This window comes from Sphingomonas sp. PP-F2F-A104-K0414 (genome assembly GCF_004340945.1).
GTDB lineage: Bacteria > Pseudomonadota > Alphaproteobacteria > Sphingomonadales > Sphingomonadaceae > Sphingomonas.
Genome location: NZ_SLYD01000003.1, coordinates 451,967 through 509,637 on the forward strand (window position 1 = coordinate 451,967; position 57,671 = coordinate 509,637).

53 protein-coding genes and 1 pseudogene (2 of these 54 running past the window's edge) are annotated in these 57,671 nt (G+C 60.6%); 31 read left to right on the forward strand and 23 right to left on the reverse strand.

Annotated features, from left to right (window positions below):
• The 3 genes from C8J46_RS09275 to C8J46_RS09285 all read left to right on the forward strand — a co-directional run.
• Positions 1-798: the 3' portion of a CoA ester lyase gene (locus C8J46_RS09275; protein ID WP_132737852.1), read on the forward strand. 45 nt of this gene lie to the left of the window's left edge; the window shows 798 of its 843 coding nt (coding positions 46-843); the start codon falls outside the window, past its left edge; it ends in the stop codon at positions 796-798.
• 688 nt (positions 799-1,486) lie between these two features.
• Entirely contained in the window at positions 1,487-4,003 is a 2,517-nt protein-coding gene (locus C8J46_RS09280; protein ID WP_132737855.1) for a MobA/MobL family protein, read from the forward strand.
• Positions 4,004-4,144: 141 nt separating this feature from the next.
• Complete coding sequence (locus tag C8J46_RS09285) at positions 4,145-4,786, forward strand: hypothetical protein (protein ID WP_132737858.1); 642 nt, start codon at positions 4,145-4,147, stop codon at positions 4,784-4,786.
• 57 nt (positions 4,787-4,843) lie between these two features.
• Here C8J46_RS09285 and C8J46_RS09290 read toward each other — a convergent pair whose 3' ends face one another.
• The 3 genes from C8J46_RS09290 to C8J46_RS09295 form a co-directional block, all read right to left on the reverse strand.
• Positions 4,844-5,173, reverse strand: coding sequence for a hypothetical protein (locus C8J46_RS09290; RefSeq protein ID WP_132737861.1), 330 nt, complete (start codon positions 5,171-5,173; stop codon positions 4,844-4,846).
• Positions 5,174-5,353: 180 nt separating this feature from the next.
• Positions 5,354-5,506 carry a hypothetical protein gene (locus tag C8J46_RS20785; RefSeq protein ID WP_165886500.1) on the reverse strand — a complete coding sequence of 51 codons (153 nt, stop codon included), beginning with the start codon at positions 5,504-5,506 and terminating at the stop codon, positions 5,354-5,356.
• 135 nt (positions 5,507-5,641) lie between these two features.
• Entirely contained in the window at positions 5,642-5,926 is a 285-nt protein-coding gene (locus C8J46_RS09295) for a hypothetical protein (RefSeq protein WP_132737864.1), read from the reverse strand.
• Between the two features lie 403 nt (positions 5,927-6,329).
• Between C8J46_RS09295 and C8J46_RS09300 the strand changes: the two genes are divergently transcribed.
• The 4 genes from C8J46_RS09300 to C8J46_RS09315 all read left to right on the forward strand — a co-directional run bounded on the left by C8J46_RS09300 (position 6,330) and on the right by C8J46_RS09315 (position 7,795).
• Positions 6,330-6,605 (forward strand): hypothetical protein, encoded by a 276-nt coding sequence (locus C8J46_RS09300; RefSeq protein WP_132737867.1) that lies wholly within the window; start codon positions 6,330-6,332, stop codon positions 6,603-6,605.
• A gap of 111 nt (positions 6,606-6,716) precedes the next feature.
• Positions 6,717-7,238 (forward strand): hypothetical protein, encoded by a 522-nt coding sequence (locus C8J46_RS09305; RefSeq protein ID WP_132737870.1) that lies wholly within the window; start codon positions 6,717-6,719, stop codon positions 7,236-7,238.
• A gap of 55 nt (positions 7,239-7,293) precedes the next feature.
• Positions 7,294-7,500 (forward strand): hypothetical protein, encoded by a 207-nt coding sequence (locus tag C8J46_RS09310; protein WP_165886501.1) that lies wholly within the window; start codon positions 7,294-7,296, stop codon positions 7,498-7,500.
• 16 nt (positions 7,501-7,516) lie between these two features.
• Entirely contained in the window at positions 7,517-7,795 is a 279-nt protein-coding gene (locus C8J46_RS09315; RefSeq protein WP_132737876.1) for a hypothetical protein, read from the forward strand.
• Between the two features lie 45 nt (positions 7,796-7,840).
• On the opposite strand, the gene C8J46_RS09320 is transcribed toward C8J46_RS09315, so the two are convergent.
• Positions 7,841-8,770, reverse strand: coding sequence for a DNA N-6-adenine-methyltransferase (locus C8J46_RS09320; protein ID WP_347812378.1), 930 nt, complete (start codon positions 8,768-8,770; stop codon positions 7,841-7,843).
• 653 nt (positions 8,771-9,423) lie between these two features.
• Here C8J46_RS09320 and C8J46_RS09325 point away from each other — a divergent pair.
• On the forward strand, positions 9,424-10,785 hold the full coding sequence (locus C8J46_RS09325) for a type II restriction endonuclease (protein WP_132737882.1): 1,362 nt from the start codon (positions 9,424-9,426) through the stop codon (positions 10,783-10,785).
• On the opposite strand, the gene C8J46_RS09330 is transcribed toward C8J46_RS09325, so the two are convergent.
• Entirely contained in the window at positions 10,786-11,739 is a 954-nt protein-coding gene (locus C8J46_RS09330; protein ID WP_165886502.1) for an HNH endonuclease, read from the reverse strand.
• Positions 11,740-11,971: 232 nt separating this feature from the next.
• Between C8J46_RS09330 and dcm the strand changes: the two genes are divergently transcribed.
• The 6 genes from dcm to C8J46_RS09360 all read left to right on the forward strand — a co-directional run bounded on the left by dcm (position 11,972) and on the right by C8J46_RS09360 (position 18,466).
• Positions 11,972-13,195 (forward strand): DNA (cytosine-5-)-methyltransferase, encoded by a 1,224-nt coding sequence (gene dcm / locus C8J46_RS09335; protein ID WP_132737888.1) that lies wholly within the window; start codon positions 11,972-11,974, stop codon positions 13,193-13,195.
• A gap of 3 nt (positions 13,196-13,198) precedes the next feature.
• Entirely contained in the window at positions 13,199-13,651 is a 453-nt protein-coding gene (locus C8J46_RS09340) for a very short patch repair endonuclease (RefSeq protein ID WP_132737891.1), read from the forward strand.
• Positions 13,652-13,753: 102 nt separating this feature from the next.
• A complete protein-coding gene (locus tag C8J46_RS09345; RefSeq protein WP_132737894.1) occupies positions 13,754-15,400 on the forward strand; it encodes an ATP-binding protein in 1,647 nt (548 codons plus the stop codon).
• On the forward strand, positions 15,400-16,212 hold the full coding sequence (locus C8J46_RS09350) for an HNH endonuclease (protein ID WP_132737897.1): 813 nt from the start codon (positions 15,400-15,402) through the stop codon (positions 16,210-16,212). Before C8J46_RS09345 ends, C8J46_RS09350 begins: the two co-directional genes overlap by 1 nt.
• On the forward strand, positions 16,209-18,041 hold the full coding sequence (locus C8J46_RS09355; RefSeq protein WP_243643296.1) for a DEAD/DEAH box helicase: 1,833 nt from the start codon (positions 16,209-16,211) through the stop codon (positions 18,039-18,041). The genes C8J46_RS09350 and C8J46_RS09355 overlap by 4 nt, the downstream gene beginning before the upstream one ends.
• Positions 18,038-18,466: an EcoRII N-terminal effector-binding domain-containing protein gene (locus C8J46_RS09360; RefSeq protein ID WP_132737900.1), complete on the forward strand. Its 429-nt coding sequence runs from the start codon at positions 18,038-18,040 to the stop codon at positions 18,464-18,466. The genes C8J46_RS09355 and C8J46_RS09360 overlap by 4 nt, the downstream gene beginning before the upstream one ends.
• A 326-nt stretch (positions 18,467-18,792) precedes the next feature.
• On the opposite strand, the pseudogene C8J46_RS09370 reads toward C8J46_RS09360, so the two are convergent.
• The 4 genes and pseudogenes from C8J46_RS09370 to C8J46_RS09385 all read right to left on the reverse strand — a co-directional run.
• Positions 18,793-19,170, reverse strand: a pseudogene (locus tag C8J46_RS09370) (IS3 family transposase); the annotation flags it as partial.
• A 60-nt stretch (positions 19,171-19,230) separates the two neighbouring features.
• Complete coding sequence (locus tag C8J46_RS09375; RefSeq protein ID WP_132737903.1) at positions 19,231-19,494, reverse strand: hypothetical protein; 264 nt, start codon at positions 19,492-19,494, stop codon at positions 19,231-19,233.
• Positions 19,495-19,561: 67 nt separating this feature from the next.
• Positions 19,562-20,527, reverse strand: a complete 966-nt coding sequence (locus tag C8J46_RS09380) for a hypothetical protein (protein ID WP_132737906.1) — start codon at positions 20,525-20,527, stop codon at positions 19,562-19,564.
• A gap of 142 nt (positions 20,528-20,669) precedes the next feature.
• On the reverse strand, positions 20,670-22,193 hold the full coding sequence (locus C8J46_RS09385) for a diguanylate cyclase (protein WP_165886503.1): 1,524 nt from the start codon (positions 22,191-22,193) through the stop codon (positions 20,670-20,672).
• Positions 22,194-22,553: 360 nt separating this feature from the next.
• Between C8J46_RS09385 and C8J46_RS09390 the strand changes: the two genes are divergently transcribed.
• The 5 genes from C8J46_RS09390 to C8J46_RS09410 all read left to right on the forward strand — a co-directional run bounded on the left by C8J46_RS09390 (position 22,554) and on the right by C8J46_RS09410 (position 27,737).
• Entirely contained in the window at positions 22,554-23,633 is a 1,080-nt protein-coding gene (locus C8J46_RS09390; protein WP_132737912.1) for a sodium:calcium antiporter, read from the forward strand.
• Between the two features lie 166 nt (positions 23,634-23,799).
• The gene (locus tag C8J46_RS09395) at positions 23,800-24,216 is read left to right on the forward strand and encodes a hypothetical protein (RefSeq protein WP_132737915.1); all 417 of its coding nucleotides are present in this window, start codon (positions 23,800-23,802) and stop codon (positions 24,214-24,216) included.
• Between the two features lie 229 nt (positions 24,217-24,445).
• Complete coding sequence (locus C8J46_RS09400) at positions 24,446-25,642, forward strand: trypsin-like peptidase domain-containing protein (protein ID WP_165886504.1); 1,197 nt, start codon at positions 24,446-24,448, stop codon at positions 25,640-25,642.
• A 65-nt stretch (positions 25,643-25,707) separates the two neighbouring features.
• Entirely contained in the window at positions 25,708-26,385 is a 678-nt protein-coding gene (locus tag C8J46_RS09405; protein ID WP_132737921.1) for a response regulator transcription factor, read from the forward strand.
• 2 nt (positions 26,386-26,387) lie between these two features.
• A complete protein-coding gene (locus C8J46_RS09410; protein ID WP_132737924.1) occupies positions 26,388-27,737 on the forward strand; it encodes a HAMP domain-containing sensor histidine kinase in 1,350 nt (449 codons plus the stop codon).
• A gap of 229 nt (positions 27,738-27,966) precedes the next feature.
• Here C8J46_RS09410 and C8J46_RS09415 read toward each other — a convergent pair whose 3' ends face one another.
• The 3 genes from C8J46_RS09415 to C8J46_RS09425 form a co-directional block, all read right to left on the reverse strand.
• Positions 27,967-28,236, reverse strand: coding sequence for a hypothetical protein (locus C8J46_RS09415; protein ID WP_056483526.1), 270 nt, complete (start codon positions 28,234-28,236; stop codon positions 27,967-27,969).
• 90 nt (positions 28,237-28,326) lie between these two features.
• A complete protein-coding gene (locus C8J46_RS09420) occupies positions 28,327-29,340 on the reverse strand; it encodes an AI-2E family transporter (RefSeq protein ID WP_132737927.1) in 1,014 nt (337 codons plus the stop codon).
• Positions 29,337-30,269 carry a YihY/virulence factor BrkB family protein gene (locus C8J46_RS09425; protein WP_165886505.1) on the reverse strand — a complete coding sequence of 311 codons (933 nt, stop codon included), beginning with the start codon at positions 30,267-30,269 and terminating at the stop codon, positions 29,337-29,339. The genes C8J46_RS09420 and C8J46_RS09425 overlap by 4 nt, the downstream gene beginning before the upstream one ends.
• A gap of 811 nt (positions 30,270-31,080) precedes the next feature.
• Between C8J46_RS09425 and C8J46_RS09430 the strand changes: the two genes are divergently transcribed.
• The 5 genes from C8J46_RS09430 to C8J46_RS09450 all read left to right on the forward strand — a co-directional run bounded on the left by C8J46_RS09430 (position 31,081) and on the right by C8J46_RS09450 (position 35,716).
• Complete coding sequence (locus C8J46_RS09430) at positions 31,081-31,413, forward strand: hypothetical protein (protein WP_132737933.1); 333 nt, start codon at positions 31,081-31,083, stop codon at positions 31,411-31,413.
• A 26-nt stretch (positions 31,414-31,439) separates the two neighbouring features.
• Positions 31,440-32,039 carry a hypothetical protein gene (locus tag C8J46_RS09435; protein ID WP_132737935.1) on the forward strand — a complete coding sequence of 200 codons (600 nt, stop codon included), beginning with the start codon at positions 31,440-31,442 and terminating at the stop codon, positions 32,037-32,039.
• Positions 32,040-32,206: 167 nt separating this feature from the next.
• Positions 32,207-33,862 carry a hypothetical protein gene (locus C8J46_RS09440; protein ID WP_132737938.1) on the forward strand — a complete coding sequence of 552 codons (1,656 nt, stop codon included), beginning with the start codon at positions 32,207-32,209 and terminating at the stop codon, positions 33,860-33,862.
• A gap of 390 nt (positions 33,863-34,252) precedes the next feature.
• Positions 34,253-34,816 (forward strand): hypothetical protein, encoded by a 564-nt coding sequence (locus C8J46_RS09445; protein ID WP_132737941.1) that lies wholly within the window; start codon positions 34,253-34,255, stop codon positions 34,814-34,816.
• A 183-nt stretch (positions 34,817-34,999) separates the two neighbouring features.
• A complete protein-coding gene (locus C8J46_RS09450) occupies positions 35,000-35,716 on the forward strand; it encodes a hypothetical protein (protein ID WP_165886506.1) in 717 nt (238 codons plus the stop codon).
• A gap of 362 nt (positions 35,717-36,078) precedes the next feature.
• Here C8J46_RS09450 and C8J46_RS09455 read toward each other — a convergent pair whose 3' ends face one another.
• Complete coding sequence (locus C8J46_RS09455) at positions 36,079-37,491, reverse strand: CocE/NonD family hydrolase (RefSeq protein ID WP_132737947.1); 1,413 nt, start codon at positions 37,489-37,491, stop codon at positions 36,079-36,081.
• Positions 37,492-38,243: 752 nt separating this feature from the next.
• Positions 38,244-39,176 carry an alpha/beta hydrolase-fold protein gene (locus C8J46_RS09460; protein WP_132737950.1) on the reverse strand — a complete coding sequence of 311 codons (933 nt, stop codon included), beginning with the start codon at positions 39,174-39,176 and terminating at the stop codon, positions 38,244-38,246.
• 601 nt (positions 39,177-39,777) lie between these two features.
• On the opposite strand from C8J46_RS09460, the gene C8J46_RS09465 reads away from it, so the two are divergent.
• From C8J46_RS09465 to C8J46_RS09480, 4 genes are all read left to right on the forward strand, one after another.
• The gene (locus C8J46_RS09465; protein WP_132738291.1) at positions 39,778-40,050 is read left to right on the forward strand and encodes a PadR family transcriptional regulator; all 273 of its coding nucleotides are present in this window, start codon (positions 39,778-39,780) and stop codon (positions 40,048-40,050) included.
• Positions 40,051-40,121: 71 nt separating this feature from the next.
• A complete protein-coding gene (locus C8J46_RS09470; protein ID WP_165886507.1) occupies positions 40,122-40,685 on the forward strand; it encodes a hypothetical protein in 564 nt (187 codons plus the stop codon).
• Between the two features lie 151 nt (positions 40,686-40,836).
• Positions 40,837-41,265, forward strand: a complete 429-nt coding sequence (locus C8J46_RS09475; RefSeq protein WP_132737956.1) for a hypothetical protein — start codon at positions 40,837-40,839, stop codon at positions 41,263-41,265.
• Positions 41,266-42,374: 1,109 nt separating this feature from the next.
• The gene (locus tag C8J46_RS09480; protein ID WP_132737959.1) at positions 42,375-42,833 is read left to right on the forward strand and encodes a GNAT family N-acetyltransferase; all 459 of its coding nucleotides are present in this window, start codon (positions 42,375-42,377) and stop codon (positions 42,831-42,833) included.
• Positions 42,834-43,201: 368 nt separating this feature from the next.
• Here C8J46_RS09480 and C8J46_RS09485 read toward each other — a convergent pair whose 3' ends face one another.
• Positions 43,202-43,609 (reverse strand): response regulator, encoded by a 408-nt coding sequence (locus tag C8J46_RS09485; protein ID WP_132737962.1) that lies wholly within the window; start codon positions 43,607-43,609, stop codon positions 43,202-43,204.
• 234 nt (positions 43,610-43,843) lie between these two features.
• On the opposite strand from C8J46_RS09485, the gene C8J46_RS09490 reads away from it, so the two are divergent.
• Complete coding sequence (locus C8J46_RS09490; RefSeq protein ID WP_279388896.1) at positions 43,844-45,673, forward strand: DUF885 domain-containing protein; 1,830 nt, start codon at positions 43,844-43,846, stop codon at positions 45,671-45,673.
• A gap of 1,280 nt (positions 45,674-46,953) precedes the next feature.
• Here C8J46_RS09490 and C8J46_RS09500 read toward each other — a convergent pair.
• The 8 genes from C8J46_RS09500 to nhaA all read right to left on the reverse strand — a co-directional run bounded on the left by C8J46_RS09500 (position 46,954) and on the right by nhaA (position 56,281).
• On the reverse strand, positions 46,954-50,007 hold the full coding sequence (locus C8J46_RS09500; RefSeq protein ID WP_132737971.1) for a P-loop NTPase fold protein: 3,054 nt from the start codon (positions 50,005-50,007) through the stop codon (positions 46,954-46,956).
• A 628-nt stretch (positions 50,008-50,635) separates the two neighbouring features.
• Positions 50,636-51,391: an arsenical resistance protein ArsH gene (gene arsH, locus C8J46_RS09505; RefSeq protein ID WP_132737974.1), complete on the reverse strand. Its 756-nt coding sequence runs from the start codon at positions 51,389-51,391 to the stop codon at positions 50,636-50,638.
• Entirely contained in the window at positions 51,391-51,714 is a 324-nt protein-coding gene (locus tag C8J46_RS09510) for a YnfA family protein (RefSeq protein WP_132737977.1), read from the reverse strand. The genes arsH and C8J46_RS09510 overlap by 1 nt, the downstream gene beginning before the upstream one ends.
• The gene (locus tag C8J46_RS09515; RefSeq protein WP_132737980.1) at positions 51,711-52,997 is read right to left on the reverse strand and encodes an arsenic transporter; all 1,287 of its coding nucleotides are present in this window, start codon (positions 52,995-52,997) and stop codon (positions 51,711-51,713) included. The genes C8J46_RS09510 and C8J46_RS09515 overlap by 4 nt, the downstream gene beginning before the upstream one ends.
• The gene (gene arsC / locus C8J46_RS09520; protein WP_132737983.1) at positions 52,997-53,425 is read right to left on the reverse strand and encodes an arsenate reductase (glutaredoxin); all 429 of its coding nucleotides are present in this window, start codon (positions 53,423-53,425) and stop codon (positions 52,997-52,999) included. The genes C8J46_RS09515 and arsC overlap by 1 nt, the downstream gene beginning before the upstream one ends.
• An 11-nt stretch (positions 53,426-53,436) precedes the next feature.
• Positions 53,437-53,769: a metalloregulator ArsR/SmtB family transcription factor gene (locus C8J46_RS09525; protein WP_132737986.1), complete on the reverse strand. Its 333-nt coding sequence runs from the start codon at positions 53,767-53,769 to the stop codon at positions 53,437-53,439.
• Positions 53,770-53,851: 82 nt separating this feature from the next.
• Positions 53,852-54,946: a rod shape-determining protein RodA gene (gene rodA, locus C8J46_RS09530; protein ID WP_207894142.1), complete on the reverse strand. Its 1,095-nt coding sequence runs from the start codon at positions 54,944-54,946 to the stop codon at positions 53,852-53,854.
• A 126-nt stretch (positions 54,947-55,072) separates the two neighbouring features.
• Positions 55,073-56,281, reverse strand: coding sequence for a Na+/H+ antiporter NhaA (gene nhaA, locus C8J46_RS09535; protein ID WP_132737992.1), 1,209 nt, complete (start codon positions 56,279-56,281; stop codon positions 55,073-55,075).
• A 182-nt stretch (positions 56,282-56,463) separates the two neighbouring features.
• On the opposite strand from nhaA, the gene C8J46_RS09540 reads away from it, so the two are divergent.
• Together C8J46_RS09540 and C8J46_RS09545 are read left to right on the forward strand one after the other, a co-directional pair.
• The gene (locus C8J46_RS09540) at positions 56,464-57,405 is read left to right on the forward strand and encodes a hydrogen peroxide-inducible genes activator (RefSeq protein ID WP_132737995.1); all 942 of its coding nucleotides are present in this window, start codon (positions 56,464-56,466) and stop codon (positions 57,403-57,405) included.
• Positions 57,406-57,608: 203 nt separating this feature from the next.
• Positions 57,609-57,671 carry the 5' portion of an IS110 family transposase gene (locus C8J46_RS09545; RefSeq protein ID WP_132737998.1) on the forward strand. Its footprint extends 960 nt past the window's final position, so the window shows 63 of its 1,023 coding nt (coding positions 1-63); the start codon lies at positions 57,609-57,611; the stop codon falls past the right edge of the window.

Here is a 57,671-nt window from a genome sequence, read left to right on the forward strand (position 1 = left end):
CGGTTCGACAAGGCCGCGGCGAGTGGTGCCGACGCGCTGATCCTCGACCTAGAGGATTCGGTGGCGGCATCGGCCAAGGACGCCGCGCGAGCGGCGGTCGCGGCGCGGTTGCGCACGGAGCGGGGTGGGGTCGCGGTCTTCGTTCGGATCAACCCGCTCGATACCGATCTGAGCAGCGAAGACCTCGTGGCGCTGCGCGGCCTCTCGCCGGACGCAATCGTGCTGCCCAAGGCGGAAGGGGCGGCCAGCGTTCGCTTGCTTGCAGAGCGGCTAACCGAGGGAGGGATCGACGCGCCGATCCTGCCGATCGCAACCGAGACCCCGGCCGCGATCTTCCAACTCGGCAGCTATGCTGGGTGTGGCGTGGCGCTCGCCGGGCTGACCTGGGGGGCGGAGGACCTGCCCGCCGCGATTGGCGCGGCAACCTCGCGTGAGGACGATGGCCGCTATACCGCGCCGTATGAGATGGTGCGGTCGCTGGCGCTGTTCGGCGCGCATGCGGCGGGGGTACCGGCGATCGAGACGGTCTACCCCGCGTTTCGCGATGTGGAGGGGCTGGCGGCATATGCAAAGCGCGCGGCGCGCGATGGTTTCACGGGCATGATGGCGATCCACCCGGCGCAGGTGGCGACGATCAACGCGGCGTTTACGCCCGATGCGGCGCAGATCGCACATGCGCACGCGATCGTCGCTGCCTTCGCTGCACAACCGGAGGCAGGCGCATTGCAGGTCGATGGTCGGATGGTGGACGCACCACATCTAAAGCAGGCACGCCGGATACTCGACCGCGCAACGTAGACGGCACGATTCCCGTGCGGTCGCGGCATGTCCTTGACAGTAATGCGCGAAGCCGCCCGCCAGAAAACCGGGGGCAAAATCATTCCGCGGTCGAGGGCAACCGCTCTAAATTCACTCACCAAAATCAGCTGTTTTCAGCCGATGGTGACCCCTACGGGAGGCGTTGATCCAGCGTGAAAAGCACGTATTTCTGCGGTTTTCGGGGGTTGCTTGCCCATCGGTTTGGACACACGGGCTGTATCCATGTGTGGCATCATTTCAACCTGCCATGGGCAAGCCGTCAAGCCATAATATACAAATCCTAGGCGGTGCCTTCGCCGGGGTTTATCGGCAGTATGTCGAGAGTCGGAAGGGCGCGGACGATCTTCATCGTCTCCAAGCTCACCGTGAAATCCAACATGACCTTCATAGCGGCGATGGCCCCAGATGTCAGGGATTGCTCGCGCCGATAAGCTGGCAAGACCAAGCCTCTAACGGGGGATTGAGGAAATCGGGTTCATTGTGACTGAGGAGGAGGAAATTTCAGGCGCAACAACGCAAATTGGCGGAAATGCCGCCAATTTGCCAATGCGCGCGCTCGTTTTTAGCGGTCGAGCGCGGTGTCCTCCAGCCGCAGGCGGCTTCCGGAAGGCGGTTGAGGGTAGGGGGGGACTTGCCGGTGTCGGGTTCATGCCGGACACTGTAAGGCATGACCGGTCCTGGCCTGCCTGACGAACAGCCCGTTTTCTCGCACCATGTGCGGGCGTTGTTGGCGCGTCGGGCGCAGGCGGACCGAGACCTGGTGGGCGCGTCGTATCGTCGTGGAAGAAACCGGCAGGTGGAGGTCGATGGCAGACGACCAGGGGGCCCGGGCAGGGTGGAGGCGCTCGCCAGTGTCGTCGGCGTCGATTTCCACCAGCCCAGTCCGCTCAGGCGGCAAGCCCGGCAGAGCGGGGGCGGGCGGGTGCCGCACTTCGATATGAAGCCGATCGGCAAAAGCCATGTGCCGACGAGCAAGGGCGGAAAGGTTCACCACCGCTCCAAGGCAAAGGGCAGGGCGGAAAAGCATTTCGACTATCTGCGGGATGGCGCGAAGGTCACGATCGTCAGCCACCTCGACTATATCCAGCGCGATCATGCGGTCGCGGATCTGGCCGAGGACCTCGTCATCGACATGATCGACGAGCAGGTGATCCGGGCCGGGATGAATGCCCGTGCCATCGTCTCGAACATCCCCGGCAGCCCCGAGCGCCAGCGGTCGTTGTTCGTCGCGGCGGAGCGGTGCGAACGCGAGCCTAGGGTCCACCACCTGACCGCCTCGACCGCCAACGTCGCGATCTATGACCGGGTGGCGGGGTTCGCGAGCAGCCCGGCTTGGCTGCGCGACATGAGCGCGAGATTGAAGGTCGCGCGCCGTGAAGGCGAAGCCGAGGCGGCCGCCAGGGGGCGCCCCTTCGAGGACCAGCAGGTGGTCGTCGCCGACGTCACGCCCGAAGAGGCGTTCGAGCGGCTGACCTGGTGCGATCGGCATCCCTCGTTTCCGGCACCGGAATGGCAGCAGGGGCGCACCGGACGCAGTCACTATCGGTTCGTGCAGGAGCTTCCCATCGATGCCACGCCCCAGCAGCATGGCCAAATTCTGCGCGCGGCCGTGCAGATGCTCGCGACGGACGGCTGGATGGCGGTGGGGGTGATCCACCAGCCCGATCCGCACGGCGACAAGCGCAATGTCCACATCCATGTCGATGCCTACGATCGCCCGGCGCAGTGGCTGGAGGAGCATGGGGCCTGGGACTTCGAGGTCGTCGTGCGCAGGAACGGCAAGGACACGCGCTCCTATCGGCAAAAGAAGGTCAGCTATCGGGCGGAGCCCGACTCGAGCGGACGGCGCGCCAAGGTCGATACGGCGAAGCTCATGCGCGGGCGGTTCATCGACATCGTCAATGGGGTCATGGGCGAGGAGTGCTATCTTCACGGCACCTATAAGGAAAACGGCATCGAGCTGACCCCGCTCGAGCACATGGGCAATCGCGCGATGGCACATGAGCGGCGCGGACAGGCGACGGAAGTAGGTAGCCGCAACGCGCAGCGGATCGTGAATGACGAACTCGTCGCCTGCGAAATGAAGGCGGAAACGGCGAAGACTGTGCTGGCAAGGGACATGGCGCTGATCGTCCCCGCGGTCGGCGCCAACGCCGACGCGCTTGCCGCGGCTCGACGGTATGAGCGCGTGTCCCGCCGGCTGATCCAGCGTCGGCTCGACATGGAAGTGGCCGACGTCGTGGTGGCGGCCGCGCGGTCCCGTGCAGAGGCTGTGATCGCGACGCTGGTGCCGGAGCCCGGCCGCCGGATGAAGCCGCGCTCCGATGACGATGCGCTGCTGGCGGCGGCGCGGGCGCATCTCGCCTGGGTGGCGCGCCATTCGCCCTCGGACAATGAACGTGCGCTTGAGCGCAAACGGATCGCCCGGATCGAGGCGCAGGTCCGCGCCGCTTGGGACGAGGTAGCGGCGGCGATCGGCGGGAACGCATCGCATGACCCGGGGATCACCTATGTCTCGACGCGACCGGCACCTGGCGGGTCGCTGCCGCATCCTGATTATGAGGAGCAGGTCCGCGGGCGTCTGCGGCGGTGGCTGGGGCGTCACGGGCGCGATGAGGAGCGGCTGGTCTTTGCTGAAGATACGGTGCGCCTCCTACCGGACGTGCCGATGGCGATCGACCGGCTGATGCGCCAGTTTGGCGGCGAGGAGGAATTCCAGAACTGGCTGCGCGACGAGCAGGTGCGGCGAGCAGAGCAGGCCGTGACCAACGCCCGGCGCGAGCGCGACAAGCAGGCCGCGCAGCAGCGTGCCGATGCAGAACGCCGCGATCGACAGCCCGCGGAGCCGAGGGCAGTCGACATTGCCACCGCAACTCCTTCGCCGCAGACCCGGGCGCAACCGCAACGCGTAGATTCCGCTTCTGCCGATCGGCGCGATGCCCGGCCGCTTGATCTACGGTCAAAGGATCAATCCGCCGCGATCAAGGTCGATGCCGGCCGTCCTGGTGAAACACGTCGCCGCCCCGGACCGGGGCCGGAGCGGGGGGAGAAACGTCGCCGGCACGAGCAGCACCCCCCCGTACGACTGGACAAGCCGAAAGGGCCGCCGCCCACCATCCGCAGCAAGGGCCCCAATGACGACCCGCCCATCCCGTGGCCAGATCCTCGCGGCCACGGACGTTGAGGAAGGGCTTCTAGCCAGGAGCGATCATTGGCTAGCGTGAAGGAGAAAGGATGAGGGCCTGTCGGCTGCACCATGATGGTGAAAAACTGACCCTGGCGACGCGTGAGCAGCCCCGCGTCGCCTGAAGACGGAAATACCCTGATGAAGACCAAGAAGACGGCCGTGACGACGACGTGGCAGAGCCCGGCGCAAGTGATGGACACGCTCTACGATGTCCGCGAACCCGGCTGTGACGGTGTCGGCTTCGCGCTGCTGCGTCCCCGCGCGAAGCAGAAGGCGAACAGCGTCGTGGCGCTGATCGGCGCGAAGCTGTCGCCGATCAAACCGGCGGCCAGCGCGCCGACGACGTCGTGCGGCATGCCGGTGACCGCGCGCGACCACCGGTTTGTGCTGGCGCGCGGCGTCGCCGACACCACGCTCACGCGGCTGCTGGAGGATTACGACGCGGCGGTGCGCCCCCACCAGCGCCTGCTGGCAGCGGTCATCACCGTGCGCGGTGACGAGGACATGCCCGCGCACGATCTGCTCGACATGGCCGCGACCTACGCCACCATCCATCTGGCGCGCGGACGCCGGCTGACCAGCGTGGTCGCGCTTCATACGCCGGGCGATGAACTGAGCAGGGCTATGCCCCACGCGCATATCTGCATCCTCGCCCGCCAGCATGCCCCGAGCGGCTGGCTCGCCGAGCATGAGGATCTGACCGACACCGCACACGGCCTGTGGGCGGAAGAATGGGCAGCGTTCCGCGCCGGCTGGGAGCGGATCGCGGCGGCGGCATGACCGTGTCGACGGGGCGGCTGGCGCCGCCCCGTCTGCCATGCCTGTGTGATAGTGGCGTCAGAATGACGACTTGGCCGGCGTGCCGCCGCCGGCAGCGCGCTGCAGCTGCGCCTGCCATGCGCGTTCCGCGTTGCTGCCTGCCATCAGAATCAGCCTGGCCTTATGGTAGACGTCTTCCTGGGCATGCAGGGCGGGTTTGGCGGCTCCATAGGCCGACCGGCACGGCTCGCCCGCACTGCACCAGGTCAGATCGAGGGGAAGCTGTGGTGAAGCGGCGCGGGTCGGCGCGCCATAGCGTTGCGTCAGCTGCGCCCGGATCTGCGCACCCGTGCGCCCCGCCATCGGCGCCTCGTATTTGACGACCTTGACCTCGGCGCCCGACGGCACCGGCCGGAACTCGACGATCAGTGCCTCGTTGCCCTTGCTCGCCTGAATAGTGGCGAGCCCGGTGCGCGGCAGGTCGAACGAGGAGGCGCCGCGCTGCTGCCGCTTCTGCTCCTCGACGGTCGTTGCCCAGTCGCGCCCCGGGAAGGTCTCGACCTTCCAGCCATCACGGGCGAGCGCGGCCTACACTTCGGGCGCCGGCATGCCGATCCGAACGCCTGCGATGGTCAGCGGCTTGGCGGCCGCCCTAGTCTGCGCGACGGCATCCTGTTCGGCGACGGACGCCGATCCGCAGGCAGCGAGCAACGCCAAAGCGGCGGCGGTGATTCTCGTCATCATGATATGTCCTTGTTCAATGGACGTGTGTCTTCGTTCGCCGGGAGGCATCCCGACGTGGCAAGTCGATGGTGGAGGTTTATTATTGGAGAGCTGACGCCGCAGCGGGCGGTGAGCGAGCCCGGAACGTGCGGATCATCCTGGCACCGGCGTGGCAAAGTCTGCCCTGCTGCGGATACCGGCGATGGGGACGGCGTACACGGTGTGAGCGCTGCTGAGACGTAGCGACCGGCGGGGATCGGAGTTGGTGGACCAGCCGAGTTCGACATCACACTCGGCTGCGGCCGGCGTCAGGTCGATGTTTGCGGTGCGCGTGCTGACCCCGTCGCCGCCGTCGGACGCGGCGAGCAGCAGTCCGCCCGATAAGACCGGTCCTGAGGGATGCGTCGAGCGCCAGCGCCGGCGATAATCTTCAATCATGCGCACCACCCGTGTTCGGCGATGCACAGGCTCGTCCAGCCGGCGGCACCGCCCATGGAACGAGGCGGTGCCGGCCCGTGAGCCGGAAGTTGGAAACTCGCTATTAGACGAGCGCGGACACCTTTAGGCCCGAAGGCCTTGGACATACGCGTCCGCCTCCCGGCCGAAACTGGTTCGGGCCGGGCGTTCGGCTACCAATAGCGAGGTTTCCACGCCTCGGTCCGCCTGCTGGCGAACAGGCTATCCATATTCCGGTCCGGTTAACGAACCAAGTGCTGTTATGCGGATGGAGCGGTGCGTGTGCCTAAATGCGCATCAGACCTACGCAGGGCGCATCCAGGAATCCCAAGAGAGACGGACGTCTAGCCGCCGCCAGCGTGAATGATCCGCTGGAGGAAAGAAGATGAAGCGACACCGATTTCCCTGGGTGTTCTGCCTGGCCGCAACGCTGCTGCTACTAAGCGCTGTCGCCGGACAGTGGTGGCAGCACCAGCCCGCTGGCGAGGTCGGTGTAGCCGTGCTGACGGTCATCGCCTCACACTGCCCGGCCGCCGTTGAGCGGCAATCCGGCAGGATCAGGGGTGCCGACAGCGCCCGCGCACTCGACCGCTGGGGCTTTGCACGAATGACTGAACTGGTCCGCCGCGATGGTCGCGATCGGTGCCGGCGGCAGGACTGAGGGAGAAGACGGTCGGGGCGAAGCGAAGCCCCTGACGAAAAATGAAATTCGAAGGGGGCCTGATCCGGACCGTGCCGGTCCGGGGATCACGCCAATACACGAAGGCCCCCCATGACGCCTATGATCCACGAAGCGCTGCCGACCGCGTCGGTCGCGCTCCTGAAGTATGTCCTCGCCGAGCTCGGACCCGACGAGCCCGAACCGCTGGGCGGCAACACGGGCCTGCCCGCCGGTGTCGAATGTCTGAAGCATAACCTCATTGTCGCTGTTACGCCGATCACGGCCGCCGGCCTGTTCGACCCGGCATTGCTGCGCTGCGCCGCCACGCGCTCGTGTGATGTCGTGCTGGTGCGCCATGGCTTTCACCCTGAGAGCATCGACCCGGTCCGCGTCGATATCGCGCTCCACTCGCTCAGCGGTCCGTTTCTCCTCACCGCCCTCAGCTTCTTCCGCCACCGCGACCGCAGCCTGCATCTCGTGCCCGACGGCTCCGGCCTGGGCGTGAAGATCGGCCGCGACGGTGCCGAGATCGCCAACGGCTCGCCGTGGGACAGCGCGTGGGATCGCGCCGCCGGACTGGAAAGCGCCGCTGCACAGATCGTGCTCGCCTGCCGCAGCAGGAACCGGGGTTGAGATGAGGAAGACGGGAAGCGGCTCCGATGCCGGGATGAAACAAGGAAGCGAAATGATGACCATGACCTACGACGCGTTCGAAACAGCCTATACCAAGGCGGTCGCCCGGTTGCTGCTCGGCAACCGCAAGCTGAAGGCGGGCGTCGTGCTCACCGGCGGTGGGCGGCTCGACCTGGAAAGGCAAGATCAGGCTCGGCCAGAAGGCACGAGCAAGGGAAACAGATGTGCTCCACCTGGAATACGGCCCAGGCGAGGATGGTAGGCACGCGCTCACCGGCATGATCGTCTTTCTGGTTCGCGAAGACATCTGCCACATCCAGAGCGATTGCCGGCTGTTCCTGTCGAAGGCAGCGACCCGCGGCCTCGTCCTGCCGCAATCCAGCGCCCGTGGCCACTTCCGTCTGGCCCCCGGCGAGATCCTCCACATCGATGGTAAGCCCGCTGGCGGCGTGACCGATGGCATTGCGCGCGCCGATGCCTGGCTCGCACACCAGCTGACGCTTGAAAGCGACGCCGTCGATGACGGTCGATACCAGGTCTGGTCGCAGGCGGCGTAACGGTGACAGCGACACCGACGATGGAACCGAGAGGGTCGACAATTATCACTCGGCGGGCGTCAGCGACCTGTGGCCTTGATCCCCAGATACCGCCCTGACGCTGCGGGCCAGCCAAAGCCCCGGGACCAGTTCTGCGTAACGGTTCTTCTGCTGGCACGTAGCGCCCAGTGTCAGGATCATCAGCGAGAACGGGGTATGCTGGCCCCTGCCTTGCGTATCGAGAAAGCGGACGCGCCCCCGCAGCAGATAGATGTCGGCATCCGCGCTCAGCGTCTCGTGAAACCAGGCAGAGTCGGTCCGGACCGGCACCAGGCAGACGACCGTCTCGACCTTGCCGGCACACCATTGATCATGGGCGCGTCGCAGCCACCGAAGGAGTTGCGAATATGGTGGATTAACGAAAGCGAACTTGCCCGACCATTCATCGACCAACCCGTCGCCGCCTTCGCTCAGCAGAATCCGGCGATGCGCGATGACCGGGCTGAGCAGATGGCCACACGGATCAAGATCGATCTCGCCGAACGCCGCGTAGATGCCCGCCATGAAGTCCGACGGGGTAAAGCGGCTATCGCGATCCTCCTTGTCGCCTTGTCCCCAATAGGATCGTTCGGGCGCGCGGCGACGGGCGGCCGGTGCGATTACGGCCAGCAGACGCAGCAGGCTGGCGACCGATCCGCCGCCTCGCTCGAGGCTGGCGATGGTGGTTGGTGACAGGCCGGTCTTTTCCGCCGCATCCCTCAGTGACATCGACCGCTTGCGCCGCTCCGCGCGCAATTGCTCGGGCAGCGTCTTGCCCGCTGCGATACCGGTCAGGCGAAAGTCCAGCGCTGCCATGGCGGCGATGAGGGTTGGCACCGAACCAACACCCTTCTCCAGCCGCTTGATGGTCTGGGTGTCGACGCCGATCCGGTCCGCCAGGGTCCGCTGTGACCAGCCAGACGCCCGGCGCGCATCGCGTAGTTCATGTATCAGAATATGATCCCGTTTGAGTTCACATCCTACGTGGCTAGCTGATGTCGCGTGGTATCGGCAAGGCCATCGCCTATCGGTGTGCGGAGCAGCTACTGGCCCACCCTGCTAGTGGATGCGGATTGTCCGCATTTCGGCAAAACTGGTGGATAGCGGCCCGTCCGCCTTCGAGTAGCCGACCGCAATATCGGCCGTTTGTTCAGCGAGCGGGGCAGGATGGCTTAAGCGCCCGCCGAGTGGGCAGCGGCCCGGCTTAATGTGGGGGGGGTGAACTTGCTCGACACACGCCACCCGACGAGCTGCCGGTCGCTGGTTTGTTTGCCTTGCCAAATGCAGACGCTACACGACGCGCCGGCAGCAGCAGATTGTCGGCGTCAGCAGCCGGTTTGCCGAGCGCGCTGAGGAGCTGCGTACCGATCTAGGCAAGCAGGGCGCCACTTAGGAGCTGAAGGAGCGGAGTCTAAGCAAAAGCTTCGATGGCCCCGCGAGTGCTGATACATCCGCTCCAACCTCGACGATGCCGCGCATCTTGCGCGGAGCGCACCATCAGGGGCGCAGAGCGGGAGCAGGGATCCCGGCGCATAATTCGCCTCGCCATAGCGAACTAGGTCGCCCGTCAAGGTAGGACACATCCGTTAGGTAGTGGTATATATGGACGCATGGAACCGACTGCTAATCTCTTTACTGCATTGACCAAGCGCGCCGATCAGATCCTGATCAAGAAGCTGTCCAACAATGACCGAGATTGGGCAAAGCCAAAGCTCGACGCCGATGGCCTCCCGGTGCCAGGCAAACGGATAAACAATCAAGGGGGGCCGTACATACCCCATGAGCAACGCGATTGCGGCTTCTTCCCACCTTTAAAACTCAAATCGCGGAAGGAGGCGGGTGATGATATTTGGGAATGCTTCGTAGAAACGCGTTGGCCGCAAATCACGCCGAATCTTTTCAGGAGCAGATTAGTTAATTATACAAGTAAGGGCCGCGAGACCCATTTTACGGGCATCCCGAAGAATGCGTTTTCTGACCTACTGCCCGCTTCCTTTCTCGTTATTGGGCAGGTGAATAACGATCATAACGTAGTATATGAATGTCTCACTATAGATTCGGACAGCGATGAGGCTGAGCTATTGGCCGAAGTGTTCGATATTACCCCTGATTTCTTGATCGGCATTTTCACTCCCGAGGCGATAAGACGCGAGGAGCGAGACCGCGTATTTGACTTTGCGGATCAGGTTATCCAAGCTTGGGCGGCTGGCATTATTGATGTGTTTGCACAGAAGAATGCTACGATGCCGGCTCCGATCGAGCTGGCTCGAATGGCGCGGCAAAAATGGCTTGCCGAGAATGGATGCGAGAAGCTCGATCCCTTCAATCTGGACAACCCGGGTGATGTCCTGCGACAAATCAGCCGTGGTGTTGAATGGGAGCTTTTCAAGGAATTTCAGCGTCGCGAACGGTCCGTTGAACTTGTCCGCTTAGTTCTTGGAGACGAAGCCGGCACTTACACCGCGGCAGATACGATTCGTAAATTGGTAGATAATTTTTCCGAGATAGATGCATTAATGCTTTCAGCAAGCCAGCAAAGAAAGTCACGCGCTGGATATTCTTATGAGTACCATATAGAAGCCATGCTTGCCGACGGTGCAATCCCTTTTGAAAAGCAGGTGATTATAGAAGCGAGGAAGCGGTCGGATTTTTTAATTCCGTCACTTGAGTGGGTAAATCAGGAACAATCCTTCACTTCTAACGGCTTTATCCTGAGCGCGAAAACTACTCTCCGAGAGCGCTGGAAGCAGGTTGAGCGCGAAAAGGGTACCCGCCGCTTGTTTCTCACGACAGTCGATGAGAACGTTGCAGGGAACGTGATAGGCGATATGGCCTCGATCGGTGTGCAGCTTGTTGTTCCAGAATCTCTCATCGAAGCTCGCGAAACCGAATACTCTGGTCATGTTAATGTCATGAGCTTTAAAGCATTCTGTGAAAGCCATGTAGCTCCGTATCTGCGTTTGTGGAGCTAATTAGCTATTCTTTTTAAAATAGTTCCAACGACTTTCAATAGCCGTCCTCGACGGCTTAGCGCAGAGATCAATTTGCAAACCACTCAAATGGGCGTACTCGGAATTTTTAAGATCGTCCGCAACATGCAATATAAATCTTGGATCAATACCAATCAAGTCAAGGTCGTATAGCGTGTGAAGATCGGCTCTCAGTAGCAGGCCATTTTGCACGTGATTATCCTCTTCGCCACGATACGGCCAGATGTGCGCTGCCTCGACAATTGCCATCACCGTACAGCCTGATAACGCGCACCTTGGTCCATATCGCTTTATAAGGCTGGTACGAAATTTCGCTTGGCCCCGCCGCCTCGCGATTGTAGCGAGAACTTTCTGTCTGCGATCTCCCAACTGCGGCATGTAGCCTTTGTCATCATCTTGGGCCACGCTCTCTGGGGCCATGCTTTGAAAAAAGTTTTGTAGTAGATAACGGGCCTGAGGAGCCGCCTCGATCACGTCTTCTGCAATCCGGGATGCATCGACCTCCTCTATAGACAATTGAAGGTTTGGCCGCCAAGCAGCGGCTCGCAATCTCTTTCCGGTTACTGCACCAGATGCCAGAATAAACTCTTTCTCGTAGAAAGCTTCATACAACACCACCTCACGAAGGCTTTGGGCAGGTTTATCGAAGACATGCCCCGACTCGCAGCGATAGGCCGGCGTTTGCCCGGCACGCTTGCGAATTTTTGCTTTCCCGCATTCCGGGCATTTCAGGAGAACCTTTTCGCCGGGTTTTGAGCTGATATGGTCAATGACTGAGACCCCGAGTAAGCCGTCCCGGTCCCGGATAAATACAAGGTCGCCTCGCTTAACTTTCCCACTGTTAGCGACGCCACTGTCGAACCTGTAAACAGACTTCGGTGAATCTAGGTATCCTGTGTTCCCGCCATGTTGACGCGGCCCCGCGATAGCAAGCATTGTCCATGATCGTGGCGCATCTCTTTGCATGAAAACCTTCTAGGCACGGGTTGGCGGCACACAGGTGCGCCTATCGAGTATGATCTCCTATCTCTCCGCATCTCTTAAGATCCCGGTACAGAGGTGGCCGGCTGGCCTTCCTGAAACGCAAGCGGCGAACAGGTCCGGAGTGCGGCTGGTTGGCATCTCGGTACTTCTATGCCATCATGTCACAAATTGACCCAGAGGCTACATGTATCAGAATGAGTTTTCCGCGCTTCGCGCGCAGGCCGGCATCAGTCTTGACGATCTGGCCGAGCGGCTGGGTTATTCCCCTCGTCAGGTTCGCCGCTGGGATAAGGGTGAAGGCGCGCCCCGTGAAGCGGCTTTAGCGTATCTGCGCAGCACCGTCGGCACTCCGGCTCAGCCGGATCAGGCGCATTTCAACTTCGTGGATATGTTCGCCGGGATTGGCGGGCTTCGCATGGGGTTCGACGCTATCGGCGGGCATTGCGTGTTCACCTCAGAGTGGAACAAGTTCGCTCAGCAGACCTATGCGGCGAACTTTCGTGACAACCATCCCCTAGATGGCGACATCACGAAGATCGATGCTGAGGACGTTCCCGATCACGATGTGCTGGTCGCGGGCTTCCCCTGTCAGCCCTTCTCGATTGCCGGGGTATCGAAAAAGAACTCCCTCGGTCGCCTGCATGGCTTTGCCTGCGAGGCGCAGGGTACGCTGTTCTTTGATGTCGCTCGCATTCTTAAGGAAAAGCGGCCTGCTGCCTTCCTGCTGGAGAACGTTAAAAATCTTCAAAGCCACGACAAGGGCAATACCTTCGCGGTCATTATGAAGACCCTCCGCGAGGAGCTGGGCTATCACGTCTGGGCGAAGGTGATCGACGCCAAACACTTCGTGCCGCAGCACCGGGAGCGAATCGTCATCGTCGGCTTCCGGGATGACGTGCCCTTTACCTGGGACGATCTCGATCTGCCGGAGAAGGGCAGCTTGAAGCTCGGCTCCATCCTCCATCCCGGCAAGGGCAAGGAGAAGCCCGAAGGACATTACACGCTCGGCGACGATGCCACCGTGAATCCCAAGTATACCCTTACGCCTAAGCTCTGGGCCTATCTTCAGAACTACGCCGCAAAGCATAAGGCTGCCGGGAACGGCTTCGGCTTCGGGCTGGTGACCAAGGACGATGTCGCCCGGACTCTCTCCGCACGCTACTACAAAGACGGCTCAGAAATCCTCGTGTTTCAGGGTAACCGGAAGAACCCGCGCCGCCTGACGCCGCGCGAGTGCGCCCGGCTGATGGGCTATCCCGATACTTTCCGCATCCCGGTATCCGACACGCAGTCCTATAAGCAGTTCGGCAACTCAGTGGCCGTGCCGGTTTTCCGTGAGGTTGCGCGCATCATGCTGCCGCACATTGCGGCGCTGGTTGAAGGAGCGAAGCTCCGCAAAGCTGCCTGAGCCGTGGCGGATGTTCACGACGCCGCCACGCGCAGCCGGAATATGGCGGCGATCAGGGGCAGCCATACCAAACCCGAGCTGACGATCAGGAAGGCGCTGCACGCGGCAGGCCTTCGCTACCGGCTGCATGCGAAAGACCTGCCAGGAAAACCCGACCTTGTCTTTCCGCGACACCGTGCAGCGGTCTTCGTCAACGGCTGCTTCTGGCATCAGCATGACTGCCACCTTTTTAGATGGCCTACGACCCGCGACGAGTTCTGGCGGACAAAGATCGGGCGGAACGTCGAGAACGATGCCCGCGCGACGGCCGCTCTCAGACAACTGGGCTGGCGTGTGGCGATCGTCTGGGAATGTGCTCTCAAGGGTAGGACCCGGCTCGACGAGAGAGGCGCTATGCAGGAGCTGGCGGCATGGATACGATCAGACGATTATTCGATGACGATCCGAGGGAGATAGCCAGAATGGACATCGATCATCCTTTGGCTGTGCCACGCGCGAAGCTTTGGCGCTCAGTCGTATTGACTGATAGTAATTAAAACTGAACGGGGGCACCGCTAAATGAACGACCTGACCAACCTGCCTGATCCATCAAGGCTGATCTTCGGACTTCGTGACACCGGTTATGACTTCAATACCGCTGCCGCAGATATCATCGACAATTCCATCGCGGCAGATGCGGAGCACATCAATATCCGTGTCGAGCTGCATGCCGACGGGCGCAAGTTCGTTATGTTTGGTGATGACGGCAAAGGCATGGACGAAGAAGCGCTCTTTGCAGCAATGCGTTACGGCGCCCCGGCGAGAGAGAACGCAAAGAGCCTTGGCAAGTTTGGCCTTGGCCTCAAAACGGCGTCCAGTTCGATCTGTCTGCGCTTCACGCTGATCTCGCGGAAGAGCGCGGACGTTCCGCTGTCCAAGCTGGCTTGGGATCTAGAACACGTTCAGGAAGAAAATCGGTGGGAGATGTTGCAGGAGCCCGTCACACGAGCCGAAGAGGATGCCTTCGACGAGCTGTGCGGAGATACAGGCACTCTTCTGATCTGGTCGAAATGCGATCGGCTGCTATCCAAAAATTACGCAGAGCCGGCCGGAGCGGCCGAAACCAAGGCCGTTAACAATCGCGTCAAGAAGCTTCGCGAGCATGTGGCGCTGGTCTTTCACCGCTTTCTCGATGAAAAGGACGCACGGTGCCGAAACGTCCGCATCGCCATAGATGAAGAAGTCGTATCGCCTTGGAACCCGTTCTATCCCCAGCGTTCAGTGCAGGCTCTTCCGGATAACGCCCGGGAGCTGAAGATCGAGCTGCCGGAAGGCTCGACCGAGACGGCGCATATGAATGCTTGGCTGCTTCCGCATGCCAAGGAAATGACTAAGAATGAGAACGATACCTATGCGAAGATTTCTAGTCGCGCGCAGGGCTTCTACATCTACCGTGAAGGACGCTTGATCCACAATGGCGGATGGCTGGGCGTTTTCCGGTCGGACGATCCTCACTACTCATTGCTCCGGGTCGAGTTCGACTTCGGACATGAGCTGGACGACGCCTTCAAGATCGACGTCAAGAAGTCGCGTATTCTATTCGATCCGGCGCTCGAAGATGCACTCAAAGAGCGCCTTGCGACGATCTATCGTGAGGCGGATCAGCGCTACCGGCGCAAAAAGAAGCAGCTTTCTTCTGAGCTTGAGGTCGATCACAGCGGATCGAATAACAGCATCAAGGATGCTAAGTTCACCAAAAAGCCTTCTGTTCAGACGGCCACACCGGGTGCACAGGACGCCGTCGTGAACAACAATCGCGGCGCTGGTATAAAGATCCACGTTCCCGTTCAGGCCAATGTCGATCCCGGTTCTGTCTATGTAGAGGCTGTCACGGACATCACCAGTGGCAGGCTATGGGAACCGGCCTTGCGTAGCGCCAGCAACACGGGCTTCACGACCGGTGTCCGCATCAATAGGCACCACGACTTCTATCAAAAGATTTATCTGAAAGCTGCCAGTCTCGGCTACGCAGTTGAAGGTATGGATATTCTTTTGTGGGCTTTTTCAGCTGCCGAGCAAAACAATACGGATGAAGAGCTTCAACCGATATTTGAGGATATCAGGCAGGAGATCTCCGGTAATCTGGAGAAGCTGCTACGGGACACGCCTCTGCCGACCGATACCGAGCTTGATGAGCTGTCGGAAAGCGCGGAAGATGTTGAATAATGATTCGAAACAAGTCGGATCTTCTGCGGGAGGAGGCATGGCGCGGTGTTGGAGCCGAGGTCGTGGCAACGCCTCATGAAGGCGGGTTACGATCGGGGCTCCGGCTTCACTTCGAAGGGTTCAGACCCGAGGAAGGGCCGCAGTTTTATATCAAGCCGTCCGGCCTCTCCCGCCATCTAGTCTCTATAGAGTTTGGCAAGTTTGCGAAGCCCTGCATAGTCCAGATGCAGGGAGCTTCTCTGGAGCGCCTCGAAGTCGCACGCGCCCTGATCCGGCAGATTGCAACCGCAAACGAGGTCTCGGTTGCTCCTCAGCAGAACCTCGACGACTGGTCGATCACCAGCTCCGACTTCAGCATCACGGTGTCCGCGCGCGAAATAGTTGATCCGCAGAGCGATCGGGCACTCAGCCAGACAGCACAATCGATTATCGTACCCCTCATGGCCGCAATGGCGGAACTGATTGGGTACGACCATGTAGAGGAAGAAGCCGCAGAGTTTGACGAGGAAGGACGGCTTCTGGAAAGCGTCGTGAAGAGACGCGAGCGGAGTCCCCGTAACCGGCTGCTCTGCCTATCGATCCACGGCAAACGGTGTGCTGTATGCCAGTTCTCCCCTCCAGACCTCTACGGTGCCGCTGGCGACATCATCGAGGTTCATCACATCGAACCTGTTGGTCAGCTCGAAGCCCCCCGGCGCTACAATCCGGCTACTGATCTCATTCCGTTATGCCCAAACTGCCATCGGGCGCTGCATACGCATCGTCCAGTGCCCTTGCTGCCAGATGATCTCCGGACGATGCTACAGACATGAACGAAGCGTCCGCTCCGTCCGGCATGTCCTATGATGAGATAGCACTCAACCCTCCCTCGGGCGTGGAAATCTCCAGCCGGGTGCTTGCCCCTGCGCTCGTAATTTCTCGCCGCTCCGATCGTTTTGTCGCCCGGCTTGGTGCACGACGGGTCATCCGAGGCGCCGAGCGCATCCTCTCGGCCAGTGATGTGACAAGCAACTGGGTAGTGGACGGGGCCATGATTTTCCCGCTCCCTAAGGATATCAGCTCGATTGCCGCAGAGGCGCTTACGGGGTGCGACCCTGAGAACCTGACCTTTCCGGATATTCTGAGGCTCGAACGAAATGCCGCAGAGACGCTGCCAGTAATCCGGAATATCGACAACTTGCGAACAGCCAACGAAGAGGCCGGGGCGGATGCGGAGAATGCGTCAGGCGACGTGCCGGGGCTTAACGCCACCCTCTACCCCTATCAGGCGGGGGGCGTCGCCTGGATGCACAGGATGCTCGATCATACCGGCGGAGTGATCCTTGCCGATGAGATGGGTCTCGGAAAAACCATCCAGATTATCGCGCTTTTTCTGCTCTCTCCGCCGGACCCGTTGTCTCCGGCGCTGATCGTCTGCCCCACGACCCTAATCGAGAACTGGGTTAGGGAGTTGCAAGGTTTCGCACCATCTCTCTCCGTCATGGTTCATCGGGGACCTGACCGGACCGGCTTTCATAAAGATCTGCAAAAGAAGCAGATCGTCATCACGACCTACGACACACTCGTGAATGACAATGTGATTTTTGCTGGGCTGGAGTGGTCCTTCGTCGTCTGTGATGAAGCCCAAGCCATTAAGAATCCGACCGCGAAGCGGCGCCTGGCTGTCGCACGCCTGCCCCGCCGCCGCACGATCCCAGTGACAGGCACACCTGTGGAAAACGGCCTGCTCGATCTCTGGTCACTCGTGGATATCGCCATTCCCGGTCTGCTCGGAGAACAGACGTACTTTGAAACCCGCTGGCCGGACGATATCGATGCAGCCCGGTCCCTTGCCACCGTCACCGATCCGTTCATTCTGAAACGGCAGGTCTCGGAAGTCGCCAAAGATCTGCCGGAGCGCATCGACATCGACGTGCCGCTGGAGCTCGGGGAGGAACTCGCAAAGCAGTACGATCAGGTCAGAAGCGATACCATGACGCGCTACCCAATCGCGGGCGCTCTCGTGGCAACAGGACAGCTTGCGCTCTTTTGCGCCCACCCTTGGCTTCGGGCAGAATCGACGACCACGCCAGACTGGGAAGACCACGTCATCATCGCGGAAGGAAGCGGGACGCCGCTCGTCACGCCGAAGATGGAGCGGCTCCTCGCCATCCTCGGCGAGGCGTTCGCCCGACGGAAGAAGGTACTCATATTCGCAAACTTTAATCAGTGCGGTCCTCTGATCCGTCAAGCCGCAGCAGGATTGTCGAAGGCATTCTGGGGTGCGATCAACGGGTCGACACCGCAGGCCGATCGTCAGGCAACGGTCGACCGGTTCTCAGAGCATGATGGTCCGGCTGTCCTTATCTTGAATCCACGAGCGGCCGGTGCAGGTCTCAACATAACGGCTGCCACGATCGTGATCCATTTCACGCAAGTGTGGAATCCTGCGCTTGAGAAGCAGGCAAGTGCTCGCGCCCATAGACGCGGGCAGACCGAGCCGGTTACAATCTACCGGCTTTTCTACGTCAACACAGTTGAGGAAGTGATGCTGGACCGGACACACTGGAAGTCGGAACTCGGGAATGAGGCTGTCCCCGTCAGCGTTCGCGACGGCACTGATCTTCAGCGAGCGCTTTCTGTCTCGCCGGTGCAGTCATGACGCAAGCACGATATGCGAAGCTGTTGAGCGCCAATGACACGGGCGAGACTGGCGGTCATCAGGCGGGCATTCTGGTGCCGAAAACCGATGCCGAGCTTCTCGCGTTCTTTCCTTTCCTTGATCCGGCGGTCAAAAATCCGGACGCATGGATCTGGTGTGAAGATGAGTTTGGAAAGAAGTGGAAGCTTCGCTACATCTATTATAATAACAAAATTCATGTGGCTGGCGGCACTCGCAATGAATACCGTATCACATGGATGACGGAGTACCTCCGTCTTAATTCGGCAAAAGCAGGTGACTCTGTCGTTTTAGAAGCTACCGAAGAGCCGGACGAATATAAGATTAAGATTATCAAACGAAATTCTCAGATTCTGGGAGGCTTGCCTCAGGTGATCAAACTCACGGGGTGGCGCAGAGTACATTAATCGCGCCATCTCGGTTTAATTGCTAAGGCGTCCATAGGTGTTTGATCTCACGGTTTGATGGTGAGATCCTTTCGTGGGAATGGAAGGAAGCCGTATGGGACAGGTACGTCACTAGAAATCGCATGCGATCACTCGCCATGTCCACGCACGCCGTCCGAGCAGCAATACAGCGATCGCACGCTTCGCTCGCGACGCTGAGCCGTGAGCTGGGGATCATCCCTAGACGGTTGCGAAGTGGCGCAAGCGGTGACGTGGCCCCCCGCTTTTCATCCAGCGGGAACTAGAGACAGACCGGTGTTGTCGCGCATGAAGCAATGGGCGGGGTTAACGTCATCGACAATGTTGAGCATGCCGAACCGATGACCTGTGGCGAGATGGTCGTGGACGAAGTCCAGACGCCAGCGCTGGTTGGGAAGCGCCAGCACCGGTGCCGGTGTCCGCGCGCTTACGGCGCGTTTGCTTCCCTCCCTGCGCCTGACCGTCAGCCCCTCTTCGCGGTAAAGCTGCTTGGTTTTTCTGCGGTTGTACATGATGCCATCCCGGCGGAGCAGGATGTGCAACCGCCGGTAGCCGAAACGCCGACGTTGCTGCGCCAACTCACATAATCTCGACCGCAGGTCGTCATCATCTGCTCGCCACGAGCGATACGGCATGCTCGTGCGATCTGCTCCGACGATAGGACACGCCCGCCGCTCGCTCAGGCCCCGCGCTTGGTAGCGGCGTGGAAGCAGCCCCTAAGGTCGCTGCGGCAATTCGACCGTGCCTCAGGCAGCAATGACACCCAGCGTGATCAGGATCGGCGCCGACAGCCAGGCGGCCATTGCACTGTGCGCCGTCTCGGAGTCCATAGATTGCTTGATCCGGTCCTTCTCGTCACGCAGCTGCTCCGCAAAGCTGCTGTCGTCGGCTTGAATGAACGGATGTCCGGTTTCGGGGAGGTGGCAGGCCCGCCCCAACATCCGGAGCTGGGTCATTGCGGCGATGAGCTTACATCTGGTCGAAGCTACGCGTTCAAGGATCTCTTTCACAACCTATATCGCTTCCTATGTGCCGCCGCTCTACCAAATCTTGGTTTTCGTGGCCGAAGCGAACGGCCTAGTCCGTTGTGATCCGGGCATCGCTGAGAAGCTTGATTACATTCGCGCCGTCGTACGAAGCGCCGAAGTCTCCGGCCGAGCGCCTTCCGTTTTCGAATTCGTCAGTAAGCGTGTCGATCACATCATTATGATAGCGCGCTAGCCAAGCATACTTCCGACGAACAGCGGGCTTTAGCTTAGCTACGAGGTTGTTCCGAACCATGGCCGCGTGATTATCGAGAAACGTCAGATAGCCAGCGAAATCGTCAAATTCGGATTCGCTAGCAGCGAGATAGTCGACGAAGCGCGTGCCGTCCTCGCCACGCCGCAGAAGCTTGTCGACGTATCCAACTTCTTCCTCGAGCTCGTGTCCATCGTTGCGTAGGCGAGCGTCAGTTAGAAACAACTGATACGCGTCTTCATCTAGCACGATGCGCGGGAAAATCGCTTCCTCGCTTTCGATTTCGAAGGCGCGGACCATGGCGGGTCCAAAAACCGGCCCTTTGCCGTTAGGGCCTACATGGACGTCGCCGATCGCTACGCCGGCGCGGATCAGTACGCCCGTGCCCACACATTGAAGCTGGATGTGAAGAAGATCGAGCAGTTCCTGGAAGAAGGCACCGTCAGCAAATTGAGTGTCGTAGACGCGGACGCGCACGACCGCGTCCGAAACTGAATCTGCAAAGGCTCGGCTCGTCAGACGCACTTCTTTCATCCGTCGGGCGGGAGGCTCTTCCGACGCCGTGATCTCGCGTAGGTTTAAGATCACCTCCTGGATCTCGGACGCAGAACGTGTCGCGAGAAGAGCGCGAAAACCGAGGATATCAATGAAGGAGACGATCCCAGGCTCATAGCCGTCGATGCTCCCGCGTGCCTTCGTTCGCTCGCGTTCTCTCCGCTCCCGGCGCTGGGAACCGTCAGTAATAGCCTTTGCAATCCTGCCTGCTGCCGACGTGTCGGACTGAGTTGGAGTGGTGTCGGTCATGCGTGGTGACTCATCGAGGGACTGTGTTCGGTAAGTGGGAACGAAAGCTTTATATAGATTCGGCGATCCATACTATGAACGAGTGTCTGGAGTTGAGAAGAGACGAAAGCCCTTCAAACGGCCGAATCTGGGTCTTTTCGATTTACGTCAGAAAATTCTCAATATCCTTCGTAAGTTCTAGCTGCTTCCGATCGTCAATATCAATGTTAATACCCAGCCACCTGACAATCCGTCCATCCTTGTTGCGCAACGGAACGGCATGGACGCTCATCCAACGGTACATCCCGTTCTTTCCTCTCAAACGGTACTCCGCATCAACGGCTTGTTGATCGTGTACGGTCTCACGCCACTTCTGTATCGTAGCTACTCGGTCGTCGGGATGGATCGCGGTAAGCCAACCATAGCCTTTCCAATCGTCATAGCTTTGACCGGTATAGGCCCGCCAGCTGGGGCTGTCGGTCTCGATAAGACCATCCGGCGCACTCTCCCAAGTCGTTGCGGCGATGCTGGTGACGGCTAATCGTTCATACACTTCGCCATCACTCAACATTTCGTGCGTGACGGAGTAGATGTCTGTGCGCCCTTCCGCGACCGAGGCGTAATCGATCGCATCACGTTGTTTGAGACTGTCGGTGTCGACAGGCAGACTTCCAATGCGACTTTTCCGCTGCGCCTTTCTCCGTCTCAGCACTTCGTCCGCAGCCACCAAAAGGCAATTCATGGTCTGATTGTTACCTTTGTGGCGGCTTGATCCGACGCTGGCGGCACAGTTCACCGAATAGCTCTCCAACACGTATGAACCGTTCAAGGCCTGCTCGATGCGTAATCTTTGTCGCTCAACGTCAAAGTCCGAATCGGAGTTGATTTGCGCGACGACAAATTCGTCGCCACCGAGCCGAACAACCACGTCGCCAGGATTACTACATGCCCGCAACCTATCGGCGACCAAACATAGCAGGCTATCGCCTACCTGATGCCCAAGCCGGTCGTTGACCGGCTTGAAGTCGTCAAGGTCAACATAGTGAAAAGCGATACGTGCGGGTCGTTCTGGCCGGGCGTTTGTGTCAAATGCCTCGGCGAGAGCGAGACGGTTGCCAAGCCCAGTGAGGTGATCCGTTTTGACCTGACGAGCAAAGGCGTGTCGCGTTGTCGCCTTGGCCGACTGCGAACGATATCGTTGGCGAGCGCTACGAAGGCCGCCTGCGAGCAGCGCAAATAGGCAAACAGACGATACACTGGCATTCAGATCTCCCCGGAACAAAAGAGTGGCAGCCGGTGATGTCACTGCGAAAATCAGGCTCGGAACAACGATGTAAGGACGCATTGCAACGGTAGAGGCCGCTCCGGCGGCGTAGCCCACGACGAGAATGCCGATGGGCATCTGCCATTCTGCAAGTGGCAGCATGTACGATCGCGCGGCAAACAGACCGAAGACAGCCGCGAAGGCCCAATAGGTAAGCGCAAATTGGCGCTCAAAGCGCTGGGCGGCGACCAAGGGCATCTCGGTGTTGTCGCACAGCCGTCTACCGCGGATCAAAACGACAAGGCGGGCCGCGCTCGCGCAGGCTCCCATGGCAACCAAGCTCGCCAGAGCGATATCCTGTGAGGCACGGACGCTGAGCGCACCAACCATAAGGAACAACAGCGTCATGATTGCTGCGGGCATGCGCGTACCGCACAGACTGGCAACAAGCTCGACGTACGTTCCGTCCGGAATGTCGCGAACGATTGGACTCTCAGTGGCTTTCACACGCCTCTGATTAAAGGCAAAAGGTGAAAGCATCCTATCTGAACGCGCGCTCGAGGACACGGGCAGGGTTTGGGTAAAGCACCTCCTAGATGGGCGGCTAAAGTGGTAGGCCTACCGCTCATCGTAGACGTGTTTCTACGGATGCTGGGGCGGGGCACATTCGGCTGCGTTGCTTTGGCATTGCGGGTATTGCAGGATGGTTTGTTGTGGAACGCCTGGTCAGTTGGTTCGCTGAGATCGATCCTTATTCACCTACCGACGAACTGAAAGTTCCGCATGCTCAACGGACTTAGCCTGCCAATTTTGCTCGCGATCTTTGCCGCCTGCGCGGGCGTAATCTGGATCGCCGGGGTGAAGCTCGCCAACACGACGGACATCCTGTCCTCGCGCCTTCATCTGGGCAAGGCGCTTGGCGGCATCATCGTCCTTGCGGTCGCCACCAACTTACCAGAGGTCGCGATCACCGTCAGTGCGGCGCTGGCGGGCAACTTGGGCGTAGCGGTCGGCAACATACTGGGAGGTATCGCCATCCAGACTGTCGTTCTTGTAGCGATGGACATCGCCATGAAGGAAAAGGTGCCTCTGACCTACCGCGCCGCCAGCCTCACGTTGGTCGTGGAGGCGGTGCTCGTCGTGGCAGTCTTGACCGTGTCGATCATGGCGACACAGCTGCCCGGCACGCTCATCGCTGCACGCCTGACCCCCGGGGCGGTGTTGATCGCCATTTTATGGGTGGTTGGCGTGTGGCTTTCCAGCAAGGCCAGCAAGGGGTTGCCGTGGCACGATACGAGCGGCACCGCTCCCGATGGACAGGAGGAACCCAAGGGGCATTCGCAAGCGAAGAAAAACGATGCGTCTGCGCAGCAGGGAGAGAGCACGGTCCGCCTGGCAGCCATTTTCGGTGGGGCTGCACTCGCGACCCTCGCAGCCGGTGTGCTGCTCGAGCGGAGTGGCGATGCAATTGCCCAACACATCGGGCTCAGTGGGGTCCTGTTCGGTGCAACGGTTCTCGCAGCCGCCACGTCGCTGCCCGAGCTTTCGACCGGCATCACCTCGGTGCGCATGAAGGACTATCAGCTCGCCGTTAGCGACATCTTTGGAGGAAACGCCTTCCTACCGGTGCTCTTCCTCCTTGCCGTCGTCATCTCCGGCAAGGCGGTGCTTCCTGATGCCCAGGCAAGTGACATCTACCTTGCAGGCCTTGGGGTGCTGCTGACCAGTGTATACGCGGCAGGCCTCATTTTCCGCCCCAAGCGGCAGGTCTGGCGGATGGGGATAGACTCCTTCACCGTGCTCATCCTTTATGCCCTCGGTGTGGGCGGCCTGTTGGCCATATCTAACATTCACGGCGGTTAGGTCACTATGGATGCGACTGCGGAAGTCACCTTGACCGGTAGGTGTTGTGTCATCGCCCAACAGCCAGAATCCGAGTCGTCGGTTCCGTGCGTGGTCCGTCCTTTCAGCAAAAAAGAACTAGGGGTCAAACCTATGCGCTCCGAACACTACCCCTTAGGAAGCAGCAATGGATGAGTTTGCGCGCATGATGAGTATGGAAGGGGTGCGTCCTCTTGATTCCACCGGGAACAAATTTCGTCGTGTCGTCAAACGGCCGTCTCCAGTTCCCAATCAACCCTCAGGACCCTCCCTGGAATTGGAGCCGTGCGGCCATGCATGGGTTGCCGGAAAACGTGCGCGCACAGCGCTTGAGACAGCTCTGGAGCGCCTTGCCAGCGAGATCCGCATTGGACGACGTGGCTGGGCAACCGGTATTCTACAGGATGGCAGGACGGTTACATTGCCGGCTTCGTCAGGAGCGGCATCTTTGCTCGGCACCGCAGATCGTCAATCGTTGCGCCTTATGATTGTCGGGGGTGAGGGCTGGACCTTCGTCATGCATCCATTGATGGGGGTCGCGACGCTCGATGACGATCCTGCTTAGTCCGAATGATCGAGCGTCCGGACACGGGACGCCGTGGAGCGGCCCGAACATCGAAAACCGGGTCGAGCTACGAGCGGGCTCCGGGGGCGGCGGTATGGCACCGGGCAAGCAGGCGGGCCCGTAAGATTACAGCGATGTAATGTTCGCAACAGGCGGCGGTCATCGTCCGGTTCCAAAGAGAGCATATGCTCGCAGGACAAGGACAAAGACCGTGATACTTAACCGTCGCATGACCGTACGCCCGGTGATCGCTGCCGTCGCGCTGGGAACCACGGCACTTGTCGGTGTCGCAGGCGGGGCGATTGCCGCGGATGACGGTCGCACCAGCATCGCCGAGCGGTTCACGGCACCCGGGCCCGCTGCCGTCGCGTCGACAGGGGTGCATGCCTCGCTATCGGACATGGTCGAGGCCGTCGGACCGAGCGTTGTTCAAATCCAGGTCAAGCCCGCGTCTGCGCAGGAGCAGCAATTCGAACCGACGCAGTTCGGGTCGGATGACAGCGAACTGGCCGATCGACTGGGTCAGCTGTTCGGGTTCGGCATGCAGGATCGCGGTGGGCAATCCGAGGCGCCACAACAGCAAGGCCCGCAGCGCGGATCGCTAGGCTCGGGGTTCATCGTCGATGCTTCCGGGATCGTCATCACGAACAACCATGTCGTCAACGGCGCCGACCGCGTCACCGTCCAGATGTCGGACGGCCGCGAGTTCGCCGGTCGCGTCTTGGGGCGTGATCCCAAGATCGATGTCGCTGTGGTGAAGATCGAGGGGCAGGGTAAGTTCACCCCGATCAAATGGGGCGACAGCGACCATATCCGCGTCGGAGACAGTGTGTTTGCGGTTGGCAGTCCGTTCGGCCTTGGCAATACCGTTACTTCCGGCATCGTTTCCGCACGCGGCCGCGAGATTGGGGCGGGGCCCTACGACGATTTTCTGCAGGTCGATGCTGCGATCAACAGCGGCAACTCGGGTGGTCCGCTGTTCGATAGCGCGGGCCGGGTCGTCGGTGTGAACACCGCGATCTTCTCGCCGACCGGCGGTAATGTTGGGATCGGGTTTGCGATACCTGCCGCCATGGCGCGGAAGGTCGCGCTTCAGATTGCGCAAACCGGCCATGTGTCGCGTGGCAGGATCGGCGTCTCGTTGCAGGACCTGACACCAGAGATCGCCAGCGCGATGGGTTCGAACGCCACCAAGGGCGCGTTGATCGCTGAGGTCGAAGAGGGTGGAGCAGCCGCGCGGTCAGGCCTGCAACGCGGCGACGTCGTTCGGCGCTTCGGATCCAGGCCGGTCGATAACGGGCGCGACCTTGCCCGCGCCGTAGCAGAGGCTCGGATAGGTTCGATCGTTCCGACACAGGTGCTGCGTGACGGCCGCCAGATTTCCCTGAACCTGCGCATCGCCGGCGAAGCGATAGGCCAGTCCTGAGCCCATGGAACCGGGGGGCGGTACACGCGTCCGCTCCTTGACACCTCGAATGGAACGGTCCGACTTTGAAGCTGCTCCTGATCGAAGACGACGCACAGACCGCAGAGTATGTCCGCCGCGGGCTGGTCGAGCTTGGCCACGTGTCCGATCACGCGGCCACCGGCGTCGACGGCCTCACCGCCGCAATCGTTGGAAAATACGACGCGATCATTCTCGACCGGAACCTGCCCGAGCTCGATGGACTGTCGGTGCTGAAGGCATTGCGGGCAAAAGGCGATCGGACGCCGGTGCTGCTTCTATCGGCGCTGGGGCAGGTGGACGACAAGATCGCGGGCCTTCAGGCCGGTAGCGACGATTACCTGGCCAAGCCCTTCTCGTTTGGCGAGCTCGTTGCGCGCCTGGAGGCAATAGTCCGTCGTCACAGCGACACCGACGCGACGCAAGGTACCCGCGAGACGGGATCGTTGACGCTCGACTTGCTCGGCCGCACGGCGACACGCAACGGCAGGCGTATCGAACTGCTCAACAAGGAGTATCAGCTGCTTGACTATCTAACCCGCCATGCCGGGCAGGTGGTGACACGCACGATGCTGATCGAGGCGATCTGGGATTACAACTTCGATCCGGGGACGAACGTCATCGACGTCCATGTCAGCCGCCTACGCGCCAAGATCGACGGTCCGGATGACGTTCCGATGATCCGAACCGTCCGCGGCTCGGGCTATCGGCTGGATGCTGTCTAACGATGCGCTGGCCGTCGACAGCCGCGCTGCGGGGTGCACTCTGGATCACGCTGATCGCGCTGATCGCGACCGGGATCGCCTTGAGCGTTCAATATGTCCAGACGGTACGCCTGCTTGATGCCCGGGCCCAGGCGGCGGTCGACGACGAGACGGCAGGGCTTATCGAGCGGTATCAGAGCGAGGGGCCATTTGCCGTCGCACAGTCCGTGTCCCGTGCGGTCGGGCGCCCGCGCGTTACAGACTTCATCTATCTCATGACCGACGCTTCGGGCCAGCCGGTCGCGGGAAACCTGGCAAAATGGCCCGGCGAGATCGACCGTACCGGGTATCGTAGTTTCGATACGCAGGTCGCGACGACGCGGGGCTTGGTGATCGAGCGACAGGTCGCCGCGCGTACGGTGCTTCTCGGCAACGACTATAGGCTGCTCGTCGGCAGCCTCTCAGACGATCGCCGCCTGCTGCATGACCGCTATATCTCCGCACTGGCCTGGTCGCTGATGGCTACCGGCGTGATCGGCCTGCTGTTCGGCTTCTGGTACAGCCGGCGCGGGCTCAGTTTTCTCGATGCGGCCAGCACTGCCGGCGATCGTTTCCAGTCGGGGCATCTGGACGAGCGTTTACCTGTGACGGGGCGCGGCGATGAATATGATCGATTGGCAGCGACGCTGAACCATAGCTTTGCGGAGATTGAACGCCTTGTGGATTCCCTGCGAACCGCGACCGACGCGCTTGCTCATGATTTGAAGACGCCGCTGACGCGTATCCGGTCTCGCCTCGAACTTGCGGCCCTTGGAGGGGATCAAAATGATGCGACGTCGGATATGCGCAGTGATCTCGATGCCCTGCTCCGGACGATCGACGACACGCTACGACTGGCTAGAGCGGAAACGACGATGGCCAGCGAGTTCGTTCCTGTCGATCTGGCGGCAATCGTCGGCGAGGCTGTTGAACTGTTCGAACCCGTAGCCGAAGATCGGGGGCTCTTACTGAATGCCAAAGTATCGCCGGCGATAGTCAGCGGTGTGCGATCGCTTCTCGGACAGCTCGTCACGAACTTAATGGACAATGCGATCAAATATACGCCCCCAGGTGGTCTCGTGTCAGTCAGCCTCAGCCACCGTCGTGACGGGCTGTGGTTGATCGTGTCCGATACCGGGCCGGGGATACATCCGGATCAACGCGAGCATGCCTTGTCCCGTTTTGTCAGGCTCGACGCTAGCCGTAATTCCGAAGGCAGTGGCCTTGGACTCAATATCGCGCTCGTTGCCGCAAGGGTTCACGGCGCCCGCCTTGCCTTAGCGGACAACACCCCAGGACTAAGAGTCGAAGTTCATTTCCCAAACGCACTGTAGGATCGTTTCATCTGCAGGGCTGATAAGTCTCTGCATAGGTTCATAACCGCCCCTGAAGGGGCACCTGCATTCACCGATATCGGCCTTTTAAGATGGAAGGCCGGGACCTCCGGGTCTGTCTTGAAGTCAGCTTTAAGAGGGCGAGGAACGGAAAAGGGCGCCCAATATTACTTGGACGCCCCTCCAGTGCGAGCTGTGCTTGGGAGCGGCTCGTCCTGTCTCGTAAAAATTACATGCCGTTCGACAGGTTCGTGTCGGGATCATTCGTTCGCATGTCTTCAGCCTGGTTTTGACCGGTTGCACGAACGGCGTCGGCCTTGTTCTCCAGGCGATCCTCAACTGCTTCGTTATCGACCCGGTCTGCGGCATCCTCGAGATTATCTGCAACCGCTTCGGTGTTTGATTCGATCTTGTCTGCGGCCTGTTCGCGTGGGCTGGAGTTGCAGGCCGAAAGCGAAGCGAGCCCTGCTGCAATCGCGATTACGAATGTCTTCTTCATTTTCGTTCCCCTGTTTTTGACTTCGTGTTCATGTGGCGTAATCGCTGACCGGAGGCATTGTTCCTGTTCATCAGGCACTTCACCTCGTCGTTACGACGACAACAGCTTGGCGATCCAGCGGCTGCGATCGAACTGGCCGCAGATCATGACGATCGCCGCGGTCAGCGGCACCGCGATCAGTGCTCCGGCGATGCCCCATACCCAGCTCCAGAACGTCATCGCGACGATGATCGCCAGCGGCGACAGCGACAGCTGCTTGCCCTGCAGGATCGGGTAGACGACGTTGCTGATCGTCATCTGCAGAACAACGAACCCTGCGAACACCAGCAACGGCATCTGCCACCCGCCGAACTGGATGAACGCGAAGAGCACGGGCGGGACGATGCCGACGATGTTGCCGATGACGGGGACGAAGTTGAGCAGGAAGTTGAGGATGCCCCAGACCAGCACCAGCTCGAGCCCCGTCATCCACGACCATAGGGACGATGCGACGCCGGTCAGGATGCTGGTCGCAAGCGTGGTGCCGAGATAGCGGCGGATCTGGCCGGAAATTTCCTCGCCAACTTCGAGCATGTCGCGTCGCGCACCGCCCTCGAACATCTCGTACAGCTTGCGCCGAAGCCGTGGCACTTCAGGCAGGCCGAGCATCACCACGATCCCGATGAAGCCGACATAGGTGACGAAGGCGTAGACGCCGCTTGCCAGCATCTGGACCAGCATCGTGATCCGCTGCCGGTTGATCGTCCCGGCGATTGGCACGCCGCGGTCCGCAGCCCAGCTGGCGAGGTGGTTGTATCCGCGCTCGAGACCTGCCCATTGCGACGCAACCGCGCCGATCACCTGGCCGACCGACAGGTACACCGCCGCGGCGAACGCGCCGAGGATCGTGACCAGCGACAGGAGGGTCAGCGTATAGGCGATCCAGGAGGGCATGAACCGCGCCAGCCAGCGTTTCAGTGGCCAGAGCGCGGCGACGATGATCGCGGCAAAGGCGATTGGCATGATGACCGCAAAGCCAATACGCAGCGCAGCGATCGACAGGATCGCGGTGATGATACCGAGCAGGCGGTTGCGATAGCGGTCCTGCACGGGGATGTCAGTCATTCGGCACGTTCCTTTATGTGTTCGCCGGCATGGCGCATGGCTTCGGCATTGAGCCGCGCGCCGAGCAGAAGGGCCCAGGCCGATACCATCAGCCAGACCATCAGCACCACGACCGCGGACAGCGAGCCATAGGTGTCGTCGAAGCGCGCGAACCGCGCGACATAGGCGCGAAACATCATCGTCGCGGTCAGCCACAGGGCGACGCCGGCGATCGTGCCGGGCAGGGCGCTGCGCCACGGGATCGCCTCCGACGCCGGGGCGTAGCGATAGAGCACGATCAGGCCGCCACCCGCACCGAGCGTCAACGAACCAAACAGCGTGATCGCCGACGCCAGCCGGGCACCCGGCAGTCCGTCGGGAACATAGCTCTGGAGGAAAGTGAGGACGGACAGTGAGATGAGCGCGGTTAGTACGAGCGCGGCGCAGCCGAGGACTACGATCGTCGACACCAGTTGTCGACGCAGTCCGCTACGCTCGCGTTCGATCCGATAGGCAAGGTTGATTCCGTGAAGCAGCGACCGTCCCGCACGACGCGCACTGAACAGCGCGATCCCGAGCGACAAGATCAGCGTGACGATCCCGTCGCGACCGCTGGCAAGCCCGCGGTTCAGGTTCGCCGCCACCAAATGCTGCGCGCTGACCGGCAGGATGGCGACGATCTTGTACATATTGTCGGCGACCGCGGTTGGTGGAACCACCATGCCATAAACGCCCGCAATGACGCCAGCGAGCGGGATCATCGCTAGAAAAGCGGCAAACGCAATCGAACTCGCCGCGATGCCGAAATCGTCACGGAACGCGCTACGGACCGTTCGGGCCGATAACACAGCCCACAGTCCCATCCGACCAAGCGCTTGGGTAGACATCTTGAAGCGCAGCAGACGAACCCCGGCACGAAGGGCTTGGCCACCCTTCCAGTCCGTCGCCATCATGGTGCGGTATTTCCGGGCCAGGGATGAGCCGTGAAGCCGCGGCAGGAAAGATCGATCACGGTCTGCTCCACGTTGCTCCGGCATACCGTTCGAGATGGGGACGGGGTTCCGCGCAATCGTCCGCATCGTCGATCACCTACCGCAGTCCATCCGTGAGGATGGCCAAAGTCGTTCGCAGGAAGCGAAGAGCGCCCTTCAGCCAGCGGTCGTGCGTCGGAGGGCAGCGTTCGCAGAATTATCCCGAGGTTGATGGGCCGAAGGGGTGGTCGATGCGTCGCCCAGTCGCGTATCCCGTGACTGGCATGTGGTCGGCGCACCTGGAAGCGGAGATCAGACAACGAGTCGGCCTCTTTCAGTCAGGGCCCCGGGGAGGGGACCGAGACGGATAAACGGACTGCGCCCTGAAGGCGATCGGCCGGTTGGTCTATTGCGGTAAAGACAGGTTGCCGACGATAGCTACTGACATGAATGAATGGCCGAAGTTGGGGAGGCGAAGCTTCCAGCGGAATGTCCGCATCTGGGTCAGGCCGGAAGAGGGGCACGCATGGCAGCTTGCGACCAGATCAAGACGTTCGCCGATCACAGCGTGAACGGCCGCATTTGCTCGAACCGGTCATTTGCGTGCCATCGAGGAGTTCGACAGCTGTGCGCCCGTTTTTGGTCGTTCGGGGTTCGTCAAAGCTTTTCACGAAACGGACGTTAGTTCAGAGAAGAAGTCACCACGATCGAATGCTAGAGATCTGCTTGCGGCAAGCCACCGCCTCATCCGACGGGTGGAATGCGCTATCGAATACGGAACAACATCAGCATGCAGATTCTGGTCGATTTGGAAGATTGGGGGGCTCCGGTGGTGCGCATGGCTGGCCGCGACTATGCGCGCAAGCCCGCCGCCGCGTTTCGCGACGAGGCGGCAGGGCTCACCGATCGCCAAGCGGTCTTTTATCGCAACCTTATCTCGATCGCCTCGGCACTAAAAAGCGGCGACATTCCGGTCGACTTCGAAACTCGTGACAGGACCCGCTGCTATCTCGACCGCGGCTGCATCAAGCTCGCCGAGCATGCTGGCTTCATTTCGGCCCTTGCCGATGACGCAAACGGCACGGTTTCGACGATCCGGCTCGCTTGGGTCGTTGGGGGCTGATACGCAGGCGGAGGGGAAGAGGCGAAATGGCATTCGAAACCGAGCAACATGGACGGTATGAGATCAAGTCTGGCCCGCTCGGCGGGACTTGGGCGGCGAATGCCTTTCGCCGCAAACTCCTCGTCGCTAAGGCTGTCGGCGCTTCGCGCGAAGACGCGATCGCGGCGGTAAAGGCCAATCTCGACCGCCTAGGTCGCGCTGAGAGTGATGGACGCGACGAAGAAGGCGCGCCGTCCGCGTCGGTGTACGAGGCGGCCTTTGCGCTCCTTATACCCGATATGCCAGACAGCTACATGGCAATGCTGCGCGCGCATCTCGCGGCGACCGATCACTTGATTTCGGCAACCCGCCTTGCCCAAGCCGCAGGCTATACCGGCTATGAGGGCGCCAATCTGCACTACGGCAAGCTCGGCCAGCGAATTGCCGATGAGATCGACTTCGATCCGCCCCGGCGCGAGGATGGCACAAAGATCTGGACCTGCGCGATTGCGCGCGACCCATCGCTCGACACCGACTATCCCGACACCGTGATGCTCGACGCGCTCGCGGGCAACTTCGACGACCTCCATTTCGAGTGGCAGATGCGCCCCCAAGTCGTCACAGCGCTGCGAGCCCTTGGTTTGTAAGGCCGACGATACGGACTCGTCACAAGCAAAGATAAGACGGGCCGACACACTCGCGCCATCGATGTGTCGCTTGCTCGCCCGCGATTGGGAATCGCTCGCCTTACGCTCCGGCTGGATGCTAGGCTGGTACGCGCCAGCCCGCTCGCAATTTAGGATAAAGGTCGTTTATGAGCGAGTCCGAGAAATCTTTCAAAAGCACGGAATTATACGACCTTCTAGAGACCTGCACCAATGACGAATTGACCCCCATCGTCGAAGCGCTCACCAAATCGGGGGCAAGCACGCTGAGGGTCAGTCGGACGTTTGAGCGCCATTCTCCCGATCACTACCAATATACCGACCAAATTGGAGACGAAATTTACCGACTGAGCTTTGTCGCGCTCGGACGCGGCGATGGGGAACGCGCTGCCTATGAGAGGATCGTCGCCGGCCTCTGCAAGAAACTTGGGATCGCGGCGGCGAAGGAGGTCGACGCAGCGGAGGCCAACCTGCTCAACCTCTTCTCGAAGCGCACACTGCTTTCGGTCCCTATTCAAGATCAGCAATCGGCTGTCGATGATGCGCGCACCGCCGCGTCGGCGGCAGTTGGCGGATTTTGGACCTCGGACGCCTGGCCGCCGCTAGCGTCATGCATTCTGCAGATCGGCTATCTGCGGGACAAATTGACCGCCGACGGGCGGATAACCGGACGCTCGCTTTCCGAACCGACGTTGGCCGATCCCGCAGCATTGAGCGAAGGAGAAAATGCCCTCACCATCAGCACCGAAAGCGGCAGTCCGGTCCTCACACTTGCGACGCTTCAAGCAAGCGAGGGCGATAATTGGCGCGATGTCCGCAACGATAGGTCGTCGAGCGACCTGCTCACGCCGATCCTCAAAGCGGCGCAGCCCCTGCTCTCGGCCGAGCGATTGCTGAGCAGCGGCAATTATGCGCGAATCACCCTGCCACCCGGCGCCGACCTCGTCTTCAGCGACAAGTTCAACTCGTTCATCGGCGTCGCTCGCGGGGCCGATAACAAGTTCGCGACCATACTCCTCGATCCGGTCAATCTAGCGAGCATCGCGACGCCGGCCGTGCTGCTGACCTTCGCCACTGCGATGGCCGAGCAGAAGAAACTTGAGGAGATCAATCGCAAGCTCACCGAGATTAAGCTCGCGGTCGAGCGCGTCGCGATGTTTCAGACCGACGAGCGCCGTTCCGTCCTCACCGGGTCGATCCGCTACTTCCAGCAGATCGCCGAAGCGGTTCTGACCGGCGAGTATTCGGACGAGGTGCTGCATGTCATCGAGCAGCACGAGGCCGCGTTGATAAAACTCCAGGAACACATCGCCAAGGATATCGGAGTCCAGGTCGAGGCCATCCGAGCCTTGAAGGACGAGGCTTGGTTCAGCTCGGGCAAGTTCGCGCAGACGATCCAGGACCATCAGAAATTGCTCGAAGCACTCTATCGCGACGTGATGCTGTGCATCCGGGCTCGAGCTTGTGGCTGGCAGCTGCTCCACGCCTATCCGGGTCGCGAGCGGCGCAAGGAATCGAGGCTCAACGACATAAACGCTGCGCTCGATAGGTTTGCGCCGATCGGCGACCTTACCGCAGCGATGGACCGACTGATGCGCGAAAAGATCCAAGGCATCTCCGCGGCAACGACCAAACTTCCGCTGCTCCAAAGCGAGCAGGGCTTCTGCAAGAGATTGGCCGACGAAGCGCAGCAGATCCGAACTGATTTGCGGGATGTCGAGCGCCTAACGACGAGGCGCGAGCAGCCGATCTCGATGGACCTGCGCCTCGAAAATGGTGAGATAGTCGCGTCGCGGATGCTCTGATCGCGCCGTCGAGCGCCGATGCCTGCTCATTGGAGCCAGCGTCCGGGGCGCCGGCCGGGCGTCGTCCGCTCCTGCCGCAAGCTGCCCTTCGCCACAGCTGTCGGGAACGGCCGCTTAGTCCCGCATCTCGCCGTTCGGAGTAAAATATCTGGTCGCTGTGAGCACCGAAGGATCACATTAACAGCTGTCCGCTTCCGGGGAGCCAGGCTGGCGGTCTGAATGTCGCGTTCTGTGTCAAGCTAGCGGAGCAATTACTATCGGTATCCCACCAAGGGTCTTTGCTCAGCCATGGGTTTTCCGACAAGAAGGAGGCTAACGTTGCATGAATTGACCGGTTGCCATATCGATTGTCGCGCTGGGTAGATTTCCGGCTTAACGAGGGGGTGTTGCGTGGCTTCCGATGAGGATCTTCTCGGCCAGGAATACTTTCATCTTCAGAAGGTCATAGAGGACTATGACACCAAGACACTTACGGTGAAGGCATGGAGCGTGACCTTCAGCGCCACGGCCATCGGCTTCGCCTACGATAAGCACGAGCGTGTCATTCTAGTGGTAGCCTTGGCATCCTCGCTCGCATTTTGGGTGATGGAAGCACTTCTGAAGGCGAACCAGCAAGCGTATTACCATCGTATCGGCGAGATCGAGACCCACTTCTCGGGAGGTGAGCGGCGAAAGCCGTTGCAGATCGGAGCGGCTTGGGAAGCCGCTTTCAAAGCCGAGGGTGGCTATAATCGGATTTCATCGCTGATGCGGTGGCCGCACGTTTTCATGCCCCATTTGGCGATCGGATTGCTCGCTTTCGTGCTACTGCTCGTTATCCCGCCAGCGCCCCTCCAAGTTCCGCCGCGGGTAGCAGTTAATCAGGTTGGCATCGCCAAACCGGCGTCCCGTCTTCAGCCAATCGAGCGCGTTGGTCGCATTAGCGCTCTGCCTGACCGAGCATCGCCGCATTAAGCCGTGTGCAACTTAAGGTCAGGTGGGGTGATCATTAATGGCGGGCAATCATGCATCAAAAATTGTCCGCGCGGAGATGAACGAATGTCTGCAGTTGGGAAGCGGGGAAGGGCGCGCGAATGTCCGGGTTTGGGTCTGGCCGGAAGCTGGGGGCAGGGTGCCTTCGCCCACACTTAGCCGTTCGTGCCGGCGATCCTGGCCCCCGATATCAGCCATTCGTTCATTTGGATTGGGAATGGGGTCAAGCCTTTCCATCAGCGCGATCCTCGAGTGAAGGTTTCAGCAACCACTATGAGGTGGGTGGCCTTCATGAACGGCGAAAACAGTGCCGTGACGCTCAAGGCAAGCAGGCTGAAGCTTCTGCCGCAAGCCATTGTGCTCGTAGCATTTCTGCTTCCCTTTGCGCTCTTAACTATAAGTTATGGCTACGCGCTTTGCGCCAAAGATTACCTAGAACTAGCCGATCTCGCTATTTTCGCGATTCTGACGGCCATCTTGCTTCTCTTCGTGTGGCTTCAGGTGCGCACGCTTCGTCGTATAGCTAACCCTGATTTACTCGGCGTGACTGCGGACGGCGTAGAGCTAACGACCCAAGGCACGAGGCATTACTATCCCTGGTCGACGTTAGGAGAGCCCGTATTGCGGCGTTTAAGCGGCAAAAGTGCCGCGCTTTCGATAGTCTTGCTCCAGCGAGGCGGCGGCAACCTGGTCATCGCTGCCGAGGACTATGCGCATCAACCCGGCGATATATTGCTAGTCCTCAAACAAGCTATAGCCGGGTTTGTAACAGAGCTGCCCGAAAAGCCCTCGAACGCTCTATATGCGTTTCTGGCAATTCCAGCTTCATGCATTACGCTTGGGATCTCCATTTTCGGCTTAGCGTGGATTGCTCTTAGATAACCGACCAAGCTGGACGTATTTATTCAACCCATGGTTCCGAAAGCAGCCAGTCCGATTCCCTTCCCATTCACGACATCCATGACGGCCGATCATGCGCCAAGGGCATTCAGCGCGGAGATGAACGAATGTCTGAAGATGGGGAGCGGGGGAGGGCGCGCGAATGTCCGGGTTTGGGTCCGTGCGGCCCTCCCAAAACCCCGCTGTCTGGGAACGCTGAACATTCCCATAACTCCGTCTTCTTTCCGTAATTTCGGGAAAGAGCAATTGGGAACGGATTTTGGGAAAACAGGCCTTAAGGCCTCCCTAGGTATGATTGCCGCGGACGCATTCGCAATACGGGTTCGCTTGTGGGAACGCGGACGCTAGCGGCGTCGGGTTTGATTTACGATCCAATCGCCTACGGTTCGTAAGGCGTTGGGAGCAATCGTCTCCTCGATACGACTATACTCGCCCACTTGCCCGGTGTCGGCGGTTTGAAGCAGATGGTTCAGGCCCGGCAGCTTCACGATCGTTACATCAGGGTTGGCGCGAAGCGCCAGTTTGATGCCGGCGAGATTGCTGTCGGGTGCAACCTGAAGGTCCTTTGCTCCGCCCACGGCCAGCACGGGGCACGCGACCTTGGCCAGAACGGGGCGAGGATCGTAGCGCACGAACCATCGCATCCATGGGGACGCGACAACCTTGATCTGTGCCGGCACGCTGCCGGATGGCCGGCCATGTTCAGCGGCAATGGTATCCCATGCCGTTTGCAGCGACGCGTCCGCCGAGGCTTGGTCAGGCGCGTCCTTGACCGCGTCATAGAGCCTCTGCATCGTCTGTGCGGATCGATCCACCGCCGCAGGCGGTAAGCCCGTAGCGGTTTCGATCAGTCGCTTCTGTTCGAGCATCAGGGCTTCGCCTGTCTCGCCGGACCCGGCAAGCATGACGACGAAAGCGATGCTTCGATCCTGCGCTGCGATCATCGGAGCGATGATCGCTCCCTCGCTATGGCCCATCAGCCCGATCCTGTGCGGATCGATGTCTCGGCGGGAGCGGAGAAACGCAACGCCGGCAGCCACGTCGCTGGCAAAGTCGGCCGTGGTGGCGGTACGGACCTCGCCTGTTGATTTACCTACCTGCCGATCATCTACCCGCAGCACGGCAATGCCACGCCTCGTCAGTGTGTCAGCCCAGAGGAGGAAAGGCTTGTGGCCGAACACCGTTTCATCCCGGTCCTGCAAACCAGAGCCGGTGATGAGCAGCACAGCTGGGAACGGTCCCGGCCCGCTCGGCAACGTCAGTGTGCCAGCTAGATGGGCGTGGCCAGCTGGGTTGTCATAAGCAACCTCTTCGCTGCGGTAAGGAAAAGGCGGATGGGGCATTTGCGGGCGAGCCACGGAAGCCGAAGCCTTGGTCGCTGCCCGCGTCATGGTCAGAGGCAGCGACGCGCCGCCTTGGGACCACTGCCCGACAAGGGTCTGACCGTCCGGCGAGAGCGTTGCGATGTAGCTGGCGTCAGGGGCAGAGATCTTGAAACGGACGACCGCGCTTTCCTGCACGACCTCGGCGACTGGTAACCCCAGCGCACCTTGCGATGGGCTGTCGAAGGTCGCCGTCAAATGACCGGGCGTTCCCGCGACATGCATCACCAGGGGGATGGATCGACCTGACGCTGACAATCCGCCATGCCACTCACCTAAAGCTGAACCGGCCACTGCTCCTGCGGGTGCTGGTGCAACCTGAGCGTTCTGGATCGGCATTATCAATGCCCCCAACAGCCCCAACATCGCGCGCATCGACCTACTCCGCCATTCTTCGTAGGGCGCTATAAGCTTGAACGATCGAGGCTGCGAGAGTGGATCGCCATCACGGGGCGCCCGTTCTCAGAATTGTTAGTCGAAGGGGTTCTGGGATCAGTTCACATCCCCATTTCCCGATCGATTCCGAGAACGCATGCGGCGTCTCGATCGCCGTTCGTTTTTGGGAAAGAGCGTGGCCGATACAAACACGCAATTGTAACCGGCGCAGAAGGTTATCGGTAATCCTGTTACCTGCCATTGCGAACCGCCTGGCCATCGAGCACATTCTCAATATGCAAGTTGCGATCATCTTCTATGCGGCTTTTAAAGGCCATGCGACAGGAGCAGCGTGGATACCACGGAAAACCGCCGATGGTTTAAGAAGCGGGCCGCTATTAATACTGGAAATGCCGTATTCACCTCGAAGGCGGCAAGGTAGGGCGTGAAATCAATACTATGATCGATCTGGAACGTCCAAGAGTACTATCCGGATTGGTCGCAGATTATCGCCACGGGCGTGCCTACTATTATCGAGATTTCGAACGTCCACGCGACGAGGAAAATGCGATAGCGAGGAGGCAAGGGTTTGCGCTCGCCCGCGTTTAGTCGGCTCTTCTGTCGCGGCGGTCCAAACTACGCCTGTCGCTTCACCACCAGTTTCAGCCGTTCGCTGGCCGTTACGGCGGGAAAGACCACCTGAAATCAGACCGGCAGCCGGCGACCGCTCGTGCAGTTAAGCAAAATTGCACTTATCTGACTACCGCCCGCCTAGCAGCGGCGTCTCGCCCGAACAGGAAGGTGAGCGCAGCGGGGAGACGCTTTGCCCATGCGGCTTCGCCGTGATGTGCGGCCGGATCGATGAGCAGCTTCACCGCTGGCGGTGCCAATGCGTCGGCGAGCCGATCGCGTAGCCGCCGCGCCCCGACGACAAGCCCTTCATTGATGCGCGCTATCCGCTGCCTGATCGGCACTGGAGCGCCGGGAGGAATTGCCGCTTCCTCGCCGCCCATCCCGATATAAACCCGATCGGGTAGTGTCGCGGCATCAGCCGCGTCGCGAAGCATTCGCCCGTTGCCAACCTGCAACGACGGGCTCTCGATCAGCGCCTTGCCGAATAGCTGCGGATTGGTCAGCGCCAAGTGAAGCGTGGCGATGCCGCCATATGACGAGCCGCCCACCCCGATCTCGGACGGATCGCTCGAGACGCGGAACGATGCCGCGACTGCTGGCATGACGTCGCCGGAGAGGAACGCGGCCATTCGATCGCCTTCCATCTGGCCGTTCGCCGGAGTGAACGGGTCGGCATATGGGAGGTACTCGTTGGCGCGCTGGGCCCCTGCGTTGTCGATTCCGACGATGACAATGGGCGGGATCACGCCGCCGGTGATCAGCCGGGTTGCGACTTCGTCCAGGGTCCACTCCTGGCCGAGATAGCCGGTGCAGGTGTCGAACGCGTTCTGTCCATCAAGCATATACAGCACCGGATAGCGACGCTGCCCGGAGGCTTCGTACCCGGGTGGCAGCCAAACCCGTAGCTTACGCTCGCCGGGAAACACCTTGCTCTGCAGCGTAATCGTACGGACCGTCCCGACGATGCTGGGGCGACAGGCGACGGCGCTCGGCACGACAGGGGGCGTCTGTGGGGGCACCGACACCGCAGCGGCTATCATAAGGGCCAGCATCAGCTCACGTCTCCTTGCTCAAGCGTTGTCGCTGCCAAAAGGCGATTCTGCCATTTGCAGCCCCGCTTATGATCTTAAAAAAACATATGTAGATATAAGAGTCAAGCAGGTCCGCGGAGTTTTAGCCAGTCGCGTGGATCATTGAAGAGCGCGCACAAGCTGCTAAGCAGGCAAGTCGCGCGAGGCGTCCGAAAAACCCTAATATGCCATCGCGACATAGCTACTACCGCCGCCCATTCGACTGCCAGTTCTCCGACTTGCGTTTTCAGTGGCGACAAATCGAGCATCAATACGCTCGTGAAAGGCGATATCGTAAACATTGTCGCCCCGATCAGCGTGCCGCACTCCGTTCAAGATCGTCCGAGGGTTCATCACTCTCGCCTACCACATTCTGGAAACTCGATCGGGAACGCCCTGACCGTCCCGATCGCCGTTCCCAATCAGGTTCTACCAGACCCCATTGATCTCGCTGACCGCCAGCAGGCAGGAACCACAGTGGGAACGGCGGATAGCAGATCCATACTGGCTGCTGGGCAGTTGACAGATAACTCTACTTAGGTTGAGTAGGAGCATGGGCCGTAATCGTCGACCATCGAAGCAAATGCTCCTTTTGTTGGAGTCACTGTCGGCGCACACGCAGCACTGGCGCCACGGCTACGATTTGATGAAAGAAACGGGGCTCCTGTCTGGAACGCTGTACCCGCTACTGATCCGCATGACCGACCAGGGGCTCGTCGAGGCCGAGTGGCGCGAGCCGGAACACCCTGGCCGCCCTGCTCGACATGCGTATCGTTTAACGAATGCTGGAGTGGCATTTGCGCGAGCGGCGACACCTGCCGCTCCAATGACCTTCACAAAGGCCGCATTGGCGTGACATCAGCTGTGTCACGGGCTTTGTTGTCATTGGCCAGTCGGTCTCTCGGCTCGGATCGCCGAACTTGGGCGATGGCCATGGAAGCGGAGTTCGAAGCCGCGATAGAGGATGGGCGTCCATTCCTATTCGCTCTCGGTTGCCTGTTCGCAGCGTGGCGCGAGATCGGGAAGCACAGCGCAGGGCGCCTGATTCTTGCGAACTACGCGCTTGCCCTGGGGTTACTTATCCCAATGGCAACTCTGCAGTTCCAGCAGGCGGCCGGCTTCCTGTCCTCCGCGGAAGGTATGCCTTCCGGCATCCTAAGCGCTGGCGACGGACCAAATCTCTATTTGATTTGGTCTCAGAACAGCGCCATCCCAATCCTGCTGATCACGTGGCTTGTGCTCGGCATGGCGCACCTTTGTCTTGCGTGGATGCTCGTTGAGGGGGACTGGCCGCGCATCGTGAAGTGCAGCACGCTGATTGGAGCGGCGATGATCACGCTGTCTCTGTTCATGGGCGTATTGATGCTCGATGTTTTGTCATTGAGGACGCAAGTCGCAGAGCTAATGATCGAATTTGTAGCGATGATATCTATGTCGCGGTGGCATATAAGCGTTTTTTCGGACACCTCGCGCGAATTTCCTACTTGGTAGCTTGTCGGCACCCTTCAACAATCCATGCGACTGTCCGGACATTTGCAGACATACTTGAATCGTAAATCTACATATGTTGCTCTGTGTCTATCACGAGGATGACTAGGTTCAATACTAAGGGGCGACGTAACGCCGAAGCCGTGTACGAGCCATGAAGAAACAGCGTACGACATGCGAAAAGGAAGCGACGATGCGACATGTAATTAGCATAAGTGCCGTTGCAGCTGGCATAGTCTTGCTTACCTTTTTATCTGTCTTCCTCCATGAGCCTGTCGTTGACGCCAGAGCCAACGGCCTGTTCGAAAATGATTTCAGCGGCACGATAAAGCTCGCCGACGGGAAAATGCTACTCAACGATCAGCAAACCATATCTTACATAATCGGTAGCGATGCATACGGGCCTTACATCTTGCCACGCGTTGACGTCGGCGTCGCATCTGATCAAGGGCTCGACGTGGACGGAACGCGCTCGGTGCGCAAGCTGCGCCTCGACAGGCTACCTTCAGCGACAAAGCTTACGCTTCATGAGGGTTTGACGCCCTATGTCTTTAAAAGGCTGACGCCACATCCTCGCAACTAACTTCGGAGTATCTGTTAATGAGCCTGTATGATCTGGTCCGCGCCAACGCCACCATAGCTTGACTCCTAAAATCTACAGCGCGGGGCGAGCCGGGGGTCCCCATGCGGCTGTTAACGATTCCTCTCCCGCTTCTCGCGACATGGATCCCTGGCTGCGTAATCGCTAGAGGGAAAAGTACCGGTCGATCAATCTATGAAATCATCGAGCAATGGGCGGTGGAGGGCGAAGCGCTGGAAATACGACTTGCCGTTCTTGAGGTAAGCGAGACGGCGGAGAGGTTTTCGAGGTCGTTGGGCTATAGAGAGCTTAAGCGGGTTGGTCCTGACTCGTTCAAGTCGCGGGGCCATCATCGCGCCGGATTATGCCGTCTCGTAGCCAGCGACCCGGCAGCTTTGCTTAATCGGTAACGCTCTTGCCGACATTCTCGAAATACCATCCTTTTCGAGAAATTTGGCGTGCCGTCGGGCAGGGGGGGAATAGGTGCGGCATGGGCCCCGCCTCGACATGAACGAAGGGCCGAAGTTGGGGATGCCTGAGAGGGCATTGAACGGCGACTTATGGGTCTGCCTGGAAGCCGTAGGGCAGGGGGTGTTCGCCCCATTGTAGACACTCCGCGCTGCTTACGATCTGCGTACAAGCGGTCGTTCATTCAATTTCAGGTCTCGGTCGGTAGCGTGCTGGCGGAGAGGTCGAAGGGTAGTTCTGTGTCGGCAAAACCTGAAAATGAAGAGATGGAATATGTGCCTGCTTGGGCAGTAGCCAAAATACTGACGCTAGCCGTTTTCATCATCGCGACCCTTGAATGGTGGGCCGAACGTTCACCGCGAATGCTAGCCATCGATCTACTTCTAGTCGGGCTGTGGCTAGCAATCCGCCGATTGAAGCCCGCAGATTACGATCCCGCGTGGCCGCGCAAATTAAAGAATGACCTGTAGAGCCGCAGCTCAAACCTTAACCGCGTTAGTCAAAGCGGTCGGGCCGCAGTCCTCCCATCTCAGTTATTGCCAGAATGTTGCAGTGATCGGGCTGACGGGCACGGTGGGGGCCTTGATGAAAATCCATGTAGCGGACATTCACGTTGGGATGTGAACTGGCGAGCAGGAGGCAAGATGTTCGAAATCCGCGAAGACGACCTATCCGGTGATCAAACCCGTTCCTTATTGGCGTTGCATCTGGCTGGGATGCACGCCGCCTCGCCCCCGGACAATGTTTTTGCTCTCGATCTCACAGGTCTGCAGGCTCCGGAAATTACAGTGTGGACGGCGTGGCGTGACGGCCATGTTGCCAGCGTTGGCGCGATCAAGATGTTGCTCGATGATTACGCCGAAGTGAAGTCGATGCGCACCCATCCTGAGTTCATGCGGCAGGGGGCAGCAGCAACCCTTCTAGATGCGATTATCGGTGTGGCGCGAAGTCGGGGTGTAAGACGGTTGAGCCTCGAGACTGGTAGCGGTGATGCGTTCGAGCCGGCTCTTGCACTTTACCGCCGTCGAGGTTTCACGAACGGAGCCGCGTTTGGAGAATATAGAGCTACTGCGTTCAACCAGTTTTTACATCTGGATTTGTAGTCCCACTCCCATGCTGAGTTACCGCGGTTCCGCCAACGCAGCATCTGACAATCTCGGCTTTAGCCGTCTGCCTCGCTGGAAGCGGAACGACCGCTATGCCCGCCTTTCAACCCGTTGAGGTAGCGGATCAGCCGCCCGAGTGCTACCATCTACCCTGATGAACGAATGGCCGAAGTTGAGAGGCGGGGAAGGGCGCCGGAACGTCCGGGTATGGGTCTCGACAGCAGCCTGAGCCTCTCAGCCTCGTACTTGCAGAGCGTTTTTAGGCCTGGTCTTGCAATAGCCTCATCGGCTCGATCGTTGTCCGCTAGAGAGTTACGCTGGTTGTCCCGTTCGAGCTCATCTACGCCAATGAGTTGTACAGTTGATCAGACCGCTCTCTTGAGCGGCTCCGGCAATTTATTGTCCGGGAGCATGTTCCGCAAATGCTGGTGCACCATTTGCTTGTTGAACGGCTTAGAGATGAATGTGGCCCTTTCGGGCATCTCGCCCGCTTTTGGTAGAACATGACCGGACGCGATCACGATCTCGATCGTGGGCCAGCGTTCAGCGACATGCCGGGCGAGCGCGAAGCCATTAGTGTCGCCGGGCATGTCGACGTCAGAAAACAGCAGTACGATGCTTTCCCAGTTGGTGGCTAAGACACGCTTCGCCTCGTCGCCATCCATGGCCTCATAGAAGCGGAATCCGGCGTCTTCGAGGATGCCAGTCGTATCCATCATGATGAGCGGATCATCATCGACAACGAGCGCGTAAGGTACGGTTGAAAGGGTCATGGAGCTCTAACCCGCCCGCCATGGGCCGAGTTGCGGCCCGCGAGGATTTTACGCTCGTTTTCTTGGAATGCGACCGCGGCATGGCCGTATTTGCGGGCCATGCCGGCGTCGTTTGCAGGCTGTTAACCCAGTAGTTTTGTCGCAATAGCCATCTTAGCCTACTGACATTAAAGAGCTAAAAACGCGTAGCGTCCAACGACATAAGGCCCGTTGAGCGCGCGAACGGAGTGACGTGTGCGAGATATCCAGGAAGAAGCGCGGATCGTACGCGAACTGACGCGCGGCGATAGCGGGTCCGACCCTTTTGCCTCGGCTGTCCGCGCGACGCGCATGCCGATGATCATCACCGACCCCCGGTTGCCTGACAATCCCATTGTGTTTGTGAACGACGCCTTTGGGAAGCTGACCGGATATGCCCGCAGCGAGATCATGGGTCGCAACTGCCGGTTTCTGCAGGGACCGAACACGGACATGGCCGACGTCGGCCGCGTTCGAGACGCGATACGTGCGCGGGAGTCGATTGAACTCGACCTGCTGAACTACAAGAGGGACGGCACGCATTTCTGGAACCGGTTGCTGGTTTCGCCTGTGTTTAACGACGACGGGGTGCTGCTCTATTTCTTCGCCTCGCAGTACGACGTCACTCTTGAGCGCGAACGCCTCGTCAATCTTCAGCTCGATCGCGATGCCCTCGAAGCAGAGGTAGAGCGCTGCATTGCCGAGCTTCAGGAGAGCGAGCAACGGCTTCAGTTTGCTCTTGATGCCGGCCGTCTCGGGTCCTGGAGCATCAATCTCGATACGTACAGGCTGACGGCATCTGCCGAATGCAAGAGGATATGCGGTCGTGCCCCGACCGATCCTCTGACCCTCGACGAACTGCGGGAGTCGATCCACCCGGAAGATCGGCAGATGCAGGTCGATGGCATAGAGCGCGCTGTACGCGACCGATCGCTGCTGGATATCGAGTACCGCTTGCGGACGCCGGCAGGCGAGGAACGTTGGGTACAGATCCGGGGGCAGGCCAGCTACCGCGCCGATGGCACACCATTGGCAATCGTCGGGACAACCCAGGATGTGACTGCGCGGAGACGCGCTGAGGAGCATCGGACCCTTTTGGCTAATGAGCTAAGCCACCGGGTGAAGAACACGCTCGCGTCCTTGCAGGCGATCGTCTCGCAAACGATGCGCCGGGCGACCTCTGTGCAGGAGGCCGGCACGACGCTGGAAGCACGCATACACGCGATGTCGGCCGCGAATGACTTGCTGATCAGTGGCAGGTTCGAAAGCACATCTCTGCGTGCGCTGGTCGAGCGTATCTCCAAGCTAATCCCCGAGCAATTCTCGCTGACGCCGAAGACGACGCTGGAGATCCGGCCGGTCCCGGCGTTCAAGGAGAAAACCGAGGCGGCCGGATCGTACAACGGCGGCACGCCCGACGGGTCGCGACCGGGCGTGTTCTACTACAACACCTACGACCTGCCCTCGCGTTACATGTGGGAAATGGAGACGCTGTTCTTACACGAAGGCGTGCCGGGGCATCATTTCCAGATCAGCCTCGCGCAGGAGAACACCGCGCTGCCCGCGTTCATGCGGTTCGGCGGCAATACCGCCTATGTCGAGGGCTGGGCGCTCTATGCCGAGAGCCTGTGGAAGGAACTCGGCATGGAAACCGATCCGTATCAGCGGATGGGCGGGCTGAACGACGAGATGCTGCGCGCGATGCGGCTGGTCGTCGACAGCGGAATCCATGCCAAGGGTTGGACGCGGGATCAGGCAATCACCTACATGCTCGCGAATTCGCCAATGGCGCGGACCGACGCGACGGCTGAAGTCGAACGCTACATTGCTATCCCGGGCCAGGCGCTGGCCTACAAGATCGGCCAGCTGACGATCGCGCGCACCAAGGCGAAGGCGCGGGCGATGCTTGGCCCGAAGTTCGATCCGCGCGATTTTCATGCGCAAGTGCTTGATACCGGAGCGCTGCCGATGCCGGTTCTAGAGGCTAAGATCGACAAGTGGATCGCTGCTGGCGGCGGTGCGGCGAAGCGAGCGGCCGCCCGATAGCCAAGCGGGCTCGACGTGCCCTGACGGCTAAACAGGCTTGCCCGTATTGAGTCCGCAGGGACGGCGGCACGGACTCGAAGCGTAAGTTCTATGCAGTCGGCCCCCTGGTAAACCAGTCGACACCGTTGAGGTTCTGTCCCGTCCGAATCCGGAATTTGGATAGGGCACAGTGACTGGTGGCAGTTGAGCTGAGCGGGACGAAGATAAATGAGCGACCGTCCGGGGGAGCGGCGGGCGCTGCTTGAATGTCGCTTTCATCCGACTGTTGGCCCCTAAAGCCACCCTTTGGATCTGTGAGAAGACCAAGTTTAGATCACGCGACGGGCGGACTTTCCTTTTTCGCGTTTTAGCCGCAAGTAACGGCTGGATGGCTCTCTCACCCGACTATTATTCTATTTTAGGGGTGCCCTCGACGGCAAGTCGCGACACTATCCACGCCGCGTGGAAAGCGCTGCTGCGTCAATATCACCCCGATGCCAATCATGGTGTGGATGTTTCTGCTCGTGCGAAAGCGATCAACGAGGCGTATTCCGTTTTGGGAAAGAAGGAATCACGCGCCGCCTATGATCGGTCGCAGATCAGGCCGTCTGCCCACCGAGCGACTGGGGACCGTCCGTTTCACCCCAGGAAAGCCGGCAGGCGCCCGATGCGACCTAGCCCGTCGATGCAGCCCAGCGGTAGCTTCTCGCAGCCGCTACAGCCCAACGAATGGCTGATGGGCCTTTTCCTACTGATCCTCACGGCCGCACCGATCGCTACAATCCTTGTTCTGTGGAATGAGGAATCCGGATTGGCACCTACGGTTCGACGTAGCGTCGCCGCTCATCCCTTGCCTAAGCCTCCTGCAAATGGCGTCCTCAGCTCATCAGGCACAAAACTCGGACTCGGACGGCCTGCTTCCTAAACTACCGCCCAACCGCGACATTCGAATTCGCAGGGTCAGGCGCCAAAAGCAGTCGTAACGCGGAGATGAACGAGCGTCTGTAGTTGGGAAGTTGGGCAGGGGGCGGGGACGTCTGCTTCTGGGTCAGCGCTGCCGCGAAGCCGGTGGCGACTTTCGCTCAAAGCCGGCCGTTTAGATTAGCACGGCGAACGTCTGCTCCCGACGGAAGCTGCCTCTAAAAACACTCCGAACCAGACAGTAGGGAAGGTGCCCGGAAGCGGACGTTCGGCCTGCCTCCGCACGCGGCCATAAGGTTCGAAGTGGTTAAGCATCCGGTCGAAGCCAATCCTAAAGGCGCCGAAAGTTTGCGACGCTGCGATTGCTCAGGCTCCGGACGTTATTGCACCCGGAAGGAGTATCGTCCCGCAAGGTCGAAGGCACGTAGAAGATGATGATGGCCGACGTTCCTCTTCATCCGGTCCAACGCGTGGAGGCCTCTCTCGAGTACCTTTCCGGCGTGGGAAGACAAGAGATCCAGGACGACGGATTTGTTGGGGGCGAGGGCGTGTATCTCAGCTTCGGTATAGATTCTCCGGCTGTATCCGACGATCGCGTCGAAGTCTTCGCCGTCGATCCGTCCTAGACGGTCGATGAGCGTGGCCATGTCGCCGGGCGGCAGTCCGGTGTCCAGCGCCAGAGCGAGGATAATCACCCAGTAGGGCGGACCTTCCCCGCCGCCGGTCAGGTAGTCGCCCAAGCGGTTCTCGGGTATCGACACTCGGATCAGCCTGAATATGTTCACCATGCGCTTCACGGCACGTGGGGATCGCGCGGCTATAGGCTGCATTGCCTCCATCACCCGGAGCTCTTCGTCCGTGATGGCGAGCTGCCGCCTTGCCCTGTCGGCGTCGGCGATCGGCGGCCTGGCGGGTTCCAGCCGGGGAAAGGTGCCCGCGGCCTTTACTCCTGCGCCGTCGTCGTCCTCCTCCTCCTCCTCCTCCGAGGCGTCGAGGACGGGCGTTGACGCGCCTGGTCTCAGAAGGGTGTTGATGTAGCGGACGTAGCCGGAGTTCTCCGTCTCCCCCGGCGCCAGCGTGCGAACCCAGAACGGAATCTGGAATATCTTCTCCAGATAATCTGCCGGATCGATGGTGTGCTCGCCGCCGGAAAGCGCGCGATGCTCCTTCACGAGAGCTGCGCGAAGCCAGCGGACGTCCACCGCCGCGACTACCACGAAACAGGGGAAGGCGAGCATGAGATGGATCGCTTCGAGTATCTGCACGACCTGCCGCTCGCTGCACCGGTCGAGGTCGTCGATGTAGATCACGATGCGCTGCACCGGTCCTCGCTGCTCGCTGGCGTTCATGCGCTCAACCAAATGGTTCAACTGTTCGAAGCAGCGCCGCACGGTCCCGAGCGTGCCGAGGCGCCCACGCAGGGCCGCCACTTCCGCCGAGTCCTTGAGTAGGTAGTCGAGCATGAGGGCGGGGGGCGGGGATCCGACGTCGTCGACAGTGCTGTATCGCTCGACGATCTTTCTGCTCTTGGCGATCGCGGCCTCGGCTTCGGTCTTCGCCCGTTCGCTCTTCCGCAGCCTGCCTTCCGCGCTAGCCAACTCGGCCGCGTTCCGAACACGTGCCTCGACGAACTTCCGCCGGATGACCGAGACGGCTCGGAATATGGGTGCGACGACGCCTAGAGTGGCGTACCCGGTCGGTGCCAGCGCTAGGGCCGCGTTGGCGATGGATCGCCCGGTGGGCCCGAGCCATCTTGCGATGCCCGTCAAGTTTAGCAAAAGGTATGCGGCCACCGCAAAAACGCCGATTGCGGCCAGCCAGAGGAGGGACCGCTTCGCCGCTCTGGTGCGCGCCCATCTCGAGACGAACATTCCGAGCTCGACGGAATCAGCGCCCGCCTCTGCGTATTTCTTAGCGAGCTTGCCCCCGTCCTCCTCGTCGATCAGCAACGCCTCGCGGACGGTGTCGACAGCGGTCCTTTTCTTCGCTCCGCCGTCGTCAGCATCGTCTCCCGCGCCGTCGTTCTGGCCGCCGTCCTTTTCGTCGTCCTTGGTCGGCTTGCGACCGCGCAGGACTTCGTCGAACGCACGGGTGATGGCCAGTGCCAGGCCGGCCTGTTCTCTCGCCTGCGCCTCTTCGACCGCCTTCGTTGCGTCGTCGATCAACGCCTCGCTCTCCTTGAGCTGCATCCGAGCGATCGTCAGCTCGCTCGCCTCGCGTCCGGTCAGTGCCGCGACCTCGGCGACGAGGCGGGTGCCGATGTCGTCCGCCTTGCCGCCGATGCCCCCGGCGGCGATCTGGTCGAAAAGTTCGGCGGTCAGCGATGCCCAGAGATTTTCGCTGTCGGCGAAGCTCCAGGCGTTGAACTCCAACTGCATCACGCCGGTCACCCGTGCGAGGCCGGGGTCTTCGTCCGGATCGGGTCGTCGCGATCGCTCTGCGGCGATCTGGTTGCCTATCTCGCTCTTCAGCTCCGCCATCAACGTGCTCTTGCCCGAGCCCCAGGCGCCGAAGATGCCGATCGCCAACGGCGGCGCTGCAGCCTCGAGCAGGATCACGTCTGCGAGGGCGCGAGCATCCGTGGAGGTGCCGAAAACGTCAGTGCCGGTAGCCACCCTGTCGCTCGAGTAGCCTGCGCGGCGATCGCCACGGTCCGGGCTCGCACCCTCGATGCGCGCGATCTCCGAGGCCCAAGCGACCGCGATGCCACGCTCTGCCGCCAAATTCCGTAGAACCCCGATCGCGGTGCGCCGGAACGCTGCGAACTCTTGCTCCGAGGATAGGAGGCCATGCAGCGCGTCAAGTCCCGTGGGGCTCCCGACGATCGCTGCAAGCAAATGAGAAAATTCGATTGATCCACGACTGGTCATTGTTCGGGCGCGGACCGCAGCGGCATCGGAAATTAGGTCGACCACGTCCCAGCGCAGAAGCGCGTTGTCGGGTTTTGCCATCGGCTGGCGCATTGCGTCTAGCGCGGGCGGCGGAATGAACACGTTCTCGTCGCGAAATTGCGCCGATACGTCGGTCATCGTCTTGCTGACGTTCGATTCCAGCGCGCTGCCTATCGTCGCAGCTACTAGATCGATGGCGTCGATCTCAAGATTGCCCTCGACTGAAAGCGCGGCGATCTTGGCGGCCAGGTCCATCGCGCGCCGCACGTCTTGACTCAAATAGCGCTGGCCGCCAGCCCATATCCAGCGGTTCATGGCCTTGAGGGTCGTGGACATGCCTGCGATAGCGAGAATGGGATCCGGCGCGTCCGCAGGCGCCCTGCCGATCGTAGCCCGGTGGGGCAACTTGAGCCTGTCCACCTTCGACTTCACGGCGTTTCGCGAAACGCCTCCCAGCTCCTCCGCGATCTGCGCGACGCTCACGCCCGCGTTCCACATAGAGATTAGGCGCGCTTCGCGGTCGTCTGTCCAAGTTTCTACCATTACCCCCCCCCCCCCGAAGCCCGCCTTCTTGCGGTAACTCGCCCGGTCGTCCAGAGGGAAGCGACTGTAATCGAACCATATCGGTCGCACCGGGTGAGGGATTAGACGGAAAACCTGCGCTAGCTCGATCGGCCGTTTTGTTGGCTTAGCATTTGTAAGCGGACTGACAGCGTCCGGCCCCGTTACAGCCGCGTTGCGAAGTCCGCAGGACGAAAGTTCAATGTCGTGTTTTGGCGATAGAACTGCCGTTGAGCACTTAGCGGGGGAATGGCCGGTAAGTCCCACTTCTTCTCATTCTACGGCCGCTCGTCCCGGCGTCGAGCGGACATGAACGGATGTCCGAAGTTGGGGAGCACACCACGGCCGCTGAATGTCGTCTTGTGGGTCTGGCCGGCAGCCGTAGGGCAGGGGGCCGCTCGCCCAATGTCGGTCGTTTTATCTAAATATGTACGGTCGCGGATCCCACCATTCTAGCCGCCAGGGCGATTCCCGTTTTCCATGTCCGGTAGGCAATTTCGGGAAAGTTAAATCGGGAACAGATTTCGGGAAAGTGGCTCCTTCAGCGGTTGTGGCAACAACATCAATCTCCGCTTTCCCGTTCTAGATTCCCTTTTGAGGAAGCACATAGTCAGGACTTTGGAACGTGCGGAGCAACCGCAATGCTCGAAAAGTCCGTCGTCTGGTCGATCGCCACGCCGGCCTCTTTGCGTTCAGAATAGCGGTCGACAAGCTGCCCGGTGTGCGGTCGCAACAGGACCGTGAAGCGCACCAGCTCCTCCATCACATCCACGATCCGATCGTAATAGCTGGACGGCTTCATCCGGCCGGCGTCGTCAAACTCGTTGAACGCCTTTGCGACGCTCGACTGGTTGGGGATCGTCACCATCCGCATCCAGCGGCCAAGGACGCGCAGCGTGTTGACGCTGTTGAACGACTGCGATCCCGCCGAGACCTGCATGACGGCAAGCGTCCGGCCCTGCGTCGGTCGCATTCCGCCCATCGACAGGGGCAGGTGATCAACTTGCAGCTTCATGATGCTGGTAATCTGGCCGTGCCGCTCCGGGCTGCACCACACATGCCCCTCCGACCATAGCGACAGCTCGCGCAACTCGTGGACGGCCGGGTGATCGTCTCCCGTAACCTGATCAGGCAGTGGTAGCGTGGTGGGATCAAAAATGCGTGTTTCGCAGCCGAAGAATCGCAGCAGACGAGCAGCTTCCTCCACACACAGCCGCGAGAAGGACCGTTCCCGCAGGGAGCCGTAGAGCAACAGGATGCGCGGAGGTGGATCGCCAGCACCTAGCCCAAGAGCAGGACGATCGAGCGCATAGCGCCGATCGAGCGCGGGTAGGTTATCAGGATCGGAGAGAATGCGGAGCGGCATCAGGCGGTCCTTGGGCCAAGCAGAATGATACAGGTGCCGATCAGGCACAGTGCGGCTCCGCCCGCGTCCCAGCGATCGGGCCTTACCCCTTCGACAGCCCACAGCCAGATTAACGATGCGCAGATGTAGACGCCGCCATAGGCAGCATAGGCCCGCCCCGCTGCATCGCTATCCACGCGTGTCAGCAGCCAGGCGAACAGCATAAGCGAGACCACGCCCGGAGGCAGCCACAGAGGCGATTTGCCCAGTCGCAACCAGGCCCAAAAGGCAAAGCAGCCTGCGATTTCCGCGAGTGCCGCGGCCACATATACGAGTGCCGTCATGCCATGCTGATCCTGATCGCGAGTGCCGCGAGCGTAACCAGCAGCACGGGGATCGTTAGCGTCGCGCCGACCTTGAAATAATAACCCCAGCCGATCCGGATGCCCTTCTGCCCGAGGACATGCAGCCAGAGCAGCGTCGCGAGCGACCCGATCGGCGTGATCTTCGGGCCAAGGTCACAGCCGATGACGTTGGCGTAGATCATCGCTTCTTTGATCGCGCCCGTGGCGTGCGTCGCGTCGATCGACAGCGCCCCCACCAGCACCGTTGGCATGTTGTTCATCACTGACGACAACAGCGCGGCGATGATCCCGGTCCCGAACGCTGCGCCCCACACGCCGCCTTGCGCGGTGCGATCGAGCAGGCCGGCAAGGTGATCGGTCAGGCCTGCATTTCGCAGGCCATAGACGACCATGTACATGCCGAGCGAGAAGATCACGACCTGCCACGGCGCACCGGCCAGCACCTTGCGCGTCTGAATGACATGGCCGCGCGCGGCGATGACGAGCAGGAGAACAGCGCCGGCAGCGGCAACGGCGCTGACCGGCACGCCGATCGGTTCGAGCAGGAAGAAGCCGGCGAGCAGCAGTGCGAGGACGACCCACCCCGCCTTGAAGGTAGCACGATCGCGGATCGCGTCAGCGGGCGCGCGGAGCTGCGCCACGTCATAGCCGGTCGGTATGTCGCGACGGAAGAACAGCAGCAGCACGATCTGCGTCGCCGCGATCGACGCCAGATCGACCGGTACCATCACCGAGGCATAATCGGCAAAGCCGATCCGGAAGAAGTCGGCCGACACGATGTTGACGAGGTTGGAGACGATCAGCGGCAGGCTGGCGGTATCGGCGATGAACCCTGCCGCCATGACGAACGCCAGTGTGGCCTTGTCCTTGTATCCCAGCGCGCGCAGCATCGCGATGACGATCGGCGTCAGAATCAGCGCCGCGCCATCATTGGCGAACAGCGCCGACACCGCCGCGCCGAGCAGGACGATCAGCACGAACAGCCGGCGACCATGCCCCCGGCCCCAGCGCGCGACGTGGAGCGCCGCCCATTCGAAGAACCCGGCTTCATCGAGCAACAGGCTGACGATGATGATCGCGACGAAGGTCGCGGTCGCATTCCAGACGATTCCCCACACCACCGGCACGTCGGAGAGCGAGACGACCCCGACGAGCAGCGCGACAGCCGCGCCGCCCAGCGCGCTCCACCCGATGCCGAGCCCCTTGGGCTGCCAGATGACGAGCGCGATCGTGACGATGAAGATGGCAAGCGCGAGCAGCATCAGGCGATGCGCTGGCCCGAGGAATCCACGATCTTTTCACCGTCTTCCTTGGCAAACGCACCCTGTTGCGGCTCAGGCAGCAGATCGAGGACCGCTTCGGACGGTCGGCACAGCTTCACGCCGAGCGACGAGACGACGAGCGGTCGGTTGATGAGGACCGGATGCGCCATCATCGCGTCCACCAGCGCGGCGTCGGACAGCGTGGTGTCACCAAGGCCCAACTCAGCATAAGGCGTCCCCTTTTCACGCAGCAGATCGCGAGGCGTGATCCCGGCGCGATCGACCAGCTCGATCAGCAGCGCGCGCGAGGGCGGTGTTTTTAGATATTCGATGACGTGCGGCTCGATGCCGGCATTGCGGATCATCGCCAGCGTGTTGCGCGACGTGCCGCACTCGGAGTTGTGATAGATCACGATATCGACGGCCACGGGGCGTCCTTTCAGCAGCAGGGGGTGAGTTCGGCCAGGAGCGGCGTGCACAACGCGGGCGAACCCTCGCAGCAGTCTTTGATGAGGAACAGCGTCAGCGCGCGCAGTCTGTCCAGATCGGCACGGTAGATGATCGACCGGCTATGCCGTTCCGAGCGCACGATCCCAGCGCGAGCGAGAATGCCGAGGTGCGCTGACATGGTGTTTTGCGGCACGTCGAGCTGGCGGGCGATTTCACCTGCTGCCAGACCGTCCGGTTCGTGCCGCACGAGCAGGCGGAACACGTCGAGGCGTGTGCCTTGCGCGAGTGCACCCAATGCTGCGATTGCCGAATCGTTTTCCATATATCCAGCATAAACGATATATAGGCTTAGGTAACCCTTGCTGGAACGATCGCCTCACCCGATCGCCGGCAATCGACGGCGATCAGGAATACCTCAGCGACGAAAGGCCCAGTGTTGCCGACGCCCCGTTTTTCCGTTCGGCCCTGTCGAATGACATGAGAATGCCGAGCAGGATAAGCACCGTCATCATCGCGGATCCACCGTAGGACAGAAGTGGCAGCGGGATGCCGACGACCGGGGCAAGCCCCAGCACCATCGCCATGTTGATCCCGACGTACAATGAGATCGTGAAGGACAGCCCAATGGCAGCAAGTTTTACGAAGCGATCAGTTGAGCGCATGGCAACCCCGCTCGCCCAGCGAATGATCCACGCATAGGCCAACAGGATCACGACCCCGCCGACCAGGCCCCATTCCTCCATCATCGTCGCAAGGATGAAGTCGGTATGCGGCTCAGGCAGATAGGCGAGGTGGCTCTGTGTCCCCTGCATGAAGCCCTTGCCCCAGATGCCGCTTGATCCGATCGCGATTTTTGACTGCGCGATATGGTATCCCGTGCCGAGCGGATCGCTTTCGGGATCAAGAAAGATAAGCACCCGGTGTCGCTGATAGTCGTGGAGCAGGTTGTTCACGACGACGGGAAGCGCACAGGCGAATGCTAGCCCTCCCCCCACGAACCAGCGTAGCGGGATGCCTGCAAGAAAGAGGATGGCGGTGCCGGCGAGCGCGATCATCATCGCAGTGCCCAGATCGGGTTGCAGTAGGACGAGCACGACCGGCAGACCGATCATCACGACAGGTGGCAGCAGGGTCATGGGGCGGCGGATGAACCCAGGGGGTACACGGTCAAAATAGCTCGCCAGCGAAAGCACGATAGCGATCTTCATGAACTCGGAGGGTTGCAGGCGGATGATCCCGAGATCAATCCAGCGCTGCGCACCCATGCCGATCTTGCCGAACAGCTCGACGATCAGCAGCAGCCCGAGTGTGATGCCGTAGAAGGGCAGCGAATAATCGCGCCAGAACGACACCGGGACGAACGACACCAGCAGCATGACCACGAACAGGAAGGCGAACCTGAGACCCTGATTGAATGCCCACGGTGTCATGCTTCCGTTCGCCGCAGAGTACAGCGTGAGCAGACTTGCAGACATGACGATGCAGACGGCGAGAAGCATCGACCATGGCAGCGACTTGATCGCGACGGGAACATGTTCGCGGGAAATGGCAGGCGTCCTTGGGTATCCGCGACAGCGGGTAGAATGATGAAGGCTTGGTGGCGGTGGTCAGTCGGGCGCTGGCAACTAGATCATCGACGCCGGGAAGGCCTTGGGCCGGGAGAACCGCAGAACGCCATATCCGGCGAGCGCGGACATCATCGATCCCAGCAGGATGCCGATCTTCGCTTCCTCTGCGAGATGCGGAGATGCCGGGAATGCAAGGGCACCGATGAACAGGCTCATTGTGAAGCCGATGCCGCACAGCAGAACGACACCGTATGTCTGCATCATACTGGCACCGGGCAAAGCACCGAACAGCCTAAGCCGCCTGCCGATCTGCAATGCGCCGAAGATGCCGAGCTGCTTGCCAAGAAACAGGCCGGCAGCGACGCCCAACGGCAAGGGAGCGATAATCGTCTGCCACCCGATATCGCCCAGCGAGACGCCGGCATTGGCGAACCCAAACAGCGGGACGATCAGCAGCCCCACCAGTGGTGCCAAGGCGTGCTCGAGACGGTGCAGCGGTGCGCCCGCATCCCCGTCGCCGCTCGCGCGAAGCGGGATGGCGGTTGCGGCGAGGACGCCCGCGATCGTTGCATGGACGCCGGAGAGTAGCACCGCGTACCAGAGCAGCGCCGCCAAGATGAGATAGGGCGTCAGCGCGTTCACACCCCGCCAGCGGAGCAGGTGCATGACCCCGAAGATCCCCGCGGCAGCGGTGATCGCCAGCGCGTCGATCGACGCCGTATAGAACAGCGCGATAATAGCGACTGCGCCGAGATCATCGACGATCGCGACCGACATGAGGAATAGTTTCAGCGAGGCCGGCACGCGGTTGCCGAGCAGCGCCAGTACGCCCAACGCAAAGGCGATATCGGTCGCCGCGGGGATCGCCCATCCGCCGTGCAACAACGGATCGGACCATGCTACGAGCAGATAGATCAGCGCCGGGATAGCCATGCCGGCTGTGGCAGCTACGGCAGGCATCGTCCGGTCGGACCAGCGCGACAGTCTGCCCTCTAGAAACTCGCGCTTCAGTTCGAGACCTACCAGCAGGAAGAATAGAGCCATGAAGCCGTCGTTGATCCAAAGGTGCGGCGTCATCGGGCCTAGCTGGTCAGATAATGTCGGCCCAACGACCACGTGCAGAACGTCGTGGTAAGCGTGCGTTCCGGGCAGGTTGGCCGCAATCATCGCCAGCGCCGCAGCGCCCATGAGCAGCAGGCCACCAGCAGCCTCGCTGCGAAGGAAGGCAAAGCGTACTTGGGCACCTGTCTGATGATGAGCAGCCATGCGCAATCCTGCCTTTGCGGTATCGGCACCGCCGGCAGGACGTGCGGATCAATGGTGAGAAGTTGTCCGAATGACAGTTGGAATGCCGATCGTCGTGGACCCTCTATCGGTAGCAGGCCCGATCATCATGAGAAAATCGGAAGTTGCATTGCCGCTTATAGAGGTTGGCTATAAGGTTGGTGATGCCTCGCATTCAACAGCTGCGCTACCTCGTGGCCGTCGCCGACACGCTTAGCTTCAGCCGTGCAGCCGATCAGTGTCGTGTCACCCAGCCCACGCTCAGCATGCAGTTGAAGGAGCTAGAGGGCCGACTGAACACGCAATTGGTCGAGCGTACGCGCGCCCGCGTGGTGCTGACGCCGGTTGGCACCGAGATAGCCCGCCGTGCGCGCTTCGTCCTTTCCGAGATTGAGGATATTCGGGAAATCGCGCGCCGTGACGATCCCGCCGCACTACAGGGAACGCTTCAAATGGGTGTTCTCCAGACAGTTGGCGGGTACGTCCTGTCGCTAGCAATGCCGGCGCTTCGCGAGACGTTCCCTGATCTGCGGATCGTCGTGCGTGAGGACAGGCTGGAAAGCCTGCCGGGGAAACTGTCGGACGGCACGCATGACGTGCTCCTCTTGCCGCATGGACCCACCCAGCCCGATTTCACTTCTGCCCGGTTGATCCGGGAGCCGCTGCATCTCGTTATGCCAAGCGATCACCGGCTTGCCCGATGTGAGGTAGTGTGTCCGGAGGATCTTGCTGGTGAAACGGTTCTTGTCATGGATCGCTCACCACGGCTGCATGACCAGATCGCTTCACTCTGTGCCGAGTTTGGCGCGATCGAGGTCGATGATTATGCCGGGACAACGCTCGATACGCTGCGTCTCATGGTGACGACCGGCATGGGCCTGTCGCTCCTCCCCGCGCTGTATGTCCGATCAGACGTGCTGCGCGAGAAGCTGATCGTCGCACGGCCGCTGGCGAAGCGGGCGCCAGTGCGTGACCTGACGATGATATGGCGTTCGTCATCGCCACGGGAAGCGACCTACCGCCGCCTTGGCGAAATCATACGGCGTTGCGTTATGCCGTGGGAACACCCGGACACGGGCGAACCGGCAAAGATCCCAGCCGGCTAGCAGTTCTTAAAACACCATCGTTTTCGGGAAATTCGGCGTGTCGTCAGGCAGGTAAATGCGTGCCACATGAGCCCCGCCTCGACATGAACGAAGGGCCGAAGTTGGGGAGCGGAAATTACCCCGTGAACGTCCACAACTGATGACGTGGACGGCTCTCCAACCCTCAAGCAGTATGTCCTGCGGAGAGTCGAAGGAGAGTCACGATGGGAAACGTCACAACGATCGGTCTAGATATCGCGAAGAACGTGTTTCAGGTGCACGGAGTG

Coding starts and splice junctions, on each gene's coding strand:
- C8J46_RS09350 (WP_132737897.1), top strand. CDS start 15,400: ATGATTCGAAACAAGTCGGATCTTCTGCGGGAGGAGGCATGGCGCGGT.
- C8J46_RS09470 (WP_165886507.1), top strand. CDS start 40,122: ATGGCCATGGAAGCGGAGTTCGAAGCCGCGATAGAGGATGGGCGTCCA.
- C8J46_RS09285 (WP_132737858.1), top strand. CDS start 4,145: ATGAAGACCAAGAAGACGGCCGTGACGACGACGTGGCAGAGCCCGGCG.
- C8J46_RS09515 (WP_132737980.1), bottom strand. CDS start 52,997: ATGCTGCTCGCGCTTGCCATCTTCATCGTCACGATCGCGCTCGTCATC.
- C8J46_RS09360 (WP_132737900.1), top strand. CDS start 18,038: ATGACGCAAGCACGATATGCGAAGCTGTTGAGCGCCAATGACACGGGC.
- arsH (WP_132737974.1), bottom strand. CDS start 51,391: ATGCCGCTCCGCATTCTCTCCGATCCTGATAACCTACCCGCGCTCGAT.
- C8J46_RS09460 (WP_132737950.1), bottom strand. CDS start 39,176: ATGCTGGCCCTTATGATAGCCGCTGCGGTGTCGGTGCCCCCACAGACG.
- C8J46_RS09385 (WP_165886503.1), bottom strand. CDS start 22,193: ATGCCCGCAGCAATCATGACGCTGTTGTTCCTTATGGTTGGTGCGCTC.
- C8J46_RS09425 (WP_165886505.1), bottom strand. CDS start 30,269: ATGGCGACGGACTGGAAGGGTGGCCAAGCCCTTCGTGCCGGGGTTCGT.
- C8J46_RS09410 (WP_132737924.1), top strand. CDS start 26,388: ATGCGCTGGCCGTCGACAGCCGCGCTGCGGGGTGCACTCTGGATCACG.
- C8J46_RS09510 (WP_132737977.1), bottom strand. CDS start 51,714: ATGACGGCACTCGTATATGTGGCCGCGGCACTCGCGGAAATCGCAGGC.
- C8J46_RS09280 (WP_132737855.1), top strand. CDS start 1,487: ATGACCGGTCCTGGCCTGCCTGACGAACAGCCCGTTTTCTCGCACCAT.
- C8J46_RS09440 (WP_132737938.1), top strand. CDS start 32,207: ATGAGCGAGTCCGAGAAATCTTTCAAAAGCACGGAATTATACGACCTT.
- C8J46_RS09400 (WP_165886504.1), top strand. CDS start 24,446: ATGACCGTACGCCCGGTGATCGCTGCCGTCGCGCTGGGAACCACGGCA.
- C8J46_RS09330 (WP_165886502.1), bottom strand. CDS start 11,739: ATGCTTGCTATCGCGGGGCCGCGTCAACATGGCGGGAACACAGGATAC.
- C8J46_RS09485 (WP_132737962.1), bottom strand. CDS start 43,609: ATGACCCTTTCAACCGTACCTTACGCGCTCGTTGTCGATGATGATCCG.
- C8J46_RS20785 (WP_165886500.1), bottom strand. CDS start 5,506: ATGACGAGAATCACCGCCGCCGCTTTGGCGTTGCTCGCTGCCTGCGGA.
- nhaA (WP_132737992.1), bottom strand. CDS start 56,281: ATGGCTGCTCATCATCAGACAGGTGCCCAAGTACGCTTTGCCTTCCTT.
- dcm (WP_132737888.1), top strand. CDS start 11,972: ATGTATCAGAATGAGTTTTCCGCGCTTCGCGCGCAGGCCGGCATCAGT.
- C8J46_RS09325 (WP_132737882.1), top strand. CDS start 9,424: ATGGAACCGACTGCTAATCTCTTTACTGCATTGACCAAGCGCGCCGAT.
- C8J46_RS09500 (WP_132737971.1), bottom strand. CDS start 50,007: ATGGTAGAAACTTGGACAGACGACCGCGAAGCGCGCCTAATCTCTATG.
- C8J46_RS09420 (WP_132737927.1), bottom strand. CDS start 29,340: ATGACTGACATCCCCGTGCAGGACCGCTATCGCAACCGCCTGCTCGGT.
- C8J46_RS09295 (WP_132737864.1), bottom strand. CDS start 5,926: ATGATTGAAGATTATCGCCGGCGCTGGCGCTCGACGCATCCCTCAGGA.
- C8J46_RS09300 (WP_132737867.1), top strand. CDS start 6,330: ATGAAGCGACACCGATTTCCCTGGGTGTTCTGCCTGGCCGCAACGCTG.
- C8J46_RS09480 (WP_132737959.1), top strand. CDS start 42,375: ATGTTCGAAATCCGCGAAGACGACCTATCCGGTGATCAAACCCGTTCC.
- C8J46_RS09355 (WP_243643296.1), top strand. CDS start 16,209: ATGAACGAAGCGTCCGCTCCGTCCGGCATGTCCTATGATGAGATAGCA.
- C8J46_RS09455 (WP_132737947.1), bottom strand. CDS start 37,491: ATGCGCGCGATGTTGGGGCTGTTGGGGGCATTGATAATGCCGATCCAG.
- C8J46_RS09435 (WP_132737935.1), top strand. CDS start 31,440: ATGGCATTCGAAACCGAGCAACATGGACGGTATGAGATCAAGTCTGGC.
- C8J46_RS09430 (WP_132737933.1), top strand. CDS start 31,081: ATGCAGATTCTGGTCGATTTGGAAGATTGGGGGGCTCCGGTGGTGCGC.
- C8J46_RS09465 (WP_132738291.1), top strand. CDS start 39,778: ATGCTCCTTTTGTTGGAGTCACTGTCGGCGCACACGCAGCACTGGCGC.
- C8J46_RS09390 (WP_132737912.1), top strand. CDS start 22,554: ATGCTCAACGGACTTAGCCTGCCAATTTTGCTCGCGATCTTTGCCGCC.
- C8J46_RS09525 (WP_132737986.1), bottom strand. CDS start 53,769: ATGGAAAACGATTCGGCAATCGCAGCATTGGGTGCACTCGCGCAAGGC.
- C8J46_RS09345 (WP_132737894.1), top strand. CDS start 13,754: ATGAACGACCTGACCAACCTGCCTGATCCATCAAGGCTGATCTTCGGA.
- C8J46_RS09315 (WP_132737876.1), top strand. CDS start 7,517: ATGATCGTCTTTCTGGTTCGCGAAGACATCTGCCACATCCAGAGCGAT.
- C8J46_RS09475 (WP_132737956.1), top strand. CDS start 40,837: ATGAAGAAACAGCGTACGACATGCGAAAAGGAAGCGACGATGCGACAT.
- C8J46_RS09395 (WP_132737915.1), top strand. CDS start 23,800: ATGGATGAGTTTGCGCGCATGATGAGTATGGAAGGGGTGCGTCCTCTT.
- C8J46_RS09310 (WP_165886501.1), top strand. CDS start 7,294: ATGACCATGACCTACGACGCGTTCGAAACAGCCTATACCAAGGCGGTC.
- rodA (WP_207894142.1), bottom strand. CDS start 54,946: ATGCTTCTCGCCGTCTGCATCGTCATGTCTGCAAGTCTGCTCACGCTG.
- C8J46_RS09305 (WP_132737870.1), top strand. CDS start 6,717: ATGACGCCTATGATCCACGAAGCGCTGCCGACCGCGTCGGTCGCGCTC.
- C8J46_RS09540 (WP_132737995.1), top strand. CDS start 56,464: ATGCCTCGCATTCAACAGCTGCGCTACCTCGTGGCCGTCGCCGACACG.
- C8J46_RS09415 (WP_056483526.1), bottom strand. CDS start 28,236: ATGAAGAAGACATTCGTAATCGCGATTGCAGCAGGGCTCGCTTCGCTT.
- C8J46_RS09380 (WP_132737906.1), bottom strand. CDS start 20,527: ATGACCGACACCACTCCAACTCAGTCCGACACGTCGGCAGCAGGCAGG.